A 44,908-nucleotide genomic window follows, 5' to 3' on the forward strand; every position below is an offset into this window, starting at 1 on the left:
GTGCCGTTGTTCCGTGTCAGTGGTGGCGCATTATAGGGAGTTATTTCTGCCTGACAAGAGGAAATTTAAAATAATTTCTCAAGTGCCTGGTATTTACCCAAAACGCCATTAAACCGCCAGTTTTTCGAGCGTTTCAAAGCCATAACGCTGTAAAACGGGTAATAATTGTTCAGCTCCTGGCGTCATTGCCATGCAATAAGCAATATTGGCATCGGTTGATTTCGCATCCGGCGCTTCATGTTCCAACAGCCAGGCTGTACGACGCGCTATCGCCGCGCCGGAATCCACTAACCTCGTCCCTTCAGGCAGGACTTGCAAAAGCTCGTCCCGTAATAGAGGGAAATGCGTACACCCCAGAACGACCGTGTCAGGCGGCTCCGGCATTCGTAGCCATGGGCGTAATATGCGGCGCAGCTCTTCCAGCGATACCGAGTCGCCATGTAGTTTAGCTTCCGCCAGTTCCACCAGTTCTGCCGACCCCAACATCGCTATCTGACATTCATTGGCGAAGCGCGCAATCAGCTCGTGAGTATAAGGACGTTTGACCGTGGCTCTCGTCGCCAGTAGCCCGACGACGCCATTTGCGGTCAGCCGCGCCGCTGGTTTAATCGCAGGCACAACGCCCACCACCGGGAAGGCAAACTTTTCACGTAATGCGGGAAGTGAGACCGTACTGGCGGTATTACAGGCAATCACCGCCAGTGAAAGGGGATAGCGCTGCTGTACCGCGGTCACAATCTCGACAACGCGCTCAACGATAAACGTTTCGCTCTTTTCCCCGTAGGGGAAAGCCACGTTATCGAAAGCATATATATAGTGGAGATCCGGCAGGAGCCGCCGAATCTCATCATAGACCGACAATCCACCGACGCCGGAATCAAATACCAGCACGGTGGGACGTGGTTCAAAAGGTGTAGCTGCCAGACAAGGTGTATTCTCGTCCTGCAGTTTGGTAGCCATAAACTGTCTCGTAATCTTTGTCGAACAGGTTGGCTATTTTACCACGAACTGTCAGATGTGAGGTGACCGGATATGCAACCGTAAGATCCCATAAACTGACGCCGCCCATTTTTACTGTCCGGTATGGGTAAGCGGAGTAATCCGAATCATAGCGGGAACCAAGGTATTGATATGTCACCCCCCAGTCAAAATCGTAAACGTCCCAGTCAAGTTGATATTTTGCCATCTGTTTGGAACGCCGCGGTAATGGCGTATCGGTAATCGCATTACGCGCATCAACGTAATCGTAACTGACCGTATGCGTTAACGGTCCGGTATCGAAATTCGCCGTCGCCTCAATACCTTTAATGCGCGCCTTACCTTCGTTGTAATATTTTTGCAGATGATCGTCATAATCGATCATGTCATTAATATCGTTACGATAACCTGAAATACGCCAGCTGACGCCAGCGGTTAGCCCTTCAAATGCGCCTTCCCACTGTTTACTCTTTTCAGGATTCAGGTTCGGATTACCGTAATAACCATACAGTTGGCCCAAATTAGGCGCTTTGTAGGAGGTTCCGTAGGAGGCAATAAAGCGATAACCTTCTATAAACTCCCATCCCGCGCTGGTTTGCCATGTACCATGACGACCAAACTGGGAGTTGTCATCACTGCGCGCCGCCGCTTCCAGAGTGAAGTCACCCAACTGTTGTAATCCTGTCAGGTAAACCCCGGTATTACGCTGGTCATATCCCTCGGGCACATAGCCGGTACCTGGTGTGGTAGTCTGTTTCTGCCAGTCTACGCCCGCCCCAACATTACCGTGCCCCACGACCACACTGTTGGTCCATTGAACATTGTACTGTTTCATCTCATCCAGCGTGGCGGAGGTATCATACCGGCCATAGTGCGGATCATAGTTGTAATCTTTACTGTGGCTATAGCTTGAAACCAGCTGAGACTGAATACGTTCGCCATTAAAGCGCAGCCCGGCGTCCCAGCTTTGGCTATAAAGTTTGCGTGTATCAATCAGCGGCGAGCCCGGCGAGTAATAGGCGTCGTAATCGGTACGGTTATCATAGCCATAACCACGCACGAATCCGCTCCAGCGATCAGAAAAAGTATGCTCTAACGCGCCATAAAGCGTTTTACTCAAAAAGCCGTCCCGGTCAGGCTGCGCCTGCATCCCGGTACCGCCTTTCGCTACCACGTCAAACCCTTTGGTGTATTCGTAATCGCCGATCAACGTCGCCCGCGTGTTTTCGCCAAGTTGCTGTTGCGTCGAGATGTCGTAATTCTGGTAGCTATTGCTTCCCCATCCAGCGGTTAATTCTGTGCCTGGGTTATCGCGCGTCGTAATGATATTCACTACGCCGCCGATAGCATCGGAACCATAAATAGCGGAACGCGGACCACGAATATATTCAATGCGCTGTACCAGCGACACCGGGAACTGGCTGAGATCGGCGGACCCGCTCACGCCTGCTAAATTCAGACGCACGCCGTCAATCAATACCAGTACATGGCTGGAGTTGGTGCCGCGAATGAAAATGGAGGAGTTTTGTCCGGCGCCGCCGCTCTGCGCAATATCGACGCCAGGCAAACGGCGCAGAACATCATTTACGGAGGTCGATTGCCAGCGTTCAATATCCTGACGCGTCACGATGGTAACGGGCGCCAGAACCGCGCTGCGCGGCTGCTGAAAACGGTTGGCGGTGACAACCAGGGTATCCGGGCTAGTGTCCTGCGCCCAAGCGGAAAAGGCCGTGACGGAGAAAGCCGTCAGCAGCGTAGCTTTTTTAATCATTGTAAAGCATCCACAATATAAGAAGGATGCCGCAGGCTTCATCGATAGTACGCGATGATGAAAAACCAGATGCGACGTTAGCCGGCAGGTCTTCGGGCTTGGAGGGTTATCCGTTGACTGGATAGCAGAAATGATGACTTCCCGCCGGAGGCAGTGTCTGCTTACGCTCTCATCTCACCTTTCCTTACCGCTGCGCGTCAGCTCCAGATTTTCACTGGATTCCCTATTAACTCACAGGACCGGCCCACGGATGCTACCGTCTGTCACAACACCCTGTCCAGACCGCGCATCACAAATCAGAAATCATCAATAGCTGGACATCCACTGAGCAATCCCTACAATCCCCGCGTACTTTTATTATTCAGGATGCGATATGACCCCCGAACATCTTCCGACAGAACAGTATGAGGCGCAGCTGGCCGAAAAAGTGGCGCGCTTGCAGAGTATGATGGCGCCGTTTTCTGGCCTGGTTCCGGAAGTATTTCGCTCGCCGGTCAGTCACTATCGTATGCGTGCGGAATTTCGCCTGTGGCATGACGGCGATGACCTGTACCACATTATGTTTGATCAGCAGACCAAAAGCCGGATTCGCGTTGACACCTTCCCGGCGGCCAGCCAACTGATTAATACCTTAATGAAGGCGATGATTGCCGGCGTGCGCGATAATCATGCACTGCGGCATAAGCTGTTCCAGATCGATTATCTCACGACCTTGAGCAACCAGGCGGTAGTGTCGTTGCTGTACCATAAGAAGCTGGACGAAGAGTGGCGTGAAGCCGCCACTGCGTTACGCGATGCTTTACGCGCGCAAGGTCTGAACGTACACCTGATTGGCCGGGCCACTAAAACTAAAATCGAATTGGATCAGGATTATATTGATGAGCGTCTGCCTGTGGCAGGTAAAGAGATGATCTACCGCCAAGTCGAAAACAGCTTTACGCAGCCAAACGCCGCCATGAATATTCAGATGTTAGAGTGGGCGCTGGAGGTGACGAAAGACTCAAAAGGCGATCTGCTTGAGTTGTATTGCGGCAACGGCAATTTTTCTTTAGCGCTGGCGCGCAATTTTAACCGCGTGCTGGCAACCGAAATCGCCAAACCGTCCGTCGCTGCCGCACAGTACAATATTGCCGCTAATCATATTGATAATGTGCAAATTATTCGCATGGCGGCGGAAGAGTTTACCCAGGCGATGAATGGCGTTCGTGAGTTTAACCGCCTGCAGGGGATCGACCTGAAGCGCTATCAGTGCGAAACCATTTTTGTCGATCCGCCGCGCAGCGGTCTGGACAGCGAAACGGAAAAAATGGTGCAGGCTTATCCACGTATTCTGTACATTTCCTGCAATCCGGAAACGTTGTGCAAAAACCTGGAAACGTTAAGCCAGACGCACACGGTGTCTCGCCTGGCGCTATTCGATCAGTTCCCGTATACGCATCATATGGAATGCGGAGTATTACTCACCGCAAGGTAAAATGTACGTCGGATGGCCGGTTATACCGCCATCCGGCATTCGCACACTATTCCGCGGTGTCCTGCTTGCGGTTACGCAGTTTAAAGCCAATCCAGAATACCAGAATCACCGACAGCACCGCCGGGAAGAAATTAGAGCCAATATCCGGATATTCTGCACGCACGACGGTGCTATACAGTAAAACGCCAAGAATGAAACAAGCGGCGGCCAACCCCGGCAAACCTACCGGCATAGTACGATTTTGGTAGCGCTGATGCAGGCAATATACCGTCAGCACCAGCGAGATAACCGGGAATACGGAGAACGGCACAATAGCGCTAAACAGCGCCGCGAATGTGCCGTTAATCGATAAGCCAGCGATGAGCGCCAGCAACAGCGTACCTTTATCTTGACCTGACTGTTTCATTACTCGTCCTTCACGTTATTCGGAATGATGTGCTATTTTCTCTTGCTCACGGCGATACCAGTAATACGCCCCTTTCGCAATCATGCGCAGTTGCAATACCAGCCGCTCTTCTAATTGCCGACGCTGTTCAGCGCCGATGTCCAACGCCTCTGCGCCCGCGCTAAAGACAATAGTCACCATCGCTTCGGCCTGGGCTTCAGTAAACGCGCGCGGCATATGGTTTTCGAGTTCCAGATAGTCGGCAAGTTCCGCAATAAAATGCTGAATCTCCCGCGCGACGGCGGCACGAAACGCCGCTGAAGTGCCGGAACGCTCGCGCAACAACAGACGGAAGGCGTTGGGGTTGTTGCCGATAAACTCCATAAATGTGGAGACCGACGTGCGAATGACGCTGCCGCCTTTCGCGATGCGCTGTCGCGCCTGACGCATCAACTGACGCAGCATCAGACCGCTTTCATCCACCATCGTCAGACCGAGTTCATCGACATCGCGAAAATGACGGTAAAACGACGTTGGCGCAATGCCCGCTTCACGCGCCACCTCACGCAAACTCAGGCTGGCAAAACTCCGCTCAGCGCTCAGTTGGCTGAATGCGGCTTCCACCAGCAAACGCCGGGTTTTTTCTTTTTGTTGCGCTCTAACACCCATCACAATGTCTGAATCCTTCCATATGCCTTATTCGGCACTATACCAGAGAATAAAAGTAACGGGTTCACACTGGATTGTGAATGATTGTTTACAGACAGTTTGTGCTCCGGCTTCGCAAAAAAGCACAACGATAATTGGGTTAAAGCTGGGCAAATGTTATCATCGTGTTTATTTTATGTATAAAAACAGGTGAGTAATACCATGCCACATTCCTGGGATTATGATGCAGTCGTCATAGGGTCAGGCCCCGGCGGTGAAGGCGCTGCAATGGGTCTGGTTAAGCAAGGAGCACGCGTCGCGGTGATTGAGCGTTATCATAACGTTGGCGGCGGATGTACCCACTGGGGCACCATCCCATCCAAAGCCCTTCGCCACGCCGTCAGCCGCATTATTGAATTTAATCAAAACCCGCTCTATAGCGACCACTCCCGTCTCCTTCGTTCTTCTTTCGCCGACATCCTTAATCATGCCGATAACGTGATTAATCAACAAACGCGTATGCGTCAGGGGTTTTATGAGCGTAACCACTGTGAAATATTGCAGGGCAACGCCCATTTTATTGACGAACATACCCTGGCGCTGGAATGCCATGACGGCACGGTTGAAACCCTGACGGCAGAAAAATTTGTTATTGCCTGTGGTTCGCGTCCTTACCATCCCAGTGATGTGGATTTCTCGCATCCGCGCATTTATGACAGCGACTCAATCCTGAGTCTCCACCATGAACCGCGCCACGTTATTATTTACGGCGCCGGCGTTATCGGCTGCGAATATGCGTCCATCTTCCGCGGTATGGATGTGAAAGTGGATCTGATCAACACCCGCGATCGCCTGCTGGCCTTTCTCGATCAGGAGATGTCCGACTCTCTCTCTTACCATTTCTGGAATAGCGGCGTGGTTATTCGCCACAATGAAGAGTATGAGAAAATCGAAGGCTGCGATGATGGCGTCATCATGCACCTGAAATCCGGCAAAAAACTGAAGGCTGACTGCCTGCTCTATGCTAATGGCCGTACCGGTAACACCGATTCGCTGGCGTTGGAGAATATTGGTCTGGAAACAGACAGCCGTGGACAGCTCAAAGTCAACAGTATGTACCAGACCGCCCTGCCGCACGTCTATGCGGTGGGCGACGTGATTGGCTATCCCAGTCTGGCCTCCGCCGCCTACGATCAGGGGCGTATTGCAGCGCAGGCGCTGGTGAAAGGCGAAGCGACCGCACATCTTATCGAAGATATCCCCACCGGGATTTATACCATTCCGGAAATCAGTTCTGTCGGCAAAACCGAGCAGCAGTTAACGGCAATGAAAGTGCCTTACGAAGTGGGCCGCGCGCAGTTTAAGCATCTGGCGCGAGCGCAAATCGTCGGCATGAACGTCGGCACGCTAAAAATTCTCTTCCACCGCGAAACCAAAGAAATTCTGGGGATTCACTGCTTTGGCGAACGCGCCGCCGAAATTATTCATATCGGCCAGGCGATCATGGAGCAGAAAGGTGGCGGTAACACCATTGAATACTTCGTTAACACCACCTTTAACTACCCAACCATGGCGGAAGCTTATCGGGTTGCGGCGTTGAACGGCTTAAACCGCCTGTTTTAACGCCTTGTCGAAATGGCCATCCATTGCGCCACGGATGGCCTCTGCCAGTTGCTCATAACGGCTACGCAGCGGCGATCCCGGGCGATAAACCAGCCCCACGGTACGACGCGGCTCCGGCTTAATGCATGGCAGATAAACCACGCCGTCGCGCTTACGCTCCTGCGGTACGGCCAGCGCGGGGAGTAGTGTAATACCACTGCCCGCCGCCACCATGTTGCGCAGCGTTTCCAGACTGGTCGCCCGGAAATGGGTATCTTCATCCGCTCCCGCTTCAAAACAGAACCCCATCGCCTGATCGCGCAGACAGTGGCCATCTTCCAGCATCAGCAATTTCTCGCCCGCCAGATCGGACATCGGCACGCGATCGCGATTCGCCCACGGATGATCCTCATAAATAGCCAGCATCATGGGCTCATCAAACAGCGGCACTTCGATAAACGCCTCGCTCTCTTTCACCAGCGCCAGAATAGCGCAGTCAAGCTTGCCGCTATCGAGTTGCGCTAACAACTGATGCGTTTGCGCCTCATGCAGATACATTTCCAGCTTCGGGAAAGTCTGGTGCAACATTGGAATGATAAGCGGCAGCAAATAGGGACCAATTGTTGGGATTAAACCAATATGCAGCGGGCCGGACATCGTCTCGCCTTGTTGGCTTGCCATCTCCTTGAGCACCTTGACCTCACGCAGTACGGTACGCGCCTGATCCACTAGCAGTAAGCCCGCCTGGGTAAACAGCACTTTACGGCTCGTACGCTCCAGCAGCATAACGCCCAGCTCATCTTCCAGCTTACGTATTTGCCCACTAAGGGTTGGCTGGCTGACGTGACAGGAGTCCGCCGCTCGCCGGAAATGGCGATGTTCGGCTAACGCCACCAGATATTCAAGATCACGAATATTCATTATTCATCCTCCGTCGCCACGATAGTTCATGGCGATAGGTAGCATAGCAACGAACGATTATCCCTATCAACCTTTCTGATTAATAATACATCACAGAACGGAGCGGTTTCTCGTTTAACCCTTGAAGACACCGCCCGTTCAGAGGGTATCTCTCGAACCCGAAATAACTAAAGCCAACGTGAACTTTTGCGGACCTCTGGTCCGCTTTTTTTTTTGCGTAAAAAAGCCCGGCGTCGCTGATGCTCGGCCGGGCAGTATTACCTGATAGCGCTACGCTTATAAGGCTTACAACGCGAGGCGCGCCTTCGCATCGTTGATGGCCTGCGCCACCTGCTGCGGAGAAACGCCGCCTTTTGCCGCCCGTTTATCCAGACACGACTGCAAAGACAATATCGGATACACATCGTCGCCAATCACGCGGCTGAATTTCTGTAAATCGGCCAGCGGCAACGCTTCCAGCGGCTTACCCTGGCGAATAGCTTCTACCACCGCTTCGCCGACAATATGGTGCGCTTCGCGGAACGGCACGCCTTTCGCGACCAGGTAATCCGCCAGCTCGGTGGCGTTGGCATACCCTTGTTGCGCCGCGTCCTGACAACGTGGGCGTTTCACCTGAATACCGTCCAGCACCAACGCCGCCATATGCAGGCAGTCAAGCCAGGTATCGAGCGCATCGAACAGCCCTTCTTTGTCTTCCTGCATATCTTTGTTATACGCCAGCGGCAGACCTTTTAAAGTCATCATCATGCCGGTTAGCGCCCCTTGTACGCGACCGCACTTACCGCGAATCAGCTCCAGCGCGTCCGGGTTTTTCTTCTGCGGCATTAACGATGAACCGGAAGTCACGCGGTCAGAAAGCTCTACAAAGCCCGCCTCACCAGAATTAAAGAAAATCAGATCTTCCGCGAAGCGTGACAGATGCACCATGCCGATAGCCGCATCAGAAAGCAGTTCCAGTACGTGGTCACGATCGGACACGCTGTCCAGGCTGTTGCGGGTCGCAGACGTAAAGCCCAGCCAGCCTGCCAATTGTTCACGGTCAATTTCATAGGCCGTTCCCGCCAACGCGCCGCAGCCTAGCGGACTCACGTCCAGACGTTTAAGCGTGTCCTGCAGGCGGCTTTCATCGCGCGCCAGCATTTCGACATACGCGAGACACCAGTGGGCGAAAGTCACTGGCTGCGCGCGTTGCAGATGGGTATATCCCGGCATTACCGCGTCCTGGTTCGCCTGCGCGGTTTCCACCAGCGCGCTCTGTAGCTGGCGGTTAGCGGTAAGCAGTTCCCTCACCGTCTCTTTGCACCACAGTTTCAGGTCCGTCGCCACCTGATCGTTACGGCTGCGCCCGGTGTGCAGCTTTTTACCCAACTGACCCACTTTGTCGATGAGTTTACCTTCCACCCAGCTATGGATATCTTCCGCATCGCTTTGCAGGATTTGCTGCGGATTCGCGCGAACCTCTTCCAGCAGCACGTTCAGCGCTTCTTCCAACTGTCGTTGCTCATCGGCAGTCAGTACGCCTACCGTGACCAATGCTTTGGACCAGGCCACAGAACCGACAATATCCTGCTCTGCCAGACGGTAATCGAAGCGCAACGAATCATTGAATTGTTTAAACCGCTGGTCTGCCGCCTGTGTAAAACGCCCACCCCAAAGTGCCATAATAGACTTCCTTAAATTCTTCGAATTTCACTGCCGGATGGCGCTACGCTTATCCGGCCTATAATTTCTGTTCACGTAGGCCCGATAAGGCGCAGCCGCCATCGGGCGAACAAATAGTTAAGCCAGAATACGCGAGCCAATCGGCGTACCGTTAAACAGCGCCGGCAGTTGCTCCGCATGACGCCAGGAAGCGATATCCACCGGGCGACCCAGCGCCCGCGCAGCATCGAGAGCCGCATTCACTTTCACAATCATCCCGTCGGTAATAATGCCCTGGTCGATAAGCTGCTCGGCTTTGGACGCCGTCATTTCGGCGATACGCTGGCCTTTGCCGTCCAGAATACCGCTCACGTCGGAAAGCAGGATCAGATCGGCCCCCAGCGTCGCCGCCAGCGCGGTTGCCGCCTGATCGGCGTTGACGTTCATCAGTTGGCCGTCGTCTGTTACGCCAATGGAGCTGACCACCGGCAGAAAGCCGTTTTCCAGCAGCATGTTAATCAGCTTCGGCGACCCCGGCTGCGCCAGCCCGACGTGGCCTAACGCTTCATCGAGTTGAGTCACGTTTACGCTGTCGCCATCGCCCAGAAACAGACCAACAGAGGCGATATGGTGTTTCTTCGCCCAGGCCAGCAGAGTTTTGTTAGCGGTTCCCGCCAGCGCGCCGGTAATGATGCCAATCTGATCGGCAGGCGTCACGCGCAGGCCGTCTTTCTTTTTCACGGGCAAATTCAGCCCTTTCATCAGCTCATCCACCACGCAACCGCCGCCATGAACAATCACCAGCGGACGCTGATGGGACTCACGATAGTTGACCAGCGCGGTAAAAAGACGTTCCAGAGCCTCTTCGCTATCCAGTAATACGCCACCCAGCTTGATAATTAATGGATTCATCATTTCACCCTTAAATAAGAGACTGCGTTTCAGCGAAGCCAAAACGAATATTAGCGCACTGTACTGCCTGCGCCGCTGCGCCTTTCAACAAGTTGTCTTCGGCTGCCACCACAATCAGATGTTCGCCCTGGACGGCAAAACCAATATCGCAGAACGGCAGCCCGACGACGTTCTTTAACGCCGGAACGCCTTTGTCATACAGGCGCACCAGCGGTTTGTCGCCATAGGCTTTTTGCAACACGTCGGCGACCTGCGCATGGGTTACTCCCGCTTTCAGGCGGCAGGTAATGGTTTCCAGAATCCCGCGCGGAAAATTCCCCAGATGCGGGGTGAAGATGACCTCCGCGCCCAGATGGACGGCGATTTCCGGCTGATGACGATGCGTAAACACGCCATACGGTTGCAGACTCACTTCACAGAAACTGTTCGAAATTGCCGCTTTGCGCCCCGCGCCGCTCACCCCGCTGGTGGCATTAATTACCGGCCACTGCGTCAGATCCAGAAGCCCGCCGTCAATCAGCGGTTTTAGCGACAACTGCGCTGCGGTTGGATAGCAACCAGGAACCGCAATCAGATTCGCCGTGTTCAGTTTATCGGCATTCCACTCCGCCAGACCGTACACCGCCTGCTCCAGCAGCTCAGGATACTGATGAGTAAATCCATAATACTTTTCATAGAAGGCGCGATCGTTTACCCGAAACGCGCCGGAAAGATCGAATACGACGCATCCGGCCTGTAAAAATTGCGGCGCCAGATCGTGGCTCACTTCATGCGCTGTCGCCAGGAACACCACATCAACATCTGCGCTAAAGTCACGTACATCCGACATCGGTTGCAATGGCAGGTCGACAATCCCTTTTAACTGCGGATGTAAATCAGAAATTAACTTTCCTGCATCATTGCTTTGCGCTGAGACGGTCAAAGCGGTTATGGTCATATGTGGGTGGCGATTTACGTAGCTTACAAGCTCTGCGCCCGCATAACCGCTAGCGCCTACAATCAGCGTATTCAACATCGGGTTCCTTTATGCTCAACGTTAATGTATTTTTATTCATAATTAATGCATGAATATTGATACTATCATGACCTGAGGTGTGTCAACAATGAAAAACGTTTTACCGCCATTTATCGAGATTTACCGCGCTTTGATTGCCACACCGTCGATAAGCGCAACCGAAGAATCCCTGGATCAAAGTAATGCGTCTTTAATCACTTTGCTTGCAGGCTGGTTCAGCGATCTTGGTTTCAACGTAGAGGTTCAACCGGTTCCAGGAACGCGAAACAAATTTAATATGCTCGCCAGCACCGGACATGGCGCGGGCGGTTTGCTGCTGACCGGCCATACCGACACGGTTCCCTTTGATGACGGACGCTGGACGCGCGACCCGTTCACGCTGACCGAGCATGACAATAAGCTCTATGGCCTGGGCACTGCGGATATGAAAGGCTTCTTCGCTTTTATTCTGGACGCGCTACGTGACGTTGACGTCACAAAGTTGAAAAAGCCGCTCTACATTCTGGCGACCGCCGATGAAGAGACCAGCATGGCGGGGGCGCGTTATTTTTCCGAAACCACGGCATTACGTCCGGACTGCGCGATCATTGGCGAACCGACGTCGTTGCAACCGATACGCGCGCACAAAGGGCATATCTCTAATGTCGTTCGCGTCCTGGGGCAGTCCGGTCATTCCAGCGACCCGGCGCGTGGGGTTAACGCCATTGAACTGATGCACGATGCGATTGGCCATATCATGCAACTGCGTGACTCGCTGAAAGCGCGGTATCACTACGAGGCGTTTACCGTTCCGTATCCAACGCTGAATCTGGGCCATATTCACGGCGGCGATGCCTCAAACCGTATCTGCGCCTGCTGCGAATTGCATATGGATATTCGTCCACTGCCGGGCATGACGTTAAACGACCTTAATGGACTGCTTAACGACGCGCTGGCCCCGGTAAGCGAACGCTGGCCGGGCCGCCTGACGGTGGCGGAATTACATCCGCCGATTCCAGGTTATGAGTGTCCACCGGACCACCAACTGGTTGAAGTAGTAGAAAAACTGTTGGGTACGAAAACCGACGTGGTGAACTACTGTACTGAAGCGCCGTTTATGCAGACATTATGCCCAACGCTGGTGCTTGGTCCGGGCTCAATTAATCAGGCGCATCAGCCGGATGAATATCTCGAAACGCGTTTTATTAAGCCAACCCGGGAATTGATTACCCAGGTAGTACACCATTTTTGCTGGCATTAATGCATATTGCCCGGTGACGTGATGTTTACCGGGCCTACCCCGTCTTGTAGGCCGGATAAGCGCAGCGCCATCCGGCGTCTCTACGCCACATGTTCATAAGCATTTCTTATTTGGCACGATGCGAATTAACTTTAATAAATTACCGCCATTTTTTCGTTTGCTGAACCGATTTCGCAGTAATTGACGCCACGGGTTTTACGTGGCTTTATAAAAGACGGCTAAAAAGCAAAGTCCGAAAAATTTCACGTCACAGCAAGGCGGCAAACGAGCCCATTCCGCAGAACTGGCATACGGGCGAACGCAGCCACTGCCGCTGTGGCGTGAAAGAGACAGGGCAATTACATTAAAGATGGGGTGTCTGGGGTCATATGAACGAACAATATTCCGCGTTGCGTAGTAATGTCAGTATGCTCGGCAAGGTGCTGGGAGAAACCATCAAGGATGCGCTGGGAGAACACATTCTTGATCGCGTAGAAACAATCCGTAAGCTATCCAAATCTTCACGCGCCGGCAATGAAGCTAATCGCCAAGAGCTGCTCACCACGCTACAAAATTTGTCTAATGACGAGCTGCTGCCAGTTGCGCGCGCGTTTAGTCAGTTCCTGAACCTGGCCAATACTGCCGAGCAATACCACAGCATTTCGCCAAAAGGCGAAGCCGCCAGCAACCCGGAAGTGATTGCCCGCACTCTGCGCAAACTGAAAAACCAACCGGACCTCAACGACGCAACCATCAAAAAAGCGGTAGAGTCGCTGTCGCTGGAGTTGGTGCTAACCGCCCATCCGACAGAAATTACCCGCCGTACGCTTATTCACAAGATGGGTGAAATCAATAACTGTCTGAAACAGCTTGATAATACCGATATCGCCGACTACGAACGTCACCAGGTGATGCGTCGCCTGCGCCAGTTGATTGCCCAATCCTGGCATACGGATGAGATCCGCAAGCAGCGCCCAAGCCCGGTGGATGAAGCCAAATGGGGCTTCGCCGTGGTTGAGAACAGCCTGTGGCAGGGCGTACCTAACTATCTGCGTGAACTGAACGAACAGCTGGAAGAAAATCTCGGCTACAAATTGCCGGTGGATTTTGTGCCGGTACGTTTTACCTCCTGGATGGGCGGCGACCGTGACGGCAACCCGAACGTGACGGCGGATATTACCCGCCACGTGCTCTTGTTAAGCCGCTGGAAAGCCACCGATCTGTTCCTGAAAGACATTCATGTTCTGGTATCAGAACTGTCGATGGTCGACGCCACGCCGGAGCTGCTGGCGTTAGTGGGCGAAGAAGGCGCGTCTGAGCCGTATCGCTACCTGATGAAAAAATTGCGCGCCCGTCTGATGGCGACCCAGTCCTGGCTGGAAGCGCGTCTGAAAGGCGAGAAGCTGCCCAAACCGGCTGGCCTGCTGACGCAAAACGAGCAGCTCTGGGAACCTCTGTACGCCTGCTACCAGTCGTTACAGGCCTGCGGCATGGGCATTATCGCCAACGGCGAGTTACTCGACACGCTCCGCCGCGTGAAGTGTTTCGGCGTACCGCTGGTGCGTATTGATATCCGTCAGGAGAGCACCCGCCATACCGAAGCGCTGGGCGAAATTACCCGCTACCTCGGTATTGGCGACTACGAAAGCTGGTCGGAAGCCGACAAGCAGGCCCTCCTGATCCGCGAGCTGAACTCCAAACGTCCGCTGCTGCCGCGTAACTGGGAGCCGAGCAACGATACCCGCGAAGTGCTTGAAACCTGCAAGGTTATTGCCGAAGCGCCAAAAGGATCGATCGCCGCCTACGTAATTTCAATGGCGAAAACGCCGTCTGATGTGCTGGCTGTGCATCTGTTGCTGAAAGAGGCAGGTATCGGCTTTGCCATGCCGGTCGCGCCGCTGTTTGAAACCCTCGACGACCTGAACAATGCCGACGACGTGATGACCCAGTTGTTGAATATCGACTGGTATCGCGGGCTGATTCAGGGTAAGCAGATGGTCATGATCGGCTACTCCGACTCGGCGAAAGACGCCGGCGTTATGGCCGCGTCATGGGCGCAGTATCAGGCGCAGGACGCCCTGATCAAAACCTGTGAAAAAGCCGGCATCGAGCTTACCCTCTTCCACGGCCGCGGCGGTTCTATTGGCCGTGGCGGCGCGCCAGCCCACGCGGCGCTGCTTTCGCAACCGCCAGGCAGTCTGAAAGGCGGTCTGCGCGTGACCGAGCAGGGCGAGATGATCCGCTTCAAATACGGCCTGCCGGAAGTCACCGTCAGCAGCCTCTCGCTCTACACCAGCGCAATTCTGGAAGCAAACCTGCTGCCGCCGCCGGAACCGAAAGACAGCTGGCGTCATATTATGGATGAGCTTTCCGTCATCTCCTGTGAAACCTACCGCGGCTACGTGCGCGAAAATAAAGACTTTGTACCGTACTTCCGCTCCGCGACGCCGGAGCAAGAGCTGGGCAAATTGCCGCTCGGCTCACGTCCGGCGAAACGTCGTCCAACTGGCGGCGTCGAATCGCTGCGCGCGATTCCGTGGATCTTCGCCTGGACGCAAAACCGCCTGATGCTGCCAGCCTGGCTGGGCGCGGGTACTGCGCTGCAAAAAGTGGTGGAAGACGGTAAACAAAGCGAACTGGAAGCCATGTGCCGCGACTGGCCGTTCTTCTCCACGCGTCTTGGGATGCTGGAAATGGTATTCTCGAAAGCCGACCTGTGGCTGGCCGACTATTACGATCAGCGTCTGGTGGCGAAAACGCTATGGCCGCTGGGCAAAGAGCTACGAGACCTGCTGGAAGAAGACATTAAAGTGGTGCTGGCGATTGCCAACGATTCGCACCTGATGGCCGACTTACCGTGGATTGCGGAGTCCATTCAGTTAAGAAACGTTTATACCGATCCATTAAACGTGTTGCAGGCCGAGTTGCTGTATCGTTCCCGTCTGACTGAAGAGCAGGGCAAATCGCCCGATCCTCGCGTCGAACAGGCGTTGATGGTCACGATTGCGGGCGTCGCTGCCGGTATGCGCAACACCGGCTAACGCCAAAAGAAAGCCGCCCTCACGCAGTTATGTGGGGGCGGCATGAAATACTGCTGTCATCCTCGTCATTTTTTCAATATATTCCTGTCTGCATTTTATGCATTTATAAATCTTTCTTAGCAAAACGTGCGGCATAAAGCAGGTTTGCTTCAGATTCTTTTAAGGTTCAGGCGTTACGTTTGGCGCTACGATTAAAGACAGGCTCTCATTATGCAATCCACATTACTCCAGACTAAACCCGCGTTTAGCTGGAAAGCCCTGGGCTGGGCACTGCTCTACTTTTGGTTCTTTTCCACCCTCCTGCAGGCCATTATTTATCTCACCGGATACAGCGGGACAAACGGTCTGCGGGATTCGCTACTGTACAGCTCACTGTGGCTGATCCCGGTCTTTCTGTTTCCAGGCCGCATCCGGGTTATTGCTGCCGTTATTGGCGTCGTACTCTGGGCCGCCTCGCTGGCGGCGCTGAGCTATTACGTAATCTACGGGCAGGAGTTCTCGCAAAGCGTGCTGTTTGTGATGTTTGAAACCAACGCCAATGAAGCCAGCGAATATTTAAGCCAATATTTCAGTCTGAAAATTGTTCTTGTCGCGCTGGCTTATACGGTGGCGGCGATTTTGCTGTGGACACGTCTGCGCCCGGTTTATATTCCATCGCCCTGGCGTTATCTGGTGTCGTTTGCCCTGCTGTACGGGCTGATCCTCCATCCCATCGCGATGAATACCTTTATCAAGCATAAGTCGATGGAGAAAACGCTGGATAGCCTGGCGTCACGAATGGAACCCGCCGCGCCGTGGCAATTTATTACTGGCTACTATCAGTACCGTTTACAGCTCGCCTCGCTGAATAAACTGCTGAATGAAAACGATGCCCTGCCGCCGCTGGCTAACTTCCAGGACCACTCCGGCGATGCGCCGCGCACACTGGTACTGGTGATTGGCGAATCGACCCAGCGTGGCCGTATGAGTCTGTACGGTTATCCGCGCGAAACCACGCCGGAACTGGACGCTCTGCATAAAACCGACCCCGGGCTGACTGTGTTTAATAACGTGGTAACTTCGCGACCGTACACCATTGAGATCCTGCAACAGGCGCTAACGTTCGCGGACGAAAAGAACCCGGACTGGTATCTGACGAAGCCATCGCTGATGAATATGATGAAACAGGCCGGGTATAAAACCTTCTGGATCACTAACCAGCAGACGATGACGGCGCGTAATACCATGCTGACCGTGTTCTCTAAGCAGACTGATAAGCAGTTCTATATGAACCAGCAGCGCACTCAAAGCGCACGCGAATATGACAGCAACGTGCTGGCGCCGTTTAAAGCGGTGTTAGCCGACCCGGCGCCGAAAAAATTCATTATTGTGCATCTGCTGGGAACGCACATTAAATACAAGTTCCGCTATCCAGAAAACCAGGGCAAGTTTGATGGTAAAACCGACCATGTTCCGCCGGGATTAAGCAGTGACGAGCTGGAGTCGTATAACGATTACGACAACGCGAACCTGTATAACGACTATGTTGTCGCCAGCCTGATTAAGGACTATAAAGCGACCGATCCGAACGGTTTCCTGCTCTACTTCTCCGATCACGGTGAAGAAGTGTATGACACGCCGCCGCATAAGACGCAGGGACGAAACGAAGATTCGCCAACCCGTCATATGTATACGGTGCCGTTCCTGCTGTGGACCTCAGAGAAATGGCAGGCAGCGCATCCGCGCGACTTCTCACAGGATGTCGATCGTAAGTACAGCAGTTCCGAGCTTATCCATACCTGGTCTGACTTAGTGGGCCTGACCTATGATGGCTACGACCCGACGCGCTCCATCACCAACCCGCAGTTCAAAGAGACCACGCGCTGGATTGGCAACCCGTATAAGAAAAACGCGCTGATTGATTATGATACGTTGCCGTATGGCGATCAGGTCGGTAATCAATAGCCTGTATGTTGCCCGATAACGCTAACGCTTATCGGGCCTGGCGTGCTTCTCTCCCGTAGTCCGGATAAGGCGCAAAGCGCCGCTATCCGGCAATAATCGCTTGAGGACATCGGTTTTCGACGTTACTGTTTCCTCTGTTTGCGATCGGCAGGGGATTATCATGTATCACGACGTCAGCCACCTTCTCTCCCGTCTCATCAACGGCCCGCTGCCGCTGCGCCAGATTTATTTTGCCAGCGCCAGCGGCCCAGCGCCGGAACTGGCGTACCAGGTGGATTTTCCGCGGCTGGAGATTGTGCTGGAGGGCGAGCTTACTGACATGAGCATTACCGCCCCGCTCATTCCTTGCGATGTTCTCTACGTTCCGGCTGGCGGCTGGAACATCCCGCAATGGCAAACGCCCGTCACCACCCTGAGCATTCTGTTTGGCAAACAGCAGTTAGGTTTCAGCGTAGTCCACTGGGATGGTCAGCAGCATCAAAACCTCACGAAACAGCACGTTGCGCGCCGCGGCCCGCGTATCGGCTCGTTCCTGTTACAAACGCTTAATGAGATGCAGATGCAGCCGCAAGAGCAGCAAACGGCCAGATTGATTGTCGCCAGCCTACTAAGCCATTGCCGCGATCTGCTCGGCAGCCAAATCCAGACCGCCTCCCGCAGCCGCGCGCTTTTTGAAGCCATTCGGGAGTATATTGATGAACGCTACGCCGCGCCGTTGACGCGCGAATCGGTAGCACAAGCGTTTTATATCTCGCCAAATTACCTCTCGCACCTGTTCCAGAAAACGGGGGCCATCGGCTTTAACGAATACCTGAACCATACGCGACTGGAACACGCCAAAACGTTGCTGAAGGGCTATGACCTGAAAGTGAAAGAGGTGGCGCACCGTTGCGGCTTTGTCGACAGTAACTATTTCTGCCGCCTGTTTCGCAAAAATACGGAACGCTCGCCGTCGGAGTATCGCCGCCAGTATCACAGCCAGCTAACGGAAAAGCAGATTACTCCAGGATAAGGTGGGTATGTTGCGGCGCGGAAAGGAGTTTACGCACAGCGCTCATTACCCGCTGTGGCTCCCGCAAAAAAGCGCTGATCCCCGACTGGACATAGCGACTCCGGGTAAATCGCTCCACGCCCGCCAGCTCGATATCGGTAATGAGCAACACAACATCGGCACGGCGGATATCCTCTTCCGTTAAGCGGTTCTCTGTACCGAGTGCCCCCTGGGTTTCAATCTTGATGCTCCACTTCTCCTGCTGGCAAAGTTTTTCCAGCCGTTCAGCAGCCATATAGGTATGCGCTACACCGCTCACGCAGGCGGTCACTGCCACCAGATGCCGTACAGGTACTGCCATATTAACCTCCTGTGGTGACCTGAAATCCTGCTTGCTCCGCCATCTCCCGAAACACAGCGATCTCTTGCACCGACGGCGCGGGAATATCTTTCATCATCCATGATTTTCCAAGCAGCCGGTATTTCGGCTCGCCGTACTGATGAAACGGTAGCAGGTGAACCTGCTTTATTCCTAATGATCTCAACAATGTTAACGCGCACTGCAGATTCTCTGCGTTAAGCGTAAAGCCAGGAATCAACGGCAAACGAGGGATCACCGTGATTCCCTCGCTAACCAGTAACCGTAAATTCTCCAGTACGCGCGGCAGATTCATGTTGATCACCTCGCGCGCCCGCTCCACATCCATAATTTTCAGATCAAACAATACCTCATCACACGCCCTTGCCAACGGCAGTAGACGGCTGGCCGACGTATCGCCAGCCGTTTCAATAGCACAAGGAACGCCCCAACGCCGCAATCGCTGTAAGAAGCGCGTGGCGAACGGCGCCTGCATCAGCACTTCGCCTCCAGAAAGCGTCACCCCGCCGCCGGAAGTACGAAAGAAGATGTCGTCTTTCAGCACTTCGCGTTCCAGTTCATCCAGCGTAATATCACGCCCAATACGCTCAAACGCGCCGGAAGGACATTCGTCGGCATCCCGCAGACACGGCGTGCAACGCAGGCATTTATTTTCCCGGCGCACCGTTTCAATGCGCGGCGAGATAGATTCCGGATTAGCGCACCACGGACAGGTATGCGGACAGCCCTTAAAAAAGACCACCGTACGAATCCCCTGCCCGTCATTCAGCGAATAGCGCTGGATATTGAAGATACGCGCGGTCTCCTCATCGCGCGCCCCCACAACCTCACAACTGATGCGCGGTGCGGCGAATAATGTCATCCTGAATCTCCTTCGACAGCTCGACAAAGAAGGCGCTGTAGCCCGCCACGCGCACCACCAGCCCAGCGAAATCCTGAGGCCGTAGCTGCGCTTCGCGCAATGTGTCGGCATTCACCACATTAAACTGGATGTGCTGCAGTTTGAGCTGGGTAAACGCGCGCAGGAAATCCGCCAGCTTGCGCAGTCCCGCCTCTCCTTCCAGAGTCGCAGGAGTAAACTTCACGTTCAGCAACGTACCGTTCGACAGCAGCGTGTTATCCAACTTACTTACTGATTTTAGTACCGCCGTCGGCCCTTGCATATCCTGTCCGAGCATCGGCGACAGGCCGCCATCCGCCAGCTGTTCTCCGGCAAAACGCCCGTCCGGTGTCGCGCCGACCACCGCTCCCAGCGGCACATGCGCGGAAACCGTGTATGAACCCGGCGTAAACTGGCCGCCGCGCGGATTCTGGTATTTTTCCACCTCTTTGCAGTAATACCGCAGCAGTTCGGCGCTGATGTTATCGACATTATCAATGTCGTTGCCATATTTTTCGAAGCGGTTGATAAGCCTGGCGCGGATCTTTTCCCCTTCTGGCGTGGCGAAGTTGTTTTTCAGGATCGACAGCAGCGCATCAAAACTCAGGCGCTGCTGATCGAATACCAGCCCATTGAGCGCATGAAGGGAATCACTCAGGTTGGCGATACCGATGCCCTGTACGCCCGAAAAGTTATAGCGCGCGCCGCCGTCGGTGATGTCTCGCCCTTTCTCCAGGCAGTCGCTGATAAACGAAGAGAGCAGCGGCACCGGCGCCCAGTCACGATGGCCGATATCGCAAATATTGCTGCCTTCTACCATTAGTGTAATGTAGTGACTGATTTTGGCGCGAATATGCGCCAGCAACGCCTCATAAGTAAGAGTGTCGTTGCCCTCATTTTCATACAAGCTGATTTCCATCACTTTCAGCAGATTAAACATGGCGATGTCATGCAGCCCGTAGGTTCTGCCCGGAATCGACAGCTCAACACATCCCACCACCGCATAATCGCGCGCATCCTCCAACGACACGCCACGGTTAAGGAACGCGGGAACCACCACTTCGTCATTGAAAATCTGTGGAATGCCGGTACCGAGGCGAATGGTCTCGGCGGTCTTGAGCAGGAACGGCGTATCAATCAGCGCGTTAGTGCGCACGCCGAGATTCGGCTGCGGCAACTGCACGCTCTGGTAGGCATCCAGGCAGAGAAAAGAGAGCACGTTTACCGCGCTGCGTCCGCTTTCCGTCAATCCGCCCAGCAGCGCGGTGTAACCCGTCGGGAAACCGGCAAAATAGCGCGCGCTACTGGTGGAACGCAGCAGCACGATATCGTTGCATTTCACCCACAGCGACTCGAGCAACTCTTTCAGGAACGCCGGATCGTCGCCCTGAGTGAGCGAAGTCTGATAAAACGGCAGCATGTACTGGTCAAAGCGCCCGAGCGACAGCGAACTGGCGTTGGACTCGTACTGCAAAATAATGTTCATGTACCAGAACAGCTGACATGCTTGCCAGAACGTCTGTGGTTTGTGCTGCGCGTTATGCCGCGAATTGGCGGCAATGGTGAGCAGTTCCTGACGACGACGAGCGTCCGGGCAGCGCTCCGCCTGCTGTTCCGCCAGTACGGCATAACGCAGGATGTGGCGTTGCGATGCCTCAAGTAACAACAGAGCGGCCTGATAAAAGTCGTTTTCCGGCTGTTGCTCGCAGCGCGCGCGCATCTGCGCCGCCAGTTCACCCAGCCCGTTATTGAGCAAGCGTGGATAATCAATAATGATATGCCCCTGCCCTTTATCCGTCTGGTTAATGCTAAAAATCCGGGTGCTGACGGCGGCTTTCACCTCATCGGTCATCTGCCCGTTAATAAAATCTTTCATCGACCGTTTTTCCCAGTACGGGAATAGAACCTCACGATAGAGGCGCTTATCCTCTTCGCTGATATCAAAACGGTCCTGCGGACGCGTCGGGAACCGATCCAGCTCGTTAAGCAGCCAATACGGGTCCATTTCCGGCGACATAATACCCGCGCGCGGCTTAACGGTTCGGTTTCCGGCAATCAGCTCCTCGTCACGAATCGAAATTTCAACATGTTCAAGGATATACGCCGTCGCTTTGGCGCGGCGCAAAATGACCGGTTCGCCCTCCGTCTGCTGATGGCTGGCGGTATAAAGCAGCGCGCGCTCCAGAGAAATTTCACGGTGATTCTGAAACAGAGCGGCTTTGAGGCGTTGAATACGATGGGTCATGAGGAGCTCCTGTGGACACGAGCGCCGGATGGCGGCATAAATCTCTTATCGGGCCTGCGAGCAGGCCCGATAAACTTGCGCCATTGGGCATTTTAACGTTACGCGGTTTGCGAAAGATGGGCGTCAATTTTGTTCATAATGGCGTCGGCGCGTTTTACCGCGTCGCTGATATTGACGCGAACGATAGTTTTACCCGCAAACCGCTCTTCGAACTTGATGCCGATATCTTTAGTCAAAATCACCATATCGGCGCTCGCCACATCCTCTGCCGTCAGTTCATTTTCCAGCCCAATCGAGCCCTGAGTCTCCACTTTCACATCCCAACCTTTCGCTTTGGCTGCGCTTTCCAGCGCTTCAGCCGCCATATAGGTATGCGCAACACCAGAAGGACACGCGGTTACTGCAATAATTTTAGTCATGGCTTATTCCTCGCTTAATTCATCTCAAAATCTAAATCCAGGTCGTCTTCTTTTTCGTCAACTTGCGACACATTCTTACGCGTCAGGCTTTTCAGCACGTTAACGCAGACTGCCGTTACCACCGCGCCCACGGCGACTGCCGCGACATAACCCAGCTTGCCTTCCACGACTGGCAGAACAATTAAACCGCCCCAACCGGCATAACACTGCGCGCCAAACAGCGCGGCCATTACCGCACCGCAAGCGGAGCCCACCATAATGGATGGGATCACGCGCAGCGGATCGGCAGCGGCGAAAGGAATCGCCCCTTCCGTTACGCCCACGCAGCCCATGACCAGCGCGGCTTTACCGGCTTCGCGCTCTTCAACAGAAAAATTCTTGCGGCCAATCAGCGTCGCCAGCCCCAGTCCCAGCGGCGGTACGCAGATGCTCACCGCGGCGATAGCCACCACGGTATATACGCCCTGCGCCACGCAAATCAGCATGAACGCATAAGCGACTTTATTAACCGGACCGCCCATATCAAAAGCCAGCATCAGCCCCATGATCACCGCCAGCAGCACGATGCTGCCCTGCTGCATCCCTTGCAGCCATTGGGTCAGGCTGCTTGTCAGCGCACCGATCGGTTCGCCCAGCCCCCACATCATGATGCCCGCGGTGATAAAAGTGCCAACGATGGGAATCACAAAAACAGGCATCACAGAACGCAGCACCTTATGCACCGGGATTTTCTTCAAGTAATGCACCACGATCCCGCCGATAAGTCCGGCGATAAGTGCCCCGAAAAAGCCCGCGCCGAAGCTGTTACCCACCCAGGCACCAATCGCGCAAGGAGCCAGCGCGGAGCGTTCGGCAATGGAGTAGCCGATGTATGCGGCGAGGAAAGGCACCATCAGCGTCAGCCCGGCGACACCGATATCAAACAGTTTTTTAAGATTCGGATCGGTGGCGGCATCGGGTACGGCGCCCTTGCCATATAGCATGACGGAGACTGCCAGCAAAATTCCGCCAGCCACCACAAAGGGGATCATATGCGAAACACCGGTCATCAGGTGCTGGCGGGTATTTTTCAGGATCTGTACCAACTCTTTCATAAGTCGCTCCCGGGCTGGATAAAGCCCATGTCCATAAAGTTACTGCGGAAAACAATAGGCAATCCATTGCCGCGCAGACAGTGGATAAAAAGGCCATTTACTGGATTTTTGTAATATCAGTATAAAAATGCGATCCGCTTCATAACTTCTGAAAAAGGTAAAACACGCGCTACCACGCTAAGTTGTGAGACAACTCGCACTTTTTGCGCTACATTACATTTATCCAGCTTTTGACAGATTTGTCACATGGCGTATTCCGGCTACCTCCTTTTATGCTGTAGCGAGAGAATCGTTATGGGAGAGAGGCAATGCCCCTTATTGTGGAATTTACCTGTGAACTGCCGAATGGCGTACATGCGCGCCCGGCAAGCCACGTAGAAACACTGTGTAATACCTTCACGTCGCAAATTGAGTGGCACAACCTGCGCACCGATCGCAAAGGCAGCGCCAAAAGCGCGCTGGCGCTGATTGGCACCGACACGCTGGCTGGCGACCACTGTCAGCTGGTGATTTCCGGTGCCGATGAACAGGTTGCCTGTCAGCGTCTGAGTCAATGGCTGCGCGATGAATTCCCACTCTGCGACGCGCCGCTGGCGGAGATTAAAAACAGCGAACTGGAGCCGCTTCCGGCGTCGTTGACCCAGCTGAATCCGCAGATTTACCGCGCCCGTAGCGTGTGTAGCGGCAGCGCGGGCGGCGTACTGACGCCACTCTCTTCCCTGGATCTCAATGCGCTCGGCGAACTCCCGACCGCCAACGACACAGAGACGGAACAAGCCTCGCTGGACAATGGCTTAGCGATGTTGATAAAGCATATTGAGTTTCGTCAGCTCGACAGTGACGGTGCCGCCAGCGCGATTCTGGAAGCCCATCGTTCGCTGGCAGGCGACGCTTCACTGCGTCAGCATTTACTGGACGGCGTTCTGCGCGGTTTAAGCTGCGCGCAGGCAATCGTGGAAAGCGCGAACCATTTCTGCAATGAGTTCGCTCGCGCCAGCAGCAGCTATTTACAGGAACGCGCGCTGGATGTTCGTGACGTTTGCTTCCAGTTACTGCAACACATTTACGGTGAGCAGCGCTTTCCGGCGCCGGGCCAGTTGACCCGGCCATCTATCTGTATGGCGGAAGAGTTGACGCCAAGCCAGTTCCTCGAACTGGATAAAACCTTTCTCAAAGGTCTGCTGTTAAAAAGCGGCGGCACCACTTCGCACACGGTGATTCTCGCCCGCTCATTCAACATTCCCACCCTGGTTGGCGTGGAGATTGAGGCCTTAACACCGTGGCGTCAGCAGACGGTTTATATTGACGGCAACGCAGGCGCGATTGTCGTTGCGCCTGACGAGCCTGTCACTCGTTACTATCAGCAGGAAGCCCGCGTGCAAGACGCCCTGCGCGAACAGCAGCGCATCTGGCTGACCCAGGAAGCGCGCACCGCTGACGGCATCCGCATGGAGGTCGCCGCCAACATCGCGCACTCCGTCGAGGCGCAAGCGGCCTTTAGTAACGGCGCGGAAGCGGTTGGCCTGTTCCGCACAGAAATGCTGTATATGGACCGCGCCTGCGCGCCGGACGAAAACGAGCTGTACAATATTTTTTGCCAGGCGCTGGAGTCCGCAAAGGGACGCAGCATTATTGTGCGCACAATGGATATAGGCGGCGATAAGCCCGTTGATTATCTGAATATTCCTGCCGAAGCCAACCCATTCCTCGGCTATCGCGCCGTCCGTATTTATGAAGAGTACGCTTCTCTGTTTACCACCCAGCTACGCTCGATCCTCCGCGCGTCCGCCCACGGCAACCTGAAAATCATGATCCCGATGATCTCCTCTATGGAAGAGATTCTGTGGGTCAAAGAGAAGCTGGCGGAAGCCAAACAGCAGCTGCGTAATGAACATATCCCGTTCGATGAGAAGATCCCACTCGGCATTATGCTGGAAGTGCCGTCGGTGATGTTCATCATCGATCAATGCTGTGAAGAGATTGATTTCTTTAGTATTGGTAGTAACGATCTAACACAATACCTGCTGGCGGTAGACCGTGATAACGCCAAAGTCACTCGTCACTACAACAGCCTGAATCCCGCCTTCCTGCGCGCGTTGGATTTCGCGGTGCAGGCGGTACATCGTCAGGGCAAATGGATTGGTCTGTGCGGCGAACTGGGGGCCAAAGGTTCGGTTCTGCCATTGCTGGTAGGTCTGGGGCTGGACGAGATCAGCATGGGCGCGCCGTCGATTCCCGCCGCCAAAGCGCGGATGGCACAACTCGACAGCCGAGCCTGCCGCCAGTTGTTGAATCAGGCGATGGCCTGCCGCACCTCGCTGGAGGTGGAGCATCTGCTGGCGCAGTTCCGCATGTCGCAGCAGGATGCCCCGCTGGTTACCGCCCAATGCATAACGCTTGATAGCGACTGGCGCAGCAAAGAGGAAGTGATTAAAGGCATGACCGACAATCTGCTGCTGGCGGGCCGCTGCCGCTACCCGCGCAAACTGGAAGCCGATCTATGGGCGCGCGAGGCGGTATTCTCCACCGGACTGGGCTTTAGCTTTGCCATTCCGCACAGCAAATCGGAACATATCGAACAGTCCACCATCAGCGTGGCGCGCCTGAACGCGCCGGTACGCTGGGGAGATGACGAGGCGCAGTTCATCATTATGCTGACGCTTAACAAACACGCCGCGGGCGACCAGCATATGCGTATTTTCTCGCGCCTGGCCCGCCGCATCATGCACGAAGAATTCCGCAACACGCTGGTTAACGCCGCTTCCGCCGACGCTATCGCCAGCCTGCTGCAACATGAACTTGAACTGTAAAGGAAAGACTATGGAACTCTATCTGGATACCGCTAACGTGGCGGAAGTTGAACGTCTGGCGCGCATTTTCCCGATTGCCGGCGTCACCACCAATCCAAGCATTGTGGCAGCCAGCAAAGAATCTATCTGGGATGTGCTGCCCAGGCTGCAAAACGCCATCGGCGAAGAAGGCACTTTATTTGCGCAGACCATGAGCCGCGACGCGAAAGGGATGGTGGAAGAAGCCAAACGACTGAATAACGCCATCCCCGGCATTGTGGTGAAAATTCCGGTGACCGCCGAAGGTCTTGCAGCGATTAAATTGCTGAAAAAAGAAGGCATCGTGACGCTGGGCACCGCCGTCTACAGCGCATCGCAGGGCCTGCTGGCGGCGCTGGCGGGCGCAAAATATGTCGCTCCCTACGTCAACCGCGTTGATGCGCAGGGCGGCGATGGCATTCGTATGGTTCAGGAGCTGCAAACGCTACTGGAACATCACGCGCCCGACAGCATGGTACTGGCGGCCAGCTTTAAAACGCCGCGGCAGGCGCTGGATTGCTTACTGGCAGGTTGCCAGGCGATTACCCTTCCTTTAGATGTAGCGCAACAAATGCTCAATACGCCTGCGGTAGAGTCGGCAATAGAGAAGTTTGAGCAAGACTGGAAAAACGCTTTTGGTAATCTGAACCTGTAGGAGAGAAATGTATGGATCGCATTATTCAGTCACCAGGTAAGTATATTCAGGGTGCAAACGTCATCGCGCGTCTTGGCGATTATTTAAAACCAATGGCGAACAACTGGCTGGTTGTGGGCGATAAATTCGTGCTGGGATTTGCCGAAGAGACGCTGCGCAAAAGCCTGACGGATGCCGGTTTGTCAGTAGAAATCGCCCCGTTTGGCGGCGAATGTTCGCAAAATGAGATCGACAGGCTGCGCGCCGTCGCCGAGAAAAGTCAGTGTGGCGCCGTACTGGGTATCGGCGGCGGTAAAACGCTGGATACCGCCAAAGCGCTGGCGCATTTTATGAACGTCCCGGTCGCTATCGCGCCGACTATCGCCTCTACCGACGCACCGTGCAGCGCACTCTCGGTTATTTATACCGATGCCGGTGAGTTTGACCGTTATCTGCTGCTGCCGCATAACCCGAATATGGTTATTGTCGATACGCAGATAGTGGCGGGCGCGCCGGCGCGTCTGCTGGCAGCCGGTATCGGCGATGCGCTGGCGACCTGGTTTGAAGCGCGCGCCTGCTCACGCAGCGGCGCCACCACAATAGCGGGCGGCAAGTGTACACAGGCCGCGCTGGCGGAGCTATGCTATAACACGCTGATCGAAGAAGGCGAAAAAGCCATGTTGGCCGCCGAACAGCACGTCGTCACGCCAGCGCTGGAACGCGTCATCGAAGCCAACACCTACCTGAGCGGGGTCGGTTTTGAAAGCGGCGGTCTGGCCGCAGCGCACGCGATTCATAACGGTTTAACGGCGATTCCGGATGCGCACCACTATTATCACGGTGAGAAGGTCGCTTTCGGTACGCTGACGCAACTGGTGCTGGAAAACGCGCCGGTCGAAGAAATCGAAACCGTTGCGGCGCTGTGCCATTCCGTTGGCCTGCCGATTACGCTGGCGCAACTGGATATTAAACAGGATATCCCGGCCAAAATGCGCACCGTCGCGGAAGCCTCCTGCGCAGAAGGTGAAACTATTCATAACATGCCTGGCGGCGCAACGCCGGATGAAGTGTACGCCGCGCTGCTGGTCGCCGACCAGTATGGTCAACGCTTCTTGCAGGAATGGGAATAAGGTCTGAGCAATACTCCTGACAATAGTCAGGAGTATTTCAGCTTGCTGACACAACAGAATTCATTTGCCGAATGTCGACACAGGCACCTTATCTGGCCTTGTTATCCAATCATCCAGGCCGGGTAAGCGAAGCGCCATCATCAGGTATTCCATAGCCTGGAATCAGTCCATTTTGTCCTGAAATAGACTTTTTTATCACGCACCATTCTCTCCGCGGAAAGTCAAATGACGTACTGACACACTTCACGGACGAAGAAGATGAAATTCGCACAGGCGCTTATCGGTATTCTTGCTGCTTTTTTTATTAGCCATATCTCTCATCATTCGCCACGCTCTGATACCAGACCAATAACCGTTCAGGCGCAAACTAATGCTGCAATCACCCAAAGTGCCGGGACGCAAATAGGTAAGACGCTATTTTATGATGCTGCCTATGTTCGTCTGGATTATCCGAATGGCGATCTTCCGCTGGAGCGTGGCGTATGTGCAGATGTCGTCATCCGCGCGCTGCGCAGTCAGCAGGTTGATTTACAGAAACGGGTACATGAAGACATGCAGGCGCATTTCTCTGCCTACCCGAATAACTGGAAGCTGAAACGCCCGGACAGCAATATCGACCATCGCCGCGTTCCGAATCTGGAAACCTGGTTCCAGCGTCACAACAAAGCGTTACCGGTGACAGATAAATATAGCGATTATCAACCGGGAGATATTGTCTCCTGGCGACTGGATAACGGCCTTGCGCATATTGGCGTGGTATCCCTGAACGTCACGCCTGAAGGGGTGCCGCTGGTTGTGCATAACATAGGCGCGGGAGCACAGGAGGAAGATGTATTATTTAACTGGAAAGTCACGGGGCATTTTCGTTATTTTTCGCATTAAACGCGGAAAACGTCAGCGACTACCGAATAGCAGCCGCTGACGAATTAACCCATCAGATTATTGCAGATCGAAACGGTCCAGGTTCATCACTTTCACCCATGCCGCGACGAAGTCCTTCACAAACTTCTCGTGCGCATCGCTACACGCGTAAACTTCCGCCAGCGCGCGCAGTACGGAGTTGGAACCAAACACCAGATCGGCGCGGGTCGCCGTGTATTTCACCTCGCCAGTCAGACGATCCCGGCCTTCGAACAGCTCATTAGATTCGTCGGTCGGTTTCCACTCGTAACGCATATCCAGCAGATTAGCGAAGAAGTCAGTGCTGAGCACGCCCGGTCTGTCAGTAAAGACACCGTTCTGGCTGCCGTCAAAGTTGGTTCCCAGCACACGCATCCCGCCAACCAGTACCGTCATTTCCGGTGCGGTCAACGTTAACTGCTGCGCTTTATCAATCAACAGCGATTCGGTCGTCGACACATCCAGACGCGCACGATAGTTACGGAATCCATCGGCAATCGGTTCAAGCAGCGAGAACATCTCGATGTCGGTCTGATCCTGACGCGCATCCACCCGGCCCGGCGCAAAAGGTACGCTGATGCTGACACCCGCAGCAGCGGCCGCCTGCTCGATACCGACCACGCCCGCCAGCACAATAATATCGGCCAGCGAAGCTTTATTCGTCGTTTTCTGGAGCGCTTCTAATACCGGCAGAACGCGAGCCGCAACGGCGTTGACCTCCCAGTCGCGCTGAGGCGCTAATGCCAGACGCGCGCCGTTAGCGCCGCCACGCTTATCGCCACCGCGGAAAGTAGACGCGGATGCCCAGGCAACCGAAACCATCTCGCTAATAGAAAGCCCGGATGCAGCGATCGCCGCTTTCAGGTTGATAATGTCTTCCTGCGTTGGCTGATAGAGCGGTTGCGGCAACGGGTCCTGCCAGATCAGATCTTCTTTCGGCACTTCCGGTCCGATGTAACGCGCTTTTGGTCCCATATCTCTGTGCGTCAGTTTGAACCAGGCACGAGCAAAGGCTTCATTAAAGGCCTGCGGATCGTTAAGGAAACGACGGGAAATCTTCTCGAACTCCGGATCAAAACGCAGCGTCAGGTCGGTGACCAGCATGGTTGGCTTACGTTTTTTCGACGGATCGAACGGGTCCGGGATGATATCCGGCGCATCAACCGCTTCAAACTGGATAGCGCCAGCCGGACTACGGGTTTGTACCCACTCATATTTGAACAGGTTCTCGAAGAAATAGTTGCTCCACTGGGTCGGCGTCTGCGTCCAGACCACTTCCAGCCCGGAGGTGATAGCATCCGCGCCAACGCCGCTACCATAGCTGCTGGCCCAACCTAAGCCCTGCGCTTCAATCGGCGCGGCTTCCGGATCGGCCCCTACATGGGATGCCGCTGCCGCGCCGTGGGTTTTACCGAGGGTATGCCCGCCAGCGATCAACGCCACGGTTTCTTCGTCGTTCATCCCCATATTGCCAAAGGTAGCGCGAATGGCGGCGGCGGCAGAAAGTGGTTCGCCGCTGTGATCCGGCCCTTCCGGGTTAACGTAGATAAGGCCCATCTCGGTCGCGCCCAGCGGCGCTTTTGCCAGCGCTTCAGGGTGTCGGTGAGTCAACCAGGCTTTTTCATCGCCCCAGTTCACATCCAGATCCGGTTCCCAGACATCTTCACGCCCGGCGCCAAAACCGAAGGTACGGAAGCCGGAGTTTTCCAGCGCCACGTTACCCGCCAGAATAAACAGGTCGGCCCAGGAAATTTTCTGGCCATATTTCTGCTTAATCGGCCACAACAAACGACGCGCCTTATCCAGGCTGACGTTATCCGGCCAGGAGTTAAGCGGCGCAAAACGCTGTTGACCACGACCCGCGCCGCCACGACCATCAATAGAACGGTAGGTGCCAGCGCCATGCCAGGCCATACGAATAAACAAACCGACATAGCTGCCCCAGTCGGCGGGCCACCACGGTTGTGAATCGGTCAGCAGCGCCTTGAGATCCCCTTTCAGGGCGGAGTAGTCTAACTTGCTAAACTCTTTGCGGTAGTCAAAGTCTTCGCCCAGCGGGTTAGAACGGTTGGAATGTTGATTCAAAAGATCCACGCGAAGCTGGTTCGGCCACCAGTCGCGGCTGGCTGTCCCTGCGCCTGCGCTTCGGTCATGCCCCCCCTGATGGAAAGGACATTTTCCAGTGGATAACGTGTTATGGGTATCGTCGGTCGTGCTCATATCTCAGCTCCCTTTTAAAGTGTTACCGTTACGATATACACCAGGAGCAAATAGATATAGTTGAATTAATCCACAGATTCAATAGCTAATACCTTTTATATTTTTAGTTACAGAGATGTAGATCAATATGAGGTGTAATAAAGCTCCCGGCAGGGAGCTGGAGGTTATAAACCCGGTCTTACGCCCAGCGTGTGGCAAATGGCATAACTCATTTCCGCACGATTCAACGTGTAGAAGTGGAAATCCTTCACTCCTTCGCGACTTAAAATTTTCACCATGTCCATCGCAATGTTAGCGCCCACCAGCTTGCGGGTTTCTGCGTCATCATCCAGCCCCTCAAACATCAGTGACATCCAGGACGGAATGCGGACATTGGTCATATCGGCAAATTTTTTCGCCTGTTTAAAGTTAGACACCGGTAAAATGCCGGGAATAATTTCTACGTCGATACCGGCGGAAACACAGCGGTCGCGAAAACGCAGGTAGCTTTCCACATCGAAGAAAAATTGGGTTATCGCGCGGTTAGCGCCAGCATCCACTTTACGCTTCAGATTAAGCAGATCGGCCTGCGCGCTTTTCGCTTCCGGATGTACCTCCGGATAGGCCGCTACTGAAATATCGAAATCGGCCACCTCTTTGAGCAAACCAACCAGATCGGCGGCGTACATCTCCGGCTTACCGCTGCCCGGCGGCAAATCGCCGCGCAAAGCGACAATGTGGCGGATACCGTTATTCCAGTAGTCGCGGGCGATGGTGCGCAGTTCATCGCGCGTGGCGTCAATACAGGTAAGGTGCGGCGCGGCCTCAAGCCCAGTACGCTCTTTGATGCCTTTAATAACGCTATGGGTGCGGTCGCGTTCCCCGGAGTTGGCGCCATACGTTACCGAAACAAACTTCGGTTTCAGACTGCTCAGGCGATCGATGGAGTTCCACAGGGTTTGCTCCATTTCACTGGTGCGCGGCGGGAAAAATTCAAACGAAACGTTAATCTGACCCTGTACTTCCGCCAGGCTCTGATTCAGGGCTTCCCGCTGGTTGGCGTGAAAAAAGCTCATACCTTACCTCATCAATCGCATGTTATTATTTGTTGTGTTGTAAACATCTATCCGTTTAGACGTCCAGATGTAAAAATGACGGAAAAGCGGGAGGACGTCAACTGAAAAATCACGCCAAAGAATGAGGAATATTCAGCAAAGATGAATTTTCTTCATGTCACGCCGCGGCACTGAACGCGCCGCGGCAGGGGAAATTACTTCTTCACATCCGCAACGCGCATTCCTTTGAGCTGCTCATCCGTGATGGTGTTGCCCGCCTTAAAGTAATCAACTATCGCATTCGACACATAGTAGCCGCCGGAGGTATTCCGCGCCTGGCCTTCCGTGAATGCCGCAAAACCATCACCGCCGTCGGCAAGGAAGCTGTTGGTAGCGATGTGATAAACCGTAGCATCGTCAATCGGCTTGCCATTGAGCGTCAGCACGGTAACCCGCTGGCCGACAGGTTTGCTGCTGTCATACTTCATCTCCAGCCCTTTAGACACCTGCAATACGCCGTTGCTTAATCCAGCGCCATGCTCCATCAGGCTGCGCAATTGTTTACCGGTTAAATCCATCGTGACCAGTTCATTAGGGAACGGGAAGGTACTGATTACCGCCCCCATCGTCACCGCGCCAGCCGGGATTTCGTTGCGGATACCGCCAGAGTTAGTAAGCGCTAACTGGGTGTCTTTCCCCGCCGTAAAAAGCAGCGCATCCGCCGCCAGATTCCCCAGCGACGACGATTCGCCATACGCGCGCGTTAACTCGACCGGCGACTGGGCCACCGTTTGCTGCACGACTTTATCGAGCTTTTTGTTCCAGCCGTCGATCACCTGTTTCGTTTGCGGATCGGGCTTCCACTCATCAGCAAAAATGGTCTTCAGCTCGAAGTTCTTCACCGTAAAGTGGTGTGGTTTCTCTTTGTAATCCAGCACCAGTTTACCCACATCAATACCGCCGCTGTCCGTTGAGAGGATCAGCGTATTACCGACTTTAATCGGTTCCGGCGTACCGACATGCGCGTGGCCGGTAATCAAAATATCCAGCCCTTTTACCTGACTTGCGGTCTGAATATCTTTATCCAGCGCGCGTCGCACATCGGTATTTCCCATGCTGGACTGGCGGGCCGGGGTGCCTTCGTGAATCAGCGCGACGGTCAGATCGACTTTACCTTTAAGTTCATCAATGTAACGTTGCAGCCACTTAATTTCATCGCGTGCCTCAATGCCCACGCGCGTCGCGGCAGAAACCGTATCATTAAAAGCAAAGACACCGTGTAAGCCGATTACGCCAATCTTGACGCCATCTTTTTCAACAATGGTGTACGGCTTATCCCAGAAGGATTTACTGCTGTCCTCATAAAAAATATTGCCCTGCACGATAGGGAATTTTGCCCGGCTCAGTTGCAACAATGTATTGTCCCAGCCATGATCGAACTCATGATTACCGATAGTGGCAGCGTCATACTGCATGGTATTCAAAATATCGATAATCGCTTTACCCTTCGTCAGGCTGCTGATATACGGTCCGGTAAAGTAATCTCCGGCATCAAAAAACCACGTCGCCTTATTTTTGGCTTTTTCCTGCTTCACCAGCGTGGTGATATTGGCCCAACCGCCAATATCGCGTTTACCGTCAGCAATCCACGGCACTTTATAAGGCTCCACATGGGCGTGTAGATCGTTGGTGTAAATAATGGTGACATCTTTGGCGCAGGCCCAGAACGGCAGCGTGAACAAAATACCGGCAGCAAGCAGTTTTACTTTCATAAATAAGTCCCTTTCAGTCATATAAAGATTCGCTACGTTACGTTCTGAAAGGTTTTTTTATGTGAGAGTCCTCACACCCGCGTACCGTTTTATGAAGGCAGAATCAACGACCTGCCAAAATCGTTGGTAAAATGTATGCCGCCTCTGTTCACCATTAATGCCTGCAAAAGCGCTGGTTGTCGCAATCTTGGGCTGCCTGACTCGCCGGATTATGTGTGGCCGGACTATCGCCTGGGTTATCCGGCATTGCATTGTCGAGCCTGCGGCAGTTATCCGCCGCTCTTCAACAAGGGGGAATTTCGCCGCTGGGCGTCTGCTTATATCGCGCAATATGCCAAAGAGCATGGTCACTTTTGCCCCGACTGCTATCAAAAAACATGGATTCGTTATGGACGTAATCCCGGCGGAACGCAGCGACTTCAGTGCCAGTACTGTAAGAAAGTCTGGACGCCAAAACAGCACGCGCTGAATGTCGCCGAAACGCCGGAACAGATTTGCAGTATTCCGCTGCTCGTACCGTTTCAGGGAGCGAATGCCCTCCAGCAATTGTACTTTTTATTCAGTTTTGATGCTGTTCGCGGCAATATTCTTCACCTTTCCAGCAATTTCACGTTACTGTCTGCCGGAAAAAGTTTGCATTACCACTGGAAAGGAATTGCGCCGCCCGAGGGCGAGAAGGGCGATATTATTCACCGTATCGCCATTAAAGAACGGCAATTTTTACAGCGCAGTCAGTTCGATGAGATTCAGTATGGCCCGGCGGCGCTTAAACGTAACGCGCAAGGAACAATACTTCGCCCGGTCATTACGGCGCATGGTCATTTTCGGGTGCTGAAAAACCGTTTTCCTGATGTCACGACACACATCATTGCCCATGAGTGTTTTTTGCGCGGCGCGGTCATTACGGCATGGGCGGAGCGGTTTCGCCAGCGTCTCTCCTCGCTGTGGTTCGTTGAGGAAGAGATAAACGATGACGATTGCCGCGCAGAGTGGCAACTGTTAGGCAAAACATGGCAGGGATGGTGGCAAAATCAGTGGCAGCTCTGGGGGCAAGGTCACAACCGCAAAATGGTCTGTTCGTTAACCGGTTCCCACTTAGAACAAGGTGTCGCCGTTAATCTGGCGGCTAGTCGCCGCTTTGTTACCTGGCTATGGCAACAACCTGAATTCCAGCAAAGCGCCCACTATTCCGCCAAACGCGTCACGCAAATTCTGTATTTGCTGACGGAAAAATATAACTCACAATGGAATCACATTTAACCCAATGATGTAATGCCACGCATAAAAAATCACAGATTATCATTCAGAAGGCGCTATAGATTTAATCACCTCACATCCTACTTTTATACGCTGAAAAAGAATAGAACTATTTGATAAAATGGCCCTTCGTTTTAAGTTAAAATTGGCTATAAACGTTATTCACATAATCAATATTTATTATCAATTTAAATAGTTCTATACATTCTTATTTTCTATGGAAAACAAGGGATAAATATGGAAATTACTTTACCGTCAATGTCAGATAAAAAATGGACCTGCGCCGATCTCCTGAGTAGCTATCGATTCTGGGGGATCACTTTTTTCTTTTTGGTGCTCTCTTTTATCAGTTCGCTGGGATCGTCGTATGGTGTTTATTTTTGGAGTAAATCACTGTCTATTCCAGCCGATCGTATTGGTGTTATTCTCGTTTGCGGCCAACTGGGATACCTCCTGGGTATGGTTGCCAGCTGGTTTGTCTGCCGTATAAAAAATGTTACCCCTTCTACTTTGTTGCGCTCCTGTTAATCATTGGCGTGGTCTGTTCCTTCTGCATAAATGGCCCGTCTGACGTAGTCAGGCTTATCATAGCGCAGTTTTTAATTAATCTGGGTATGGGGATCATAACGCTGTTAGTCCCCATGCTGCTTTTCAGCGCTATCGGCAGTGCTCAGACATTTGTTATTTTATTTAGCCTCTGCTTACTGTTCAAATTTATCATCGCTGGCTATCTGTCTATATTTATATACTCAATTCCTTATATAGGAATAATCGTAATTACTTTAGCGGTTATCGCGCTTTTGCTACTATTACCGCTCAAAAAAGAACTTTTCTATATTGCACCGCCCAAAAGGTTCTCATCAACCCAGCGACCTGAGTGCGCAGAACCCCTTGTCGTCGCATTATTGGCCTTTTTCATTCCATTTTATATTATTTATTGGTTCTTCAGAATTCACCGGGAAATGCAATTTGTGGCGCCTTCGCCCCGACTCATGACCGCATGTGGCGCGGGATGGCTGTCAGCCATTATGCCGTTTGGCACAGCCATATTGTGTCTGACGCTTAGCGATGAAATCCGCGCTCTGCTGGCGAATAAAAACGAAGATGGCGGAATACGAACCGGCTGGACACTATTCTGGGCGTTACTGCTGCCACCCGTCGGCGCGGCGATTATCCAGGCAAAAATGAACCGTTTTATTACCGCTAATACCGCGGATACTGCTGACAGAGGATAAACATGGAAGGTTTTGAGTTATTTCCAAAAATTAAAGGCGCGATCAAATGGATGGCCGAGCACAGTGACTCAGTAATTCATTTTGGCTGGAATGTTGTTGCCGCCATCATTCTACTTTTCATCGGTAAGTTAATAGCTCGCTTACTATCGAGGGGGCTGGAAAAATTACTTCTCAGGCGGCAAGTGGATGCCACTATTGTCCACTTTTTCTCCGCGCTGGTTCGCTACATCACGATAGCTTTCACGACAGTAGCCGCTCTTGGCCGTGTCGGTATAGAAACCTCCTCAATTATTGCCGTTATCGGCGCGGCGGGTTTAGCCATTGGCCTGGCGTTGCAAGGGTCACTTTCCAACTTTGCCGCAGGCGTACTGCTTGTCTCCCTGCGCCCTTTCCGCGCCGGGGAAATTGTACAAATTGGCCTGGTTATCGGCACAGTAGAAAAGGTCCATATTTTCTCCACCACTCTGCTCACTGCGGATAGCAAAGAAGTTGTCATCCCGAATGGTAAAATTATTGCTGATAATATTATCAACTATTCACGACACCCCTATCGACGTATTGATCTGATTATTGGCGTGGATTACCAAAGCCGTATTGCTGACGTAAAAAACGTGATACATCGTATTATTGAGCAAGATCATCGCATTGATAAAACCCGCGATATTACAGTCCGCCTGGGCGAACTTGCGCCCTCTAGCCTGAATTTCTATGTTCGCGTATGGGTGCCCAACGCTCAGTACTGGAGTACTTACTACGATCTTCTGGAAAATATCAAGGAAGCAATGGATGAAAACGGCATCAATATTCCTTACCCCCGGATGGATGTCCGGGTTGAGAATGTAAAAAGCATCACGCCATAATGTTGCGTCAGCAATCGGATGGCGCTTCGTATATCAGTATCTACAGAATGACTGCATAACGTATTGATGAGGGAGCGAAGCGCAACCCGGCGCTTCGCTCACGAACTTGCCTTTATTACAGCAACTGCGCCAGGCGGTTGATATCCGACTGAATCGCCCCGGCGGTCACATCGCGGCCCGCGCCCGGCCCACGGATCACCAGCGGGTTATCGCGATACCAGCGGCTTTCAATAGCAAAGACATTATCGCACGGCAGCAGCGCCGCCAGCGGATGTTCCGGACGCACCGCTTCAACGCCGACGCGCGCTTTGCCATTGGCGTCGAAACGCGCCACGTAACGCAACACCAGCCCCAGTTCGCGGGCTGCCTCCAGACGCTGCACCATCTGTTCATTCAGCGCGTCGCCGTTTTCGAAAAAGTGATCGATAGACCCTTCTTCACAGTGCGCCGGCACCAACGATTCTACACGCACCTGATCCGGCTCGATGTCGTATCCCGCCTCGCGCGCCAGAATCACCAGCTTACGCATGACATCTTTTCCGGAAAGATCGACGCGCGGATCGGGTTCGGTCAGCCCCTGCTGCCAGGCCTGATCCACCAGATCGGTAAACGGCACCGTGCCGTCAAATTGCAGGAACAGCCAGGATAGCGTCCCGGAGAAGATCCCGCTGATCGAGAGAATCGTATCGCCGCTGTCAATCAGATCCCGCACCGTGTGGTTGATCGGCAACCCCGCGCCCACGGTGGCGTTATACAGCCAGTAACGCCCGGTTTTTTCAAACGCGTCATGAATCTGGCGATACTTATCGCTGGCGCTTGCGCCCGCCAGTTTATTGGCGCTAATCACATGAAAACCGTGGCTGGCGAAATCAAGATACTGATCGGCCAGTTGCTCGCTTGCTGTCACATCCAGCACCACTAAATCATCATACGGATGCGCACGCATCCACAGGAATAGCGACTCTTCGTCCTGCTCAACGGCTTCATCATCAAAGAATGCCAGCGCGCGGCTGGCATCCAGCCCTTCATAATTCAGCAGGCTACGGCGGCTATCCACCACGCCCGCCAGCACAAATTCAAAGCCAGTACGCGCGGAAAGCGTGCTTTGTTCACGGGCAAACAGTTCCAGCCAACGGGAGCCGATGTTCCCCTTACCGAACAGCATCAGGCCAATGCGTTTTTCGGCGCGGAAAATCGACTGATGCAGCCCCTGAATCAGGCTCTCAGTTGGGCCGGTACGCAGCACCGCCACCAGACTGATGCCCTCCTCCGACTGCCAGGTAAATTCCACTGGCTGACCTTTAAGCTGCTGCCAGAAGCGATGGCAGTGTAGCGGATTGCGAGTAACGCCCGCACCGACCATCGCCACCAGCGCCAGCCCCTGCCGCAGGCGCAATTCGCCCGGCAGCCCGACATCGTCGAGGAGTTTCAGTACGCTATCCGCTACCTCGGCGGTATAGCAGAACTGCAATAGCTGGCGATCGCGATGCACGCCCACTGCCAGCGGACGCGCCTGCGCCCGTTTTAAAATTTGGTCGAGCTCTTTATGCGCCAGCCTGAAATCCTGGCTGGCGGGCACCTGAAACTCAATCAGACAGATATCATCGTGACTGGTCACGATACGCGCGCCCGTCCCGGAAGCCAGCACTCGTTCAATTCGGGTTGACCCTTGATCCGGCGTGTAGCTACAGCGCAACTGCAAATCGATATCGCTGCCGGACACTGGCTGTAGCGTACGGGCGTGCAGAACAGGCGCCGCCAGATGCGCCAGCTCGCTGGCTTCGTCCAGACGCAGCAACGGCAGCAGGCAGGCATCTTTCACTTTGCGCGGGTCGGCACTATAAACGCCCGCGACATCGCTCCAGATGGTCACGCGGGAAACGCCCGCCAGCGCGCCGATTTGCGTGGCGGAATAGTCGGAACCGTTCCGGCCTAACAGGACCGTTTCGCCGTCATGATTGCGGCTGATAAAGCCGGTCACGACCAGACGTTTGCCCGGATGCTGCGCCAGTAGCTGTTGCAATAAAGGATAAGATAGCCCTTCATCAACCTGCGGCTGTGCGGCGCGTTCGGCGCGTAAAAATGCGCGCGCGTCCAGCCAGGCGGCATCCAGCCCCTGCTGATTCAGGACGGCGGACATCAATCTCGCCGACCAAATTTCGCCGTGTCCGACAATCTCAGCATAGACGGCATCCGTTACGCCGCCGTCGAGCAAGGCGGCAAGACGTTCCAGATCGCTGATAAAAGCGCTGGTTAAGTCATCTGCCGCGTCGGCGGGAAGCAGCCCGCTAATCAGATCGCACTGGTAGCGGCGTAACGTCTGTAATACCTGATGCGCAGAAAGGCGATCGGTCTGGCTTAACTTGAGCCAGCTAATCAACTGGTTGGTGGTACTGCCTGCGGCGGACACTACCATCATATCGTCAGGCTGCGAATACTCCGCCATAATGCCTGCGACACGCAGGTAACACTTCACATCCGCCAGACTACTGCCGCCAAATTTATGCAGTTGACGACCTTTCGCCCCTGCCTGCGCAATCACACTCATGTTTACCCCTTGTTTGCAGCCCGGAAGCCATTTTCCAGGTCGGCAATTAAATCTTCGCCATCTTCAATACCGGTGGAGATACGCAGTAGCGTTTCGGAGATCCCGGCGGAGGCACGCGCCTGCGGCGACATACCGGCATGCGTCATGGTGGCGGCGTGAGAGATCAAACTTTCCACTCCCCCTAAAGATTCCGCCAGCGTAAACAGCGACAACCCGCCCAGAAAACGACGCAGCGTCTCCTCATCCCCATCCAGTTCAAAACTCAACATTGCGCCAAAGCCTTTTTGCTGGCGCGCGGCAATTTCATGCCCCTGATTTTCCGGCAGCGACGGATGATACAGTTTTTTCACCAACGGCTGGGTTTGCAGATATTTCACAATCGCCTGCGCGTTGCGCTGCGCCAGCTCCATACGCGGCACCAGAGTTCGCAAACCGCGCAGCAGCAGATAGCTATCAAACGCCCCGCCGGTCACGCCAATATTATTCGCCCACCACGCCAGTTCAGTGACCACTTCCGGATCTTTCGCAATCACCACGCCGGCCACGACATCCGAATGACCGTTGAGATATTTCGTGCATGAATGCAACACCAGATCGGCACCCAACGCCAGCGGATTTTGCAGCGCCGGGCTTAAAAACGTGTTATCAACGACGCTCACTGCGCCCGCCTCGCGCGCCAGCCGACAGATTTTCGCAATATCCACCACGCGTAACAATGGATTACTTGGACTTTCTACCAGTACCAGCTTCGGTTTTTCTTCCAGCGCCGCCTGTAAGGCGCGTTCATCGCCCTGATCGACAAACCGCACACGATAACAGCCGCGTGTCGCCAGACTGTCAAACAGACGATAACTGCCGCCATAGCAATCATGCGGCGCGACCAGCAGATCGCCCGGCTTGAGGAAAACGGTGGTGACCAGATGAATCGCCGACATGCCGGTATTCGTCAATACCGCGCCCGCGCCGCCTTCCAGTTCCGCTAATGCGCGCTGAACCACATCACGCGTGGGATTACCGCGGCGGGAATAATCATGCGCGCGCGGCTCATTGAAACCGGTAAAGTTATAGGTACTGGAGAGATGAATTGGCGGCACAACGCAGCCGTATTGTTCGTCATCGTTTAATCCGCTACGCACTGCGATAGTGGCCTGTTTACGCGTCATATGAAGATACTCCTGGCTGAGTCGGTGAAAGTCAGGCCACAGATTAACCACTACCACAATAGACGTCAATACATCTGGACACCTAAACTTCTTTGCGTATAGATTGAGCAAACCGCAAATAGCCGTTAAAATTATATGCATTAGCGCACATCTGCGACCGCTAACTTCGTGTCAGGGCCGCGCCACTACGGTAAACTACGCGCGATTATGGTCCGGGCTCAGGTTCAGACCTCAATATTAATGACGAAGAGGATTAAGTATCTCATGGCTGAATGGAGCGGCGAATATATCAGCCCATACGCTGAGCACGGTAAGAAGAGTGAGCAAGTCAAAAAAATTACGGTTTCCATTCCTCTGAAGGTGTTAAAAATCCTCACCGATGAACGTACGCGTCGTCAGGTGAACAACCTGCGCCACGCCACCAACAGCGAGCTGTTGTGTGAAGCATTTCTGCACGCCTTTACCGGGCAACCCTTGCCGGATGATGCCGATCTGCGAAAAGAGCGCAGCGATGAAATCCCGGAAGCGGCAAAAGAGATCATGCGTGAGATGGGGATTGACCCGGAAACGTGGGAATACTGATAGCAAAGCATGCGGTCAGAACGCCTCTGGCCGCGCTTTTTTAACGATTCCCCCTGTACACGGCTATCTCCGACATTTTTCTAAACGTTCATCTTCCCGAATAGCCCTCGGTGGATAAATTTGTCAGACATAATAAGGTTTCTCTTCGTTATTTTCCTGAAAAAAATTCCCGACATGCCATAACCGATATAATTTTATTATATTTAAACTTCCAATCTTTATTTAAAGTTTCACGTAGCAAAGCGTACATGAATAATAATACACCGCCATATATTTACTGAACAAATAGTATAACGATGAGTATTGTTAAAAAGACCATGGACACCTCATATTTGTGACCAACATCATTATTCCCCTCCGCGGATTATTTTACTTTCTTAAATGTTTTTTCATCTCCGATAAATAAGAAGGTTAATATACATTCATTTTATCGATAATATCGAATGGGGAAATAAATATGTTATTTACAAGGAAAGTCTTACCTGTATTATGCTGCCTGTGTTTGAGCGGCAGCGTTTTGGCCTCAGGCGTTTTAGACCCAAACAGGCCAATGGTCGCATCAGCAGATGTCATTCCAGTCCATGAAGGGCCATTAGGTATGGTCGATGTCGCCCCCTACGGCGGCGTTTTCCCATTAACAGCAATCATTAATAAAGCCAATCATAATGTACAGAACGTGAAGGTTACCGTTTTAGGGAAAGGGGAAAAAGGTATCCCGATCAGTTATGATGTCGGCCCGCAGGCTATAAATACCCATGACGGCATACCTGTATTTGGCTTGTATCCAGATTATGTCAATAAAGTTAAAGTTGACTGGACTGAAGAAGGTAAAAAACAAACTTATACGTGGTCCATTTACGCCGCACCGGTATCATTACCCTCTACTACCGGGCAAACTGCCGTTCTTCCTACGGTAGAACCGGTTAAAGTCGATAGCTCGCTTAAAAATCGCTTATATCTTTTTAACCATATAACGGGGATGCCAAGAGCCGGCCACATTATGCATGTCGCAGGCGGCGCGACGAACTGGGATTATACCGGTATCAACTGGATTAGCGATACGAATGGCGATGTTCGCGGCTATATGAATATTGATAAATTCCGTAACCAGGATGATATAACGCGCTTTGGTTCCATGATGAGCTTCCATCAGGTTAACGATGGCAATCTTATTTTTGGCCAGGGTCAACGTTACTTTAAATATGATTTCTTAGGCCGCGTTATTTCCGATAAACGACTGCCAAAAGGATTTATTGATTTTTCGCACGCCATTACCGAAACGCCGAAAGGCACCTACCTGCTGCGTGTCGCAAAAGAAAATTATCCATTAAATGGTAAATACACCATCAATACTGTGCGTGATCATATTCTTGAAGTTGACCAGAACGGCGATACCGTCGATTACTGGGATCTGCCAAAAATCCTCGCCCCCTATCGTGACGACGTTATTCTGGCGATGGATCAGGGAGCGGTATGTTTGAGCGTCGATGCCGAACATTCCGGTCAGGTCATGACCAAAGAGCAGCTTGCAAAACAACCCTTCGGCGATATCGCGGGCTCCGGCCCGGGCCGCAACTGGGCGCATGTTAACTCCGTCAGCTACGATCCTCGCGACGACAGCATTATCATTAGCTCGCGCCACCAGTCTGCCATCATCAAAATTGGCCGCGATAAAAAAGTGAAATGGATACTTTCCGATCCATCCGGCTGGAAAGGCGAACTGGCGAAAAAAGTGCTGAAACCCGTAGACAGCAACGGTAAACCGCTAACCTGCGAAGCGCACCACTGCGACAGTGGATTTGACTGGACATGGACACAACATACCGGTTGGTTAGTGCCATCCAAAAGCACCGGAGGTAAAACCGTCGTGACCGCCTTTGATAACGGCGATGCGCGCGGCATGGAACAACCGGCCATGCCGTCAATGAAATATTCCCGCGGCGTGGAATATCAGATTGACGAAAAAAATATGACGGTTTCCCAAATGTGGGAATATGGTAAAGAGCGCGGTTTTGACTGGTACAGCGCCATTACTTCCGTCACGGAATATCGCCCGGAAACCAAAACGATGTTCATGTACTCGGCCACAGCGGGAATGAGCGGTACAAATCCAATCGTTTCCGTTCTGGATGAAGTCAAAGACGGTACTCAGGATGTGATGCTGGAGCTAAAAGTACACAGTAACCGTGCCGGTATGCTGGGTTATCGGGCGCTGATTATCGATCCAGAGCAGATGTTTAAAAAATAAAGCGTGAGAGTAAAAGTAAAACAGGCGGAAGCCAACTTCCGCCTGAATGGTTAAAACGTATTGTAGTTATGACATTCGCCTTATTGCCCTCGAAGAGGAATGCAAAAATATCAATGAATTACCAATCCAGCACCGACCCGATAAGCGCAGCGTCATTAGACAAACGCCACAATATACCGCGCCTTTGCTGGTGATATGTCATGAAAAATCTCTTTATCGCCTGGATAAGTTTATTGCTATATGGCTGCACAACCTTTCCACAAGCCGTAAAACCTACGACAGGCGGACAGCCCTCCCCGACGGAAATCTATATCGTCAGTCATGGCTGGCACACGGGAATTATTGCGCCGGCCCATGATGTTAATACCGTTCTGCCACAGCTTAAAAAGCGGTTCGCTCAGGAGACGCAGTGGTATGAAATCGGCTGGGGCGATAAGGGCTTTTATCAGTCACAAGAAATAACCACCGCGCTTACGCTCCAGGCCATGTTCTGGTCATCCGGCGCGGTTATGCACATCGTCGCCTTTTCCGGTCAACCAGAACGCTATTTCGTCGGTAGCGAGATAAAATCACTGCTCCTGCACACAAACCAGCGTAACAGTCTGATGCGCTATCTGGGCCGCAGCTTTGCGCGTGACGAAGGGGGTAATCTGATTCCGTTAAAACAAGGAATTTACGGCGATAGCCAGTTTTACGCCGCGAATGGCCGCTACGGCATACTCAATACCTGCAATAAATGGACAGCGAAGGGGCTGGAAAGTGCGGGACTGACTATAAATCCTTCGTTAAAACTCACGGCAGGAAGCGTAATGAAAGCGATTACGGATCACAGAATGTGTCTGAACAAATACTGTTATCCCTAGTGACTAGTCCTGATATAGGTTGACAGTTTTTTGTCTGTAAAACGCCTGATGAACATCATCGGGCGTTTTGTATTT

Annotated in this window: 33 protein-coding genes, 1 pseudogene and 1 riboswitch; of the genes and pseudogenes, 16 read left to right on the forward strand and 18 right to left on the reverse strand. The window is 53.3% G+C overall.

What is annotated here, in order from left to right; genetic code table 11:
* Positions 1-108 precede the first annotated feature (108 nt).
* Both murI and btuB read right to left on the reverse strand, forming a co-directional pair.
* Positions 109-960 carry a glutamate racemase gene (gene murI, locus ACLJRU_RS21750; RefSeq protein ID WP_187790687.1) on the reverse strand — a complete coding sequence of 284 codons (852 nt, stop codon included), beginning with the start codon at positions 958-960 and terminating at the stop codon, positions 109-111.
* Complete coding sequence (gene btuB / locus ACLJRU_RS21755; RefSeq protein ID WP_000591403.1) at positions 905-2,749, reverse strand: TonB-dependent vitamin B12 receptor BtuB; 1,845 nt, start codon at positions 2,747-2,749, stop codon at positions 905-907. Before btuB ends, murI begins: the two co-directional genes overlap by 56 nt.
* A gap of 65 nt (positions 2,750-2,814) precedes the next feature.
* Positions 2,815-3,008, reverse strand: a riboswitch (cobalamin riboswitch).
* Between the two features lie 114 nt (positions 3,009-3,122).
* Between btuB and trmA the strand changes: the two genes are divergently transcribed.
* Positions 3,123-4,223 (forward strand): tRNA (uridine(54)-C5)-methyltransferase TrmA, encoded by a 1,101-nt coding sequence (gene trmA, locus ACLJRU_RS21760; protein ID WP_000186981.1) that lies wholly within the window; start codon positions 3,123-3,125, stop codon positions 4,221-4,223.
* Between the two features lie 46 nt (positions 4,224-4,269).
* Here the strand turns inward: trmA and ACLJRU_RS21765 are convergent, their stop codons facing one another.
* The gene (locus tag ACLJRU_RS21765; RefSeq protein WP_000813838.1) at positions 4,270-4,629 is read right to left on the reverse strand and encodes a YijD family membrane protein; all 360 of its coding nucleotides are present in this window, start codon (positions 4,627-4,629) and stop codon (positions 4,270-4,272) included.
* A 15-nt stretch (positions 4,630-4,644) separates the two neighbouring features.
* Positions 4,645-5,280 (reverse strand): HTH-type transcriptional repressor FabR, encoded by a 636-nt coding sequence (fabR, locus tag ACLJRU_RS21770; RefSeq protein WP_187790686.1) that lies wholly within the window; start codon positions 5,278-5,280, stop codon positions 4,645-4,647.
* A gap of 198 nt (positions 5,281-5,478) precedes the next feature.
* On the opposite strand from fabR, the gene sthA reads away from it, so the two are divergent.
* A complete protein-coding gene (sthA, locus tag ACLJRU_RS21775) occupies positions 5,479-6,879 on the forward strand; it encodes a Si-specific NAD(P)(+) transhydrogenase (protein WP_001120791.1) in 1,401 nt (466 codons plus the stop codon).
* Here the strand turns inward: sthA and oxyR are convergent.
* The 4 genes from oxyR to argC form a co-directional block, all read right to left on the reverse strand.
* Complete coding sequence (gene oxyR, locus ACLJRU_RS21780) at positions 6,862-7,779, reverse strand: DNA-binding transcriptional regulator OxyR (protein ID WP_001025919.1); 918 nt, start codon at positions 7,777-7,779, stop codon at positions 6,862-6,864. The two genes, sthA and oxyR, sit on opposite strands and share 18 nt — an antisense overlap.
* A 285-nt stretch (positions 7,780-8,064) precedes the next feature.
* Positions 8,065-9,441 carry an argininosuccinate lyase gene (argH, locus tag ACLJRU_RS21785; protein WP_001230055.1) on the reverse strand — a complete coding sequence of 459 codons (1,377 nt, stop codon included), beginning with the start codon at positions 9,439-9,441 and terminating at the stop codon, positions 8,065-8,067.
* A gap of 117 nt (positions 9,442-9,558) precedes the next feature.
* Positions 9,559-10,335 (reverse strand): acetylglutamate kinase, encoded by a 777-nt coding sequence (argB, locus tag ACLJRU_RS21790; RefSeq protein WP_187790685.1) that lies wholly within the window; start codon positions 10,333-10,335, stop codon positions 9,559-9,561.
* A 7-nt stretch (positions 10,336-10,342) separates the two neighbouring features.
* Positions 10,343-11,347, reverse strand: a complete 1,005-nt coding sequence (gene argC, locus ACLJRU_RS21795) for an N-acetyl-gamma-glutamyl-phosphate reductase (protein ID WP_000935335.1) — start codon at positions 11,345-11,347, stop codon at positions 10,343-10,345.
* Positions 11,348-11,435: 88 nt separating this feature from the next.
* Here argC and argE point away from each other — a divergent pair, with 88 nt between their 5' ends.
* The 4 genes from argE (at position 11,436) to ACLJRU_RS21815 (ending at position 18,563) form a co-directional block, all read left to right on the forward strand.
* On the forward strand, positions 11,436-12,587 hold the full coding sequence (gene argE, locus ACLJRU_RS21800; RefSeq protein ID WP_000800208.1) for an acetylornithine deacetylase: 1,152 nt from the start codon (positions 11,436-11,438) through the stop codon (positions 12,585-12,587).
* A gap of 368 nt (positions 12,588-12,955) precedes the next feature.
* Positions 12,956-15,607: a phosphoenolpyruvate carboxylase gene (ppc, locus tag ACLJRU_RS21805; RefSeq protein WP_001541264.1), complete on the forward strand. Its 2,652-nt coding sequence runs from the start codon at positions 12,956-12,958 to the stop codon at positions 15,605-15,607.
* A gap of 210 nt (positions 15,608-15,817) precedes the next feature.
* A complete protein-coding gene (locus tag ACLJRU_RS21810) occupies positions 15,818-17,551 on the forward strand; it encodes a phosphoethanolamine transferase CptA (protein WP_001541263.1) in 1,734 nt (577 codons plus the stop codon).
* A 160-nt stretch (positions 17,552-17,711) separates the two neighbouring features.
* The gene (locus tag ACLJRU_RS21815; protein WP_000274596.1) at positions 17,712-18,563 is read left to right on the forward strand and encodes a helix-turn-helix transcriptional regulator; all 852 of its coding nucleotides are present in this window, start codon (positions 17,712-17,714) and stop codon (positions 18,561-18,563) included.
* On the opposite strand, the gene ACLJRU_RS21820 is transcribed toward ACLJRU_RS21815, so the two are convergent.
* The 5 genes from ACLJRU_RS21820 to ACLJRU_RS21840 all read right to left on the reverse strand — a co-directional run bounded on the left by ACLJRU_RS21820 (position 18,550) and on the right by ACLJRU_RS21840 (position 23,559).
* Positions 18,550-18,903 (reverse strand): PTS fructose-like transporter subunit IIB, encoded by a 354-nt coding sequence (locus ACLJRU_RS21820; protein ID WP_000290522.1) that lies wholly within the window; start codon positions 18,901-18,903, stop codon positions 18,550-18,552. The two genes, ACLJRU_RS21815 and ACLJRU_RS21820, sit on opposite strands and share 14 nt — an antisense overlap.
* 1 nt (position 18,904) lies before the next feature.
* On the reverse strand, positions 18,905-19,783 hold the full coding sequence (locus ACLJRU_RS21825; protein ID WP_001541262.1) for a [formate-C-acetyltransferase]-activating enzyme: 879 nt from the start codon (positions 19,781-19,783) through the stop codon (positions 18,905-18,907).
* Positions 19,749-22,046, reverse strand: coding sequence for a formate C-acetyltransferase (locus tag ACLJRU_RS21830; protein WP_001541261.1), 2,298 nt, complete (start codon positions 22,044-22,046; stop codon positions 19,749-19,751). The genes ACLJRU_RS21825 and ACLJRU_RS21830 overlap by 35 nt, the downstream gene beginning before the upstream one ends.
* A gap of 98 nt (positions 22,047-22,144) precedes the next feature.
* A complete protein-coding gene (locus ACLJRU_RS21835; protein WP_000161258.1) occupies positions 22,145-22,465 on the reverse strand; it encodes a PTS fructose-like transporter subunit IIB in 321 nt (106 codons plus the stop codon).
* Positions 22,466-22,479: 14 nt separating this feature from the next.
* The gene (locus tag ACLJRU_RS21840) at positions 22,480-23,559 is read right to left on the reverse strand and encodes a PTS fructose transporter subunit EIIC (RefSeq protein WP_023235448.1); all 1,080 of its coding nucleotides are present in this window, start codon (positions 23,557-23,559) and stop codon (positions 22,480-22,482) included.
* A gap of 308 nt (positions 23,560-23,867) precedes the next feature.
* Between ACLJRU_RS21840 and ptsP the strand changes: the two genes are divergently transcribed.
* The 4 genes from ptsP (at position 23,868) to ACLJRU_RS21860 (ending at position 29,033) form a co-directional block, all read left to right on the forward strand.
* Positions 23,868-26,369, forward strand: coding sequence for a phosphoenolpyruvate--protein phosphotransferase (gene ptsP, locus ACLJRU_RS21845; RefSeq protein ID WP_001128497.1), 2,502 nt, complete (start codon positions 23,868-23,870; stop codon positions 26,367-26,369).
* A gap of 10 nt (positions 26,370-26,379) precedes the next feature.
* Positions 26,380-27,042: a fructose-6-phosphate aldolase gene (gene fsa / locus ACLJRU_RS21850; RefSeq protein ID WP_000424866.1), complete on the forward strand. Its 663-nt coding sequence runs from the start codon at positions 26,380-26,382 to the stop codon at positions 27,040-27,042.
* 11 nt (positions 27,043-27,053) lie between these two features.
* Positions 27,054-28,151: a glycerol dehydrogenase gene (locus tag ACLJRU_RS21855; protein ID WP_023235447.1), complete on the forward strand. Its 1,098-nt coding sequence runs from the start codon at positions 27,054-27,056 to the stop codon at positions 28,149-28,151.
* A 258-nt stretch (positions 28,152-28,409) separates the two neighbouring features.
* Positions 28,410-29,033, forward strand: a complete 624-nt coding sequence (locus ACLJRU_RS21860; protein ID WP_001541258.1) for a DUF1287 domain-containing protein — start codon at positions 28,410-28,412, stop codon at positions 29,031-29,033.
* A gap of 57 nt (positions 29,034-29,090) precedes the next feature.
* Here ACLJRU_RS21860 and katG read toward each other — a convergent pair whose 3' ends face one another.
* The 3 genes from katG to ACLJRU_RS21875 form a co-directional block, all read right to left on the reverse strand.
* Positions 29,091-31,271 carry a catalase/peroxidase HPI gene (katG, locus tag ACLJRU_RS21865; protein ID WP_000108112.1) on the reverse strand — a complete coding sequence of 727 codons (2,181 nt, stop codon included), beginning with the start codon at positions 31,269-31,271 and terminating at the stop codon, positions 29,091-29,093.
* A 164-nt stretch (positions 31,272-31,435) separates the two neighbouring features.
* Complete coding sequence (metF, locus tag ACLJRU_RS21870) at positions 31,436-32,326, reverse strand: methylenetetrahydrofolate reductase (protein ID WP_000007507.1); 891 nt, start codon at positions 32,324-32,326, stop codon at positions 31,436-31,438.
* Between the two features lie 194 nt (positions 32,327-32,520).
* Positions 32,521-34,077, reverse strand: coding sequence for a bifunctional metallophosphatase/5'-nucleotidase (locus ACLJRU_RS21875; protein ID WP_000865252.1), 1,557 nt, complete (start codon positions 34,075-34,077; stop codon positions 32,521-32,523).
* Between the two features lie 135 nt (positions 34,078-34,212).
* On the opposite strand from ACLJRU_RS21875, the gene ACLJRU_RS21880 reads away from it, so the two are divergent.
* The 3 genes and pseudogenes from ACLJRU_RS21880 (at position 34,213) to mscS (ending at position 37,429) form a co-directional block, all read left to right on the forward strand.
* Complete coding sequence (locus ACLJRU_RS21880) at positions 34,213-35,337, forward strand: hypothetical protein (protein WP_001541257.1); 1,125 nt, start codon at positions 34,213-34,215, stop codon at positions 35,335-35,337.
* Between the two features lie 234 nt (positions 35,338-35,571).
* A pseudogene (locus tag ACLJRU_RS21885) lies at positions 35,572-36,569 on the forward strand (hypothetical protein).
* A 2-nt stretch (positions 36,570-36,571) separates the two neighbouring features.
* The gene (mscS, locus tag ACLJRU_RS21890) at positions 36,572-37,429 is read left to right on the forward strand and encodes a small-conductance mechanosensitive channel MscS (protein ID WP_000398254.1); all 858 of its coding nucleotides are present in this window, start codon (positions 36,572-36,574) and stop codon (positions 37,427-37,429) included.
* A gap of 115 nt (positions 37,430-37,544) precedes the next feature.
* On the opposite strand, the gene ACLJRU_RS21895 is transcribed toward mscS, so the two are convergent.
* Positions 37,545-39,977 (reverse strand): bifunctional aspartate kinase/homoserine dehydrogenase II, encoded by a 2,433-nt coding sequence (locus ACLJRU_RS21895; RefSeq protein ID WP_023235445.1) that lies wholly within the window; start codon positions 39,975-39,977, stop codon positions 37,545-37,547.
* Between the two features lie 2 nt (positions 39,978-39,979).
* Positions 39,980-41,140 carry a cystathionine gamma-synthase gene (gene metB, locus ACLJRU_RS21900; RefSeq protein ID WP_000197217.1) on the reverse strand — a complete coding sequence of 387 codons (1,161 nt, stop codon included), beginning with the start codon at positions 41,138-41,140 and terminating at the stop codon, positions 39,980-39,982.
* Between the two features lie 264 nt (positions 41,141-41,404).
* Here metB and metJ point away from each other — a divergent pair, with 264 nt between their 5' ends.
* The 3 genes from metJ (at position 41,405) to ACLJRU_RS21915 (ending at position 44,833) form a co-directional block, all read left to right on the forward strand.
* The gene (metJ, locus tag ACLJRU_RS21905; RefSeq protein ID WP_000852811.1) at positions 41,405-41,722 is read left to right on the forward strand and encodes a met regulon transcriptional regulator MetJ; all 318 of its coding nucleotides are present in this window, start codon (positions 41,405-41,407) and stop codon (positions 41,720-41,722) included.
* 457 nt (positions 41,723-42,179) lie between these two features.
* On the forward strand, positions 42,180-43,970 hold the full coding sequence (locus ACLJRU_RS21910; protein WP_001541254.1) for an aryl-sulfate sulfotransferase: 1,791 nt from the start codon (positions 42,180-42,182) through the stop codon (positions 43,968-43,970).
* Positions 43,971-44,170: 200 nt separating this feature from the next.
* The gene (locus ACLJRU_RS21915; RefSeq protein WP_000792788.1) at positions 44,171-44,833 is read left to right on the forward strand and encodes a TIGR02117 family protein; all 663 of its coding nucleotides are present in this window, start codon (positions 44,171-44,173) and stop codon (positions 44,831-44,833) included.
* The last annotated feature ends 75 nt before the right edge of the window (positions 44,834-44,908 follow it).

This window comes from Salmonella sp. SAL00653 (assembly GCF_046552515.1).
Lineage (GTDB): Bacteria > Pseudomonadota > Gammaproteobacteria > Enterobacterales > Enterobacteriaceae > Salmonella > Salmonella enterica.

Coding starts and splice junctions, on each gene's coding strand:
- ACLJRU_RS21860 (WP_001541258.1), top strand. CDS start 28,410: ATGAAATTCGCACAGGCGCTTATCGGTATTCTTGCTGCTTTTTTTATT.
- ACLJRU_RS21810 (WP_001541263.1), top strand. CDS start 15,818: ATGCAATCCACATTACTCCAGACTAAACCCGCGTTTAGCTGGAAAGCC.
- ACLJRU_RS21915 (WP_000792788.1), top strand. CDS start 44,171: ATGAAAAATCTCTTTATCGCCTGGATAAGTTTATTGCTATATGGCTGC.
- trmA (WP_000186981.1), top strand. CDS start 3,123: ATGACCCCCGAACATCTTCCGACAGAACAGTATGAGGCGCAGCTGGCC.
- katG (WP_000108112.1), bottom strand. CDS start 31,271: ATGAGCACGACCGACGATACCCATAACACGTTATCCACTGGAAAATGT.
- ACLJRU_RS21815 (WP_000274596.1), top strand. CDS start 17,712: ATGTATCACGACGTCAGCCACCTTCTCTCCCGTCTCATCAACGGCCCG.
- argE (WP_000800208.1), top strand. CDS start 11,436: ATGAAAAACGTTTTACCGCCATTTATCGAGATTTACCGCGCTTTGATT.
- ACLJRU_RS21835 (WP_000161258.1), bottom strand. CDS start 22,465: ATGACTAAAATTATTGCAGTAACCGCGTGTCCTTCTGGTGTTGCGCAT.
- sthA (WP_001120791.1), top strand. CDS start 5,479: ATGCCACATTCCTGGGATTATGATGCAGTCGTCATAGGGTCAGGCCCC.
- btuB (WP_000591403.1), bottom strand. CDS start 2,749: ATGATTAAAAAAGCTACGCTGCTGACGGCTTTCTCCGTCACGGCCTTT.
- ppc (WP_001541264.1), top strand. CDS start 12,956: ATGAACGAACAATATTCCGCGTTGCGTAGTAATGTCAGTATGCTCGGC.
- ACLJRU_RS21880 (WP_001541257.1), top strand. CDS start 34,213: ATGCCGCCTCTGTTCACCATTAATGCCTGCAAAAGCGCTGGTTGTCGC.
- murI (WP_187790687.1), bottom strand. CDS start 960: ATGGCTACCAAACTGCAGGACGAGAATACACCTTGTCTGGCAGCTACA.
- argH (WP_001230055.1), bottom strand. CDS start 9,441: ATGGCACTTTGGGGTGGGCGTTTTACACAGGCGGCAGACCAGCGGTTT.
- ACLJRU_RS21825 (WP_001541262.1), bottom strand. CDS start 19,783: ATGACATTATTCGCCGCACCGCGCATCAGTTGTGAGGTTGTGGGGGCG.
- fsa (WP_000424866.1), top strand. CDS start 26,380: ATGGAACTCTATCTGGATACCGCTAACGTGGCGGAAGTTGAACGTCTG.
- ptsP (WP_001128497.1), top strand. CDS start 23,868: ATGCCCCTTATTGTGGAATTTACCTGTGAACTGCCGAATGGCGTACAT.
- metJ (WP_000852811.1), top strand. CDS start 41,405: ATGGCTGAATGGAGCGGCGAATATATCAGCCCATACGCTGAGCACGGT.
- mscS (WP_000398254.1), top strand. CDS start 36,572: ATGGAAGGTTTTGAGTTATTTCCAAAAATTAAAGGCGCGATCAAATGG.
- argC (WP_000935335.1), bottom strand. CDS start 11,347: ATGTTGAATACGCTGATTGTAGGCGCTAGCGGTTATGCGGGCGCAGAG.
- argB (WP_187790685.1), bottom strand. CDS start 10,335: ATGATGAATCCATTAATTATCAAGCTGGGTGGCGTATTACTGGATAGC.
- oxyR (WP_001025919.1), bottom strand. CDS start 7,779: ATGAATATTCGTGATCTTGAATATCTGGTGGCGTTAGCCGAACATCGC.
- ACLJRU_RS21830 (WP_001541261.1), bottom strand. CDS start 22,046: ATGACCCATCGTATTCAACGCCTCAAAGCCGCTCTGTTTCAGAATCAC.
- metF (WP_000007507.1), bottom strand. CDS start 32,326: ATGAGCTTTTTTCACGCCAACCAGCGGGAAGCCCTGAATCAGAGCCTG.
- metB (WP_000197217.1), bottom strand. CDS start 41,140: ATGACGCGTAAACAGGCCACTATCGCAGTGCGTAGCGGATTAAACGAT.
- ACLJRU_RS21765 (WP_000813838.1), bottom strand. CDS start 4,629: ATGAAACAGTCAGGTCAAGATAAAGGTACGCTGTTGCTGGCGCTCATC.
- ACLJRU_RS21875 (WP_000865252.1), bottom strand. CDS start 34,077: ATGAAAGTAAAACTGCTTGCTGCCGGTATTTTGTTCACGCTGCCGTTC.
- ACLJRU_RS21895 (WP_023235445.1), bottom strand. CDS start 39,977: ATGAGTGTGATTGCGCAGGCAGGGGCGAAAGGTCGTCAACTGCATAAA.
- ACLJRU_RS21840 (WP_023235448.1), bottom strand. CDS start 23,559: ATGAAAGAGTTGGTACAGATCCTGAAAAATACCCGCCAGCACCTGATG.
- ACLJRU_RS21820 (WP_000290522.1), bottom strand. CDS start 18,903: ATGGCAGTACCTGTACGGCATCTGGTGGCAGTGACCGCCTGCGTGAGC.
- ACLJRU_RS21855 (WP_023235447.1), top strand. CDS start 27,054: ATGGATCGCATTATTCAGTCACCAGGTAAGTATATTCAGGGTGCAAAC.
- ACLJRU_RS21910 (WP_001541254.1), top strand. CDS start 42,180: ATGTTATTTACAAGGAAAGTCTTACCTGTATTATGCTGCCTGTGTTTG.